This window comes from Gottfriedia acidiceleris (assembly GCF_002128425.1).
In the GTDB taxonomy this organism is placed as follows: domain Bacteria; phylum Bacillota; class Bacilli; order Bacillales; family Bacillaceae_G; genus Gottfriedia; species Gottfriedia acidiceleris.
The window spans coordinates 1-57,671 of sequence record NZ_NESS01000012.1 but is presented as its reverse complement, the minus strand read 5'-3'; the positions used below and the strand labels follow the sequence as shown (position 1 = coordinate 57,671).

47 protein-coding genes, 1 pseudogene and 3 riboswitches are annotated in these 57,671 nt (G+C 32.7%); of the genes and pseudogenes, 16 read left to right on the top strand and 32 right to left on the bottom strand.

Annotation, left to right across the window (positions count from 1 at the left end):
* Positions 1 to 9: 9 nt before the first annotated feature.
* From cobU to gntK, 9 genes are all read right to left on the bottom strand, one after another.
* Positions 10 to 576, bottom strand: a complete 567-nt coding sequence (gene cobU, locus B6K90_RS18235; RefSeq protein WP_212667535.1) for a bifunctional adenosylcobinamide kinase/adenosylcobinamide-phosphate guanylyltransferase — start codon at positions 574 to 576, stop codon at positions 10 to 12.
* A gap of 5 nt (positions 577 to 581) precedes the next feature.
* Positions 582 to 1,058, bottom strand: a complete 477-nt coding sequence (locus B6K90_RS18230; RefSeq protein WP_088014193.1) for a hypothetical protein — start codon at positions 1,056 to 1,058, stop codon at positions 582 to 584.
* 363 nt (positions 1,059 to 1,421) lie between these two features.
* Positions 1,422 to 2,537 (bottom strand): Ger(x)C family spore germination protein, encoded by a 1,116-nt coding sequence (locus B6K90_RS18225; protein ID WP_167555421.1) that lies wholly within the window; start codon positions 2,535 to 2,537, stop codon positions 1,422 to 1,424.
* 8 nt (positions 2,538 to 2,545) lie between these two features.
* On the bottom strand, positions 2,546 to 4,009 hold the full coding sequence (locus B6K90_RS18220) for a spore germination protein (protein ID WP_088014191.1): 1,464 nt from the start codon (positions 4,007 to 4,009) through the stop codon (positions 2,546 to 2,548).
* A gap of 6 nt (positions 4,010 to 4,015) precedes the next feature.
* Entirely contained in the window at positions 4,016 to 5,077 is a 1,062-nt protein-coding gene (locus B6K90_RS18215) for an endospore germination permease (RefSeq protein WP_088014190.1), read from the bottom strand.
* A 230-nt stretch (positions 5,078 to 5,307) separates the two neighbouring features.
* Positions 5,308 to 9,480, bottom strand: coding sequence for a S8 family serine peptidase (locus B6K90_RS18210; protein WP_088014189.1), 4,173 nt, complete (start codon positions 9,478 to 9,480; stop codon positions 5,308 to 5,310).
* Between the two features lie 834 nt (positions 9,481 to 10,314).
* The gene (locus B6K90_RS18205; protein ID WP_088014188.1) at positions 10,315 to 14,475 is read right to left on the bottom strand and encodes a S8 family serine peptidase; all 4,161 of its coding nucleotides are present in this window, start codon (positions 14,473 to 14,475) and stop codon (positions 10,315 to 10,317) included.
* A 385-nt stretch (positions 14,476 to 14,860) separates the two neighbouring features.
* The gene (locus B6K90_RS18200; RefSeq protein WP_088014187.1) at positions 14,861 to 16,120 is read right to left on the bottom strand and encodes a helix-turn-helix domain-containing protein; all 1,260 of its coding nucleotides are present in this window, start codon (positions 16,118 to 16,120) and stop codon (positions 14,861 to 14,863) included.
* Positions 16,121 to 16,410: 290 nt separating this feature from the next.
* A complete protein-coding gene (gene gntK / locus B6K90_RS18195; RefSeq protein ID WP_088014186.1) occupies positions 16,411 to 17,958 on the bottom strand; it encodes a gluconokinase in 1,548 nt (515 codons plus the stop codon).
* 298 nt (positions 17,959 to 18,256) lie between these two features.
* Between gntK and B6K90_RS18190 the strand changes: the two genes are divergently transcribed.
* The gene (locus B6K90_RS18190; protein WP_088014185.1) at positions 18,257 to 19,105 is read left to right on the top strand and encodes a MurR/RpiR family transcriptional regulator; all 849 of its coding nucleotides are present in this window, start codon (positions 18,257 to 18,259) and stop codon (positions 19,103 to 19,105) included.
* 83 nt (positions 19,106 to 19,188) lie between these two features.
* Here the strand turns inward: B6K90_RS18190 and B6K90_RS18185 are convergent, their stop codons facing one another.
* On the bottom strand, positions 19,189 to 19,797 hold the full coding sequence (locus B6K90_RS18185) for a TetR/AcrR family transcriptional regulator (protein ID WP_167555420.1): 609 nt from the start codon (positions 19,795 to 19,797) through the stop codon (positions 19,189 to 19,191).
* Between the two features lie 181 nt (positions 19,798 to 19,978).
* Between B6K90_RS18185 and B6K90_RS18180 the strand changes: the two genes are divergently transcribed.
* The gene (locus B6K90_RS18180) at positions 19,979 to 21,169 is read left to right on the top strand and encodes a YhgE/Pip domain-containing protein (RefSeq protein WP_088014183.1); all 1,191 of its coding nucleotides are present in this window, start codon (positions 19,979 to 19,981) and stop codon (positions 21,167 to 21,169) included.
* Between the two features lie 50 nt (positions 21,170 to 21,219).
* Here B6K90_RS18180 and B6K90_RS24385 read toward each other — a convergent pair whose 3' ends face one another.
* The 8 genes from B6K90_RS24385 to B6K90_RS18145 all read right to left on the bottom strand — a co-directional run bounded on the left by B6K90_RS24385 (position 21,220) and on the right by B6K90_RS18145 (position 28,860).
* The gene (locus tag B6K90_RS24385) at positions 21,220 to 21,345 is read right to left on the bottom strand and encodes a hypothetical protein (protein ID WP_268875897.1); all 126 of its coding nucleotides are present in this window, start codon (positions 21,343 to 21,345) and stop codon (positions 21,220 to 21,222) included.
* An 83-nt stretch (positions 21,346 to 21,428) separates the two neighbouring features.
* Positions 21,429 to 22,250, bottom strand: coding sequence for a hypothetical protein (locus B6K90_RS18175; RefSeq protein WP_088014182.1), 822 nt, complete (start codon positions 22,248 to 22,250; stop codon positions 21,429 to 21,431).
* A gap of 143 nt (positions 22,251 to 22,393) precedes the next feature.
* Positions 22,394 to 22,870 carry a YbaK/EbsC family protein gene (locus B6K90_RS18170; protein ID WP_088014181.1) on the bottom strand — a complete coding sequence of 159 codons (477 nt, stop codon included), beginning with the start codon at positions 22,868 to 22,870 and terminating at the stop codon, positions 22,394 to 22,396.
* An 81-nt stretch (positions 22,871 to 22,951) separates the two neighbouring features.
* The gene (locus B6K90_RS18165; protein ID WP_212667534.1) at positions 22,952 to 24,046 is read right to left on the bottom strand and encodes an MBL fold metallo-hydrolase; all 1,095 of its coding nucleotides are present in this window, start codon (positions 24,044 to 24,046) and stop codon (positions 22,952 to 22,954) included.
* Positions 24,047 to 24,215: 169 nt separating this feature from the next.
* Positions 24,216 to 24,677 (bottom strand): 6,7-dimethyl-8-ribityllumazine synthase, encoded by a 462-nt coding sequence (gene ribH / locus B6K90_RS18160; protein WP_088014180.1) that lies wholly within the window; start codon positions 24,675 to 24,677, stop codon positions 24,216 to 24,218.
* Between the two features lie 19 nt (positions 24,678 to 24,696).
* Positions 24,697 to 25,890 carry a bifunctional 3,4-dihydroxy-2-butanone-4-phosphate synthase/GTP cyclohydrolase II gene (locus tag B6K90_RS18155; RefSeq protein ID WP_088014179.1) on the bottom strand — a complete coding sequence of 398 codons (1,194 nt, stop codon included), beginning with the start codon at positions 25,888 to 25,890 and terminating at the stop codon, positions 24,697 to 24,699.
* Between the two features lie 12 nt (positions 25,891 to 25,902).
* Positions 25,903 to 26,550 (bottom strand): riboflavin synthase, encoded by a 648-nt coding sequence (ribE, locus tag B6K90_RS18150; RefSeq protein WP_088014178.1) that lies wholly within the window; start codon positions 26,548 to 26,550, stop codon positions 25,903 to 25,905.
* Between the two features lie 322 nt (positions 26,551 to 26,872).
* Positions 26,873 to 27,020: riboswitch (FMN riboswitch) on the bottom strand.
* 574 nt (positions 27,021 to 27,594) lie between these two features.
* Positions 27,595 to 28,860 (bottom strand): APC family permease, encoded by a 1,266-nt coding sequence (locus B6K90_RS18145; protein WP_088014177.1) that lies wholly within the window; start codon positions 28,858 to 28,860, stop codon positions 27,595 to 27,597.
* A 131-nt stretch (positions 28,861 to 28,991) separates the two neighbouring features.
* Here B6K90_RS18145 and B6K90_RS18140 point away from each other — a divergent pair, with 131 nt between their 5' ends.
* A complete protein-coding gene (locus B6K90_RS18140; RefSeq protein WP_088014176.1) occupies positions 28,992 to 29,891 on the top strand; it encodes a LysR family transcriptional regulator in 900 nt (299 codons plus the stop codon).
* 97 nt (positions 29,892 to 29,988) lie between these two features.
* Here the strand turns inward: B6K90_RS18140 and B6K90_RS18135 are convergent, their stop codons facing one another.
* Positions 29,989 to 30,948, bottom strand: coding sequence for a LacI family DNA-binding transcriptional regulator (locus B6K90_RS18135; protein WP_088014175.1), 960 nt, complete (start codon positions 30,946 to 30,948; stop codon positions 29,989 to 29,991).
* 352 nt (positions 30,949 to 31,300) lie between these two features.
* On the opposite strand from B6K90_RS18135, the gene B6K90_RS18130 reads away from it, so the two are divergent.
* Together B6K90_RS18130 and B6K90_RS18125 are read left to right on the top strand one after the other, a co-directional pair.
* Positions 31,301 to 31,480, top strand: coding sequence for an H-type small acid-soluble spore protein (locus B6K90_RS18130; RefSeq protein WP_088014174.1), 180 nt, complete (start codon positions 31,301 to 31,303; stop codon positions 31,478 to 31,480).
* A 423-nt stretch (positions 31,481 to 31,903) separates the two neighbouring features.
* Positions 31,904 to 33,310 (top strand): amino acid permease, encoded by a 1,407-nt coding sequence (locus tag B6K90_RS18125; RefSeq protein ID WP_088014173.1) that lies wholly within the window; start codon positions 31,904 to 31,906, stop codon positions 33,308 to 33,310.
* Positions 33,311 to 33,598: 288 nt separating this feature from the next.
* On the opposite strand, the gene B6K90_RS18120 is transcribed toward B6K90_RS18125, so the two are convergent.
* Positions 33,599 to 33,868 carry a hypothetical protein gene (locus tag B6K90_RS18120; RefSeq protein WP_088014172.1) on the bottom strand — a complete coding sequence of 90 codons (270 nt, stop codon included), beginning with the start codon at positions 33,866 to 33,868 and terminating at the stop codon, positions 33,599 to 33,601.
* A gap of 386 nt (positions 33,869 to 34,254) precedes the next feature.
* Between B6K90_RS18120 and B6K90_RS18115 the strand changes: the two genes are divergently transcribed.
* Both B6K90_RS18115 and B6K90_RS18110 read left to right on the top strand, forming a co-directional pair.
* The gene (locus tag B6K90_RS18115; RefSeq protein WP_088014171.1) at positions 34,255 to 34,386 is read left to right on the top strand and encodes a YjcZ family sporulation protein; all 132 of its coding nucleotides are present in this window, start codon (positions 34,255 to 34,257) and stop codon (positions 34,384 to 34,386) included.
* Positions 34,387 to 34,568: 182 nt separating this feature from the next.
* Entirely contained in the window at positions 34,569 to 34,748 is a 180-nt protein-coding gene (locus tag B6K90_RS18110) for a small acid-soluble spore protein H (protein WP_088014170.1), read from the top strand.
* Between the two features lie 63 nt (positions 34,749 to 34,811).
* Here B6K90_RS18110 and B6K90_RS23825 read toward each other — a convergent pair whose 3' ends face one another.
* Entirely contained in the window at positions 34,812 to 34,982 is a 171-nt protein-coding gene (locus B6K90_RS23825) for a hypothetical protein (protein ID WP_167555419.1), read from the bottom strand.
* Between the two features lie 15 nt (positions 34,983 to 34,997).
* Positions 34,998 to 36,776: a phosphomethylpyrimidine synthase ThiC gene (thiC, locus tag B6K90_RS18105; RefSeq protein WP_088014169.1), complete on the bottom strand. Its 1,779-nt coding sequence runs from the start codon at positions 36,774 to 36,776 to the stop codon at positions 34,998 to 35,000.
* Between the two features lie 137 nt (positions 36,777 to 36,913).
* A riboswitch (TPP riboswitch) is annotated at positions 36,914 to 37,028 on the bottom strand.
* Positions 37,029 to 37,263: 235 nt separating this feature from the next.
* A riboswitch (TPP riboswitch) is annotated at positions 37,264 to 37,373 on the top strand.
* Between the two features lie 90 nt (positions 37,374 to 37,463).
* On the opposite strand from thiC, the gene B6K90_RS18100 reads away from it, so the two are divergent.
* Genes B6K90_RS18100 through B6K90_RS18080 form a run of 5 tightly spaced genes read left to right on the top strand, consistent with a single transcriptional unit; the run spans position 37,464 to position 41,159 of the window.
* Positions 37,464 to 38,078, top strand: a complete 615-nt coding sequence (locus B6K90_RS18100; RefSeq protein ID WP_088014168.1) for a thiamine phosphate synthase — start codon at positions 37,464 to 37,466, stop codon at positions 38,076 to 38,078.
* Positions 38,062 to 39,153 carry a glycine oxidase ThiO gene (gene thiO, locus B6K90_RS18095; RefSeq protein ID WP_088014167.1) on the top strand — a complete coding sequence of 364 codons (1,092 nt, stop codon included), beginning with the start codon at positions 38,062 to 38,064 and terminating at the stop codon, positions 39,151 to 39,153. The genes B6K90_RS18100 and thiO overlap by 17 nt, the downstream gene beginning before the upstream one ends.
* 26 nt (positions 39,154 to 39,179) lie before the next feature.
* Positions 39,180 to 39,383: a sulfur carrier protein ThiS gene (gene thiS, locus B6K90_RS18090; RefSeq protein WP_088014166.1), complete on the top strand. Its 204-nt coding sequence runs from the start codon at positions 39,180 to 39,182 to the stop codon at positions 39,381 to 39,383.
* A 4-nt stretch (positions 39,384 to 39,387) separates the two neighbouring features.
* Positions 39,388 to 40,155: a thiazole synthase gene (locus B6K90_RS18085; protein WP_088014165.1), complete on the top strand. Its 768-nt coding sequence runs from the start codon at positions 39,388 to 39,390 to the stop codon at positions 40,153 to 40,155.
* Positions 40,152 to 41,159, top strand: coding sequence for a ThiF family adenylyltransferase (locus B6K90_RS18080; protein WP_088014164.1), 1,008 nt, complete (start codon positions 40,152 to 40,154; stop codon positions 41,157 to 41,159). Before B6K90_RS18085 ends, B6K90_RS18080 begins: the two co-directional genes overlap by 4 nt.
* 97 nt (positions 41,160 to 41,256) lie before the next feature.
* Here the strand turns inward: B6K90_RS18080 and B6K90_RS18075 are convergent, their stop codons facing one another.
* From B6K90_RS18075 to B6K90_RS18065, 3 genes are read right to left on the bottom strand one after another with little or no spacing between them, the layout of a single operon-like run.
* The gene (locus B6K90_RS18075) at positions 41,257 to 42,423 is read right to left on the bottom strand and encodes a Zn-dependent alcohol dehydrogenase (protein ID WP_088014163.1); all 1,167 of its coding nucleotides are present in this window, start codon (positions 42,421 to 42,423) and stop codon (positions 41,257 to 41,259) included.
* A 21-nt stretch (positions 42,424 to 42,444) separates the two neighbouring features.
* On the bottom strand, positions 42,445 to 43,971 hold the full coding sequence (locus tag B6K90_RS18070) for an aldehyde dehydrogenase family protein (RefSeq protein ID WP_088014162.1): 1,527 nt from the start codon (positions 43,969 to 43,971) through the stop codon (positions 42,445 to 42,447).
* The gene (locus B6K90_RS18065) at positions 43,964 to 45,328 is read right to left on the bottom strand and encodes a lyase family protein (RefSeq protein ID WP_235821842.1); all 1,365 of its coding nucleotides are present in this window, start codon (positions 45,326 to 45,328) and stop codon (positions 43,964 to 43,966) included. Before B6K90_RS18065 ends, B6K90_RS18070 begins: the two co-directional genes overlap by 8 nt.
* A 275-nt stretch (positions 45,329 to 45,603) precedes the next feature.
* Between B6K90_RS18065 and B6K90_RS18060 the strand changes: the two genes are divergently transcribed.
* A complete protein-coding gene (locus B6K90_RS18060) occupies positions 45,604 to 46,401 on the top strand; it encodes an IclR family transcriptional regulator (RefSeq protein ID WP_088014161.1) in 798 nt (265 codons plus the stop codon).
* A gap of 388 nt (positions 46,402 to 46,789) precedes the next feature.
* Positions 46,790 to 48,157 (top strand): MFS transporter, encoded by a 1,368-nt coding sequence (locus B6K90_RS18055; RefSeq protein WP_088014160.1) that lies wholly within the window; start codon positions 46,790 to 46,792, stop codon positions 48,155 to 48,157.
* Between the two features lie 78 nt (positions 48,158 to 48,235).
* Here the strand turns inward: B6K90_RS18055 and B6K90_RS18050 are convergent, their stop codons facing one another.
* The 3 genes from B6K90_RS18050 to B6K90_RS18040 are packed head-to-tail and all read right to left on the bottom strand — an operon-like array spanning position 48,236 to position 51,157.
* Positions 48,236 to 48,436, bottom strand: a complete 201-nt coding sequence (locus B6K90_RS18050; protein WP_088014159.1) for a cation transporter — start codon at positions 48,434 to 48,436, stop codon at positions 48,236 to 48,238.
* A 12-nt stretch (positions 48,437 to 48,448) separates the two neighbouring features.
* Entirely contained in the window at positions 48,449 to 50,842 is a 2,394-nt protein-coding gene (locus B6K90_RS18045) for a heavy metal translocating P-type ATPase (protein WP_088014158.1), read from the bottom strand.
* Positions 50,843 to 50,857: 15 nt separating this feature from the next.
* Positions 50,858 to 51,157 (bottom strand): metal-sensitive transcriptional regulator, encoded by a 300-nt coding sequence (locus B6K90_RS18040; protein WP_088014157.1) that lies wholly within the window; start codon positions 51,155 to 51,157, stop codon positions 50,858 to 50,860.
* A 116-nt stretch (positions 51,158 to 51,273) separates the two neighbouring features.
* Between B6K90_RS18040 and B6K90_RS18035 the strand changes: the two genes are divergently transcribed.
* Positions 51,274 to 51,825: a hypothetical protein gene (locus tag B6K90_RS18035; protein ID WP_088014156.1), complete on the top strand. Its 552-nt coding sequence runs from the start codon at positions 51,274 to 51,276 to the stop codon at positions 51,823 to 51,825.
* Between the two features lie 516 nt (positions 51,826 to 52,341).
* Here B6K90_RS18035 and B6K90_RS18030 read toward each other — a convergent pair.
* The 4 genes and pseudogenes from B6K90_RS18030 to B6K90_RS18015 all read right to left on the bottom strand — a co-directional run.
* Positions 52,342 to 52,542: pseudogene (locus B6K90_RS18030) on the bottom strand (penicillin-binding protein); the annotation flags it as partial.
* A 166-nt stretch (positions 52,543 to 52,708) separates the two neighbouring features.
* Positions 52,709 to 53,197, bottom strand: coding sequence for a hypothetical protein (locus B6K90_RS18025; protein ID WP_088014154.1), 489 nt, complete (start codon positions 53,195 to 53,197; stop codon positions 52,709 to 52,711).
* 183 nt (positions 53,198 to 53,380) lie between these two features.
* Entirely contained in the window at positions 53,381 to 55,045 is a 1,665-nt protein-coding gene (locus B6K90_RS18020) for an acyl-CoA dehydrogenase family protein (RefSeq protein WP_088014153.1), read from the bottom strand.
* A gap of 31 nt (positions 55,046 to 55,076) precedes the next feature.
* On the bottom strand, positions 55,077 to 55,454 hold the full coding sequence (locus tag B6K90_RS18015) for a MerR family transcriptional regulator (RefSeq protein ID WP_088014152.1): 378 nt from the start codon (positions 55,452 to 55,454) through the stop codon (positions 55,077 to 55,079).
* Between the two features lie 251 nt (positions 55,455 to 55,705).
* Between B6K90_RS18015 and poxB the strand changes: the two genes are divergently transcribed.
* Positions 55,706 to 57,442 carry a ubiquinone-dependent pyruvate dehydrogenase gene (gene poxB, locus B6K90_RS18010; protein WP_088014151.1) on the top strand — a complete coding sequence of 579 codons (1,737 nt, stop codon included), beginning with the start codon at positions 55,706 to 55,708 and terminating at the stop codon, positions 57,440 to 57,442.
* The last annotated feature ends 229 nt before the right edge of the window (positions 57,443 to 57,671 follow it).

The following is a 57,671-nucleotide window of genomic DNA, read 5'->3' as shown; positions in this document are numbered from 1 at the left end:
TCATAACTCCTACTTTATTCTTAATGGAATACCAGCTGTGACGAGTATAACTTCTTCTGCTCTTGCAGCAATTTTTTGATTTATACGCCCTGCAATATCTCTAAAAATCCTTCCTAGTCGATAAGATGGAACAAGTCCATAACCTACCTCATTCGAAACAATTATGAATGTTTTACCGTGTTGATCACAAATGTCTATCAACTCGTTCACTTCATTTTCTATATCTGATTCTAGTTTGTTTATTTGCTCATTCTTAATTGAATCAAAATCAATGTCAGTATAATGATCGAACATTAAATTTGTAATCATAACGGTCATACAATCTAAAATAACATACTTGGCTTGAATAAATTCTTCATTCATTTTTAATTGATTAAATTGTTTATATCGCTCAACAGTATGCCATTCAGTTGGACGATCTTCTTGATGTCTTTGAATTCTTTCATTCATATCTCCATCAAATGGTATTGCCGTAGCAATGTAAACTACATCATTTGCGTTTGTTTGTAACTCTTTTATTCTTTTTTCTGCATAAGAGCTCTTTCCACTACGTGCTCCACCGATTATAAGAATCAAATTCTTCACCTCTTAAGTAAAAAAATAATGCAGCTTAAGCCATATAATATTGAGCTTAAATTTAACCTAACTCTCCAATTACAAATAAACCTACTAACAATATATTTTAAAACTCTTATACCATGTAGAACTAGTGCAACACAAAGTGCCTTTGTAGCCACAATTGAAAATGCGGTAGTACCTTTTAGTACACCTAGTGGCAATGAACTAATAAGCCCTAACAATATGGAACGAATTAATCCTAATACATAAGCACGATATGAACCAATAGCTAAAATAATCCAGCCAAACATGATACAAGGGGATAGTCTATTGAAAATATAAAACACTTTATAAGATTGCTCCATAACTTTTGTTGCGGTGTCCACACCTAAAATTCGCACCATTTGAAATGCTAAATGATCAACCCCAGCATGAAAAGTACGAGCAAACAGTCCAAATATCGCAAAACTTCCTCCCCATATTGTCCAATTTCGCTTCATTATACTTATTAATTTAACAAAGCGAGATAACTGCCGGCCACAATAGAATGTTCCAAACAATAAAGAAATTATACGATAAAAATAGTAAAGTTGGATGAGATTGATATGCTTCTAGCTGGTCTGGGAATAAGAAATGTAACTTACTCCTATAAACATAAAAATTGGACCTAATATTAGAGATATCCCATCTAACCAACGACCTGAAAACCAATAATCTTTTACTATTTTAGACATAACTTTTCTCCTTTTATTCTGTTCATCTCTATCATAATTCATAATGAATAAAAAATGAGTATAAAAAAGAAGTTTTTTAAAATCCCCCTTTTTTTATACTCTTTCTGTTAATTCTTTTCTTGGCCCAAATCATCTTTTATAAGCTTTACTACCTAATATACGAACATTTATTTTAATGTCTTTTATTGATTCAGCGTCAAATGCATTTAGCGATTTTATTTTCCATTCTTGTCGATTAAATCGATACGGCTTTTCTGAAATATTGAGTAGATCTGCATGAAGCTCTTCACTTTTTTTTATTGTTTTAACTAATTCTTTTTTCATTTTTTTTCTTACTTTATCTATAATGATCTTTCTACTTAAATTATTCTCGTTCTCTAAAACGGCTATTTCTGTTTCTATATTAATAGAATACTTTGGTTTCTTATATCCTCGTATTACCTTTACTGAACCTTTTGAACTCCTAATTTCTAAATTAATTTTTTCTTTTTCAAGTATAAGTGGCATACTATAATTTTTTTGGTTTAAATAATTAAGTGATAATACATCATTTAATGTTACTTTACCTTTATATTTTTGCTGCGATAATACATAAGCACCATTAATATAAGCTACCTTATTTTCTTTTTGCTCTTTAAACTTCGTTTCATCTATATCTAATGAAGGAATTAAAATTGTTCCTACAGGTTGACTATACATTGAAATAAATTGATGAAACTTTATTGCTAATAATATTAAGCTACCTCTGCTCTTTTCAATGGGGTTATTTACTACAGTATATAAAAACGGTAAATTAAAAAATGTTTGACTTAATAAGATATCTTCTATTTCGCGATCGGTACCATAAATCCAAATTGTGTATCTCAATAAAGGTCTACCGCTAATAAATGAACTAATATCCTCTAATTTATTTTCAATAACAGATTTACTTAGGATTATACTCCCGACATGACCATAATATAAAGGTATTGGGGAATTCTTATCCAATTTAGTAAAGGCCTCCTGTATGGTTTTACCTTCTGCGTGGCCAATTAAAGGCGAAGTTGGCACCTGTAATGCTCCACTTTCTTGCTTTGCGATATTTGAAAAATTAAGTGCTTGAATCGAGACAATATACTTATTATCCTTATAGTCCACACCTATACTTGTAACTAATGTTTGATCAATAATTGTTCGCTCTCCCCAACATCCTGTCAATATGAATAATTGAAAGAAAACAATTAAAATGATTAATGTTTTTTTCATCCTATGCATCACTCCTTCATCCGATCTTTATCGATTGGATGAAAGAATAGACTTCTGTTTTTTTTAAACCTTTGAGGCAATTTAATTACTACATTAAAAATATCGGAAAAGTTTGGAACAGATAGTAAAGTTATATAAGGTTGCCCGAAACTCTCTAGAGATACAACCATTGTCAATAAGAGAAAAAATGCAGTAAAAAAGCCGATTAATCCTAAAATTGAAGATAGAATTAAGACAAAAAAGCGCATAATTACGACATTACCTGAAATATTTTGATTAATTAATGTATATCCTGAAATAACCGTTAAAGCAATTACTACTAGCATTGATGGAGAAGTTAATCCAGCACGTATTGCAGCATCACCAATAAATAGCCCCCCTAAAACTGCAACAGTTTGTCCTACTGCTTTCGGCAAGCGTAACCCTGCTTCTTTAAATAATTCAAAAAACACCAACATTAAAAAAGCCTCTATTGCTGCTGAAAATGGCAACCCATTTCTAGACATTCCAATCGTAGCAAGAAACGGGTACGGTATTTGATCTAAATGATATGTCACCAACGCTATAAAAAAACCAGGTAGGAAAATTGTTGTAAATATAGCTACCAACCTAAGATATCTTACTACATTAACATAATAAAAACTCGAATGGATATCTTCAGGAGAATAAATAAGTTGGGTTAAACTAGTTGGACCTATTAAACAAGCTGGATTGCCATCTACAATCACTCCAAATCTTCCTTGGTTTAATGATTGTACAACAAAATCGGGTCTACCTATATTATCTAAAAGAGGAAAAATCGAGAATGGTTGATCATATAATTCTTCTTCTATTTCATAACTACTTACGATTACGTCTTTTTTAATTAAGCTAAGACGTTTTTTTACTTCAGCAAGAATATTTGGGTTTAGAATATCTTCAATATAAATTAATAATACTTTCGTTTGGCTTCGTTCTCCTATTGTATATTCAACACTTTTTAAACTTGAAGTCTTAAGTCTCTGACGAATTAAAGCCATATTATCTGAAATATTTTCAACAAATCCATCTCTTGGTCCTCGAACTGAATTTTCTAAATTCGATTCTTCAGGGACTCTTTTTGGAGGATTTGCTACCGGAACAAAGAATATATCATTTAAATAAGAACTAAATATTACTAAATCTCCAGTAAATAGATTTTCTTCAACTTCCTTTTTAATATTCGATCTCGTTTTCAACCTTTTTGTTTCGACTATATTACTTAACAATTCAAAATCGAATTTTTCTTCTTTTTGTATTACATTAAAAATGTCAATAATAATTTGATTACTAAATTGTATATGAATCAAATTAGTACAAAACATAATGATGACATAATGTAAATCTTCTCCTTCTTTATATGTTTTCGTTCTAAAATCAATATCGTATGAATAATTAAAGGATTCAATAAACTCTACTAGATTAAAATTATCTAAAGTAAATTCTTTTGTCATTCTGAATCACCTTTTTAGTTTTGAGATAATAAAAAAAATACATATCGTAAATAGTAAAAAAATTAAATTTATTGGGAAATAGTAGTATTGTAAAAAATAATAAAAAGACGTTGCATTCCACGGAATCATTACTGCAACTAATAAAACTAATGATATTAAAGGTAAACCCCATTTTTTCTTTCCACTATAATTGATGATGTAGTTTGTAAAGAATAAATTTAAGCTTATTCGAATAAAAGCTCCTGACAGCCACTGAAAAATTGACAAAAAATCCAATCTAGTAAGATTCACTCCTAAGGTTAGTAGTTTCCATTGTTCATAAACAGGATTCCTCATTTTTTCTGCCTCAATAGAGCCAAATTCAGTTATCGCTCCTACAAGTGGACCAAAAATTAACATAAACAATATAAAAGTTACTACTATTAGCCATTTTACTTTTACTTGATCTTTTACATAGGAATTTAAAAATAAAAGAAAAATAATTTCAAAAAATCCTGAACATGTATAAATAAAGCCATGAAAAAAATCATGATAGCCATTTTCAAATATTGGAAATAGTAAACTATAATTTTTATTTTTAATATTGCCTATTCCCACTAAGAATCCAAATAAAACAACTAGTGGCAAGATAATAAATGCAAGCGTTCCAATTGTACGAATTCCTTTATATGCAGCGTAAAAGCAAACAAGTGAAATCAAAAATACTACAATAAAAATCGGAATATCCTGAGTATAATTAATATCGGCCCAAATAAGAGTAAATCGGAACGTAATAAAAGCTGACAATAAAAAATAAAGGACAAAAAAAGTTGATAAGATATAAACTATTGGCTTATAAAACACCTTATACATAATGGATAAAACATCTTCTTTGTTAAACTTCTTATACAAAAAAAGAACCAAAGTTGTCCAAATTAAGAAAGGGAGAATACTTGCAACAACTGTTACCCATGAATCTCTGTGAGAAGACGTCAAAATACTTGGAATGATAAATACATGTAACATATATCCGGTACTCATTATGATTAAGATATAAATATGGATTGAATAAATAAACTTTTTATTCATAAAAGTCACCCTATAAATTCTTTATACTTTTAAGTTAACCCAATGTGAAATTTTTATGTATAAATTTACCAATAAGTTATTTAGAGTAGGATTTAGGGAGGGAGAAAAAATATTTATAAAAATAACTCATCTTTATAAATATTTTTTAGTTTTCTAAGTAAAAAACCTTCTCCCAATACAGATTGGGAGAAGGCTGTCTTTAAGCCCCGATTTAATTCTTTTCCTTACTCTTAATTAGTTAAATCTAAATCACTTAAAATACTATCTAATGTAGCACCTTTATATGATTTTTTAGCTTTAGGAGGATTTGGAACTGTTGAATTTTGTAATCCAAAGTTCTTAACTACATAGTCCATATCTTTTGCATCAACTACTTTATCAAAGTTGAAGTCAGCAGATGCTTTGTTTGTCCCCCAGTAAGTTTGTACAGCTAACGCATCGAGTACGTCGATTACATCATCTTTATTTGCATCACCAGCAGGAGCCACATCCAATAAATAGCGCAATTGCTTACCGATTAAATCACCACGGATATTATCAAATAAATTATCCATTGTTTGATTGATTGTAAAGTGACCTGGTACATCTACTGATAATGTATAAGGTTTACTGTCTAATTTCACACCATCGAATGCATAATCACCTTGTTTTGATGTGATTGGTGTTTGTAAAACAGTTTTACCATCATAAGATGTTAATGTAATTTTCGCACCTAATTTACTTTGATCGATCGCATAGTTTGTTTCACCCGTTACAGGGTTTTTTGCTCCTTCTACTTGAAGTGTTCCTGAAAGTTTTGAAACTGTTGGTTTTACATTGTAACCTTCAATATAAGTATAGACATTTTTCGTTTCAACATTTGATGTGTCAATTGTAGATGTACCGTTACCTGAGAAGTTGATTGCTGAACCTGTTGTAAATGATTTATCAGTTGTTTTAATATCGAAATTAAATAATTGAGTATCCTCTGGTAACTTAGCTGAACCTGAGTAAGTAAAAGTAAAGTCATATTGTGTGAGATAATCCCAAGTAGTAGGAGATGTTTTTACTGTAACTTGTGCGTCTCCATATTTCTTAACCTCATCATTTACTTGAATATTATCAATGATTCCTTGATTATTATTCAATTGAAGTGTTAGTTTAGTTGTTTTTAAGTTATTAATATTATTGGCTTTTATAGAGTAGTTTACAGTATCACCAGGTACGATATTTTGCTTATTCGCTTTTAAGTAATAATATGGAGTTGTATTTTTTACGAACGCTATTCTAATTTGAGCAGTTGGGTTTAACGCTGCATCCATTCCATAGAAAGTTAAAGGTAATATTGAATATTTGCTATCAACTAAAATTTGATCATTATAATCCCCGTTTTTATCTACGTTAATAGGTAATGATGGGAAGAAAGAATTATAAGTGTAAACAATTGTGTTATCTGATTGGTCAGCTTTAATACCGTATTTTTTCGCTTCGTCAATTTCTGGATCATTTACGTTAATGTTGAAGTCGTATAACATTTGTCCATTTTTATCTAGTTGACTATCACTATACTCGATAACTTTTTGATCTAATTTGTCAAAGCTTGAAGTCATATTAGGAATAGCATATTCCAGCATAAAGTCTCTAGCTTCAGCAAATGTTTTTCCACTTTCACTCACACCAACTAGTCTTAATTTGTAATGACCTGGTTTAATTAATTCATATTTACTGCTAATCGGGTTTTTCGCATCTCCAGTGAATGGGAAGTAATATGCACCTACAAGTCGACCAATATTGTAAACTACATCCTCCTTCATTACTGAAGTATTAAATGAACCAATAATACCTAAGTCTTGACCAGTTGTTGGGTCCTGAACGATAACATCTAATGATTTCATATGTGTTTTTAGAGAAACACTTCCATCAATAAATGGGTACGCATAAGTTGGATTCGTAATTTTATTTGAATAAAGTGGGTTGATTAAATTAAATGATTGGATACCCTCTTCAACTACACGAACACCAAATGGAATTTGATATTGTTCAGTTGGATCTGCAGTATTCGTGAATGTAACATAACCTTCATATGTTCCTTTTTCTGCAGTTTTTGGAATGTTTAAATTAAACTTAATTGATTTCGAGCTAATACCATTCAACTTAACTGATGTAGGACCTGAAAGTGTAACATTATTTGAAGCTGCATCCTTAGATCCTCTTAATCCAGTTTGATATTTCACGTCGACACTAAATGTTTTTGCTTTTTCACTACGATTCTTTAAAGTAACACTGCGAGAATCTGCAATAGCGTTATCATCAAATCCGTATGAACCAAAGCTCATCCCACCGGTTAATTCATTAATTAATTTTTCTTTGCCGTTTACGATCGTTGGTGTTTTATCAACCACTTCTAATTCTACATTTGAATGAATTGCTTCATATGCATCTACACGTCCACTACCTACTTCAAATACACTATAAGCTTTTGATAATGGATCAGCAGTATTCATTAGGATTGATTTGATATCTTCTGGTTGTAAGTCTTTATTTGATTGAAGTAATAGGGCAGATACACCTGCTACATATGGTGTTGCCATTGATGTTCCAGACATACGCTCATATGCATACTTATAATCTTCAGGCTTTGATCCATCGCCTGTTTTATTATTTACATAAAATGGTACACTTGAAAGAATCGAAACACCCGGAGCAGTCACTTCTGGCTTGATATCATAGTTTACACGTGATGGTCCCCTTGAACTAAACGTCGCTAATTCATCTGAAGCTGTTTGTAGCTTAGTATAATCACCAAAAGATACTTCATTTCTACCTGCTTTAACCGCTGCTGTAATTTTTAATCCCTCTTCATATGATACTGAGAATGAAGGAATAGCATCGACCGACTCACCTAAAAATGCTTGGATTGCTCCTTCACTTTGGTTATCAATATTATTAGCCATTAATACACCTACAGCGCCAGCTGCTTTTGCATTTTTAATTTTATCAATTAAAGCAATCGTTCCACGTTGAATGTAAGCAATCTTGCCTTTTAAATCTTTTCCTGTAAAGTCAGATGGATTTGCTAAACCTACATCAACAAGTTGATAGGTTTTACCTTTTAATGTCGTTAAATTATCGGAGTAGTTTTGAGCTAATTGTCTAAAGTTGTATTTGTTTCCATCCTGTGTTCCGTTAAATTGATAAAGATCAATTGCAACAGATGAAGCTCCAACAGTTAATGCTAATGCAGCCGCTCCCGGTGAACCTAATGTGTCCATTTTGTCTCCATCATTTCCTGCAGCTACGACAGTCGTTACACCACTTAATACAGCATTGTTAACCGCGATGGAAGTTGCATAAAGTGGATCATTTAACGACGCACCTAATGACATATTAATAACATCCATGCCATCTTGTACTGCTTTATCAAGACCAGCGATAATAGCTTCACTTGTTCCAACCCCACCAGGTCCAAGTACACGATATGAATAAATATCGGCTTCTGGTGCTGCACCAACCTGTTTGTATTCACTATCTGAAGCACCACGTCCACCAATGATACCTGCTACATGAGTACCATGCTCAGTATAATAATCAGCTCCATTTGCAGATCCTGGTTTACCAACTTTTACCCAATCAGCATATGTAGTCTCCATTGGATCATTATCATTATCTACAAAATCATATCCACCTTTGAAAGCGTCTTTTAAATCTGGGTGGTTGTAATCGATACCTGTATCAAGAATACCAACTTTAATGCCCTTTCCTGTATAGCCTTCAGCATGTAGCTTATCCAAGCCGTCATATGGCGTATAGTTTTCTACTTTAGATTCGTCTGCTTTTAACTCGGTATTCTTATCTGATTCCTTTGGAGGGTCAATAGAGAACTTCTCGTTACTCCAAACAGTTTTAACTGCTTTTGATTTTAATAGATTTTTAATTTGATTTGCTGGTAGACTCATTGAAACACCATTAAAGGCATTTTTATATGAATGTTTAATTTTATAATCTACCTTTTTATTATTTTCATCTTTAAGAACTTGTCCCACTTCTGCAGTAAAAGTAGCATGATCTTGATCAACTAATTTCCCTGCCTGTGTCTCAGTTAATGATTTACCTTCAACTTGCGCCTCAATTTTAGCCACCTTAGCAGGTTTATTTGCAAACTCTACAATAACTGAGGTTTGTTTTGTAGTTGTTTGATCTATGTCTGATGAGATTTGAAGCCCTGTCGATTCATTCGTTGAAATTTGTTTTAAAGCAGCTCGTTGCTGGGAAGTTAAATTTGCAAGTATTGTTTCTGTCTTCGTTTTCTCTGCTGCCTTTGAAACATTTGTTACATGTGCAATAGGTGCAACAACAACACTAGATGATAGAGCTAATACGGTAAAGCCTGATACAAACTTACTTTTCTTTACTCTTTTCCCCATTCTTCTTCCTCCTGGCTTTTATTTATCTAAAGTAAAATTCAATAAAGATCTATGATTTATAAAATAGTAAGCTACTTTTTATCTTCATATATATCTCTTTACATCAAATTTACTTTCTACATTTATTATCAATTTTTTCCAATTTTCGGTCAATTGGGTTATCCCTCGCCTAATTTACCAAAGTTTTAAATTCTTCCTCTCTGCATTCGACAAGATTCTTCTAAATTCTCCCGTGAAAAACAATCGAAATAACCCAATTTTTCTATCATTTTAAAAGAAATAGTCAGTTCTATGAAAACGCTTACTTTTTTTATTTAAACTTTAATCGTTTAAATAAACCTCGGGATGATAGGTTTTTCTTACAAATTGAACATGATAAAACTATTTTAGAATATTATAATTCATCATTTATTAGGATTTAAAATGGTCAAAAATTAACACATTTTTTTGTGAAGAGTACCGAACGAGAGAAGAATGCGTTACTTTTAAAAGAGAATGAGTAACAAAGAATGCGAAGGTTTGTGGGCAATCTAAGGTCTTTACTTCTGTTTTGGTCATTTTCAATTTATCATCTTACTTATCTATGCTTGTTCACTCAAATTAATTAAAATTAATGGCTTTATTTGCCGTTCCACCGATTTAATTTGCAGTTTTGACTTTTTTAATTATAGATTTGCCAATTTTATTTGCAGTTTTCGAATATTTATTTGCACGCTCCCCAATTAATTTGCTGATTTCGCTTTTTTAATTGCAGTTCACTATTTCATCATTTCACATATATTCCTATAAAATAAAAAGGGAAGCCAATCTAGCTGGCTTCCCTCTTCTACATTATTATTGATCTAAACCTAACTCTTTTAAAATACTATCTAAAGTTGCACCTTTATAATTAGTTTTTGGTTTTGGAGCGTTATCAACAGTAGGATTTTGTAATCCAAAGTTTCGAACAACAAAGTCCATATCCTTTTTATCTACTACTTTATCAAAGTTAAAGTCTGCTGTAGCTTTATTTGTACCCCAATATGTTTGTACAGCTAGTGCATCTAACACATCGATTACATCATCTTTGTTAACGTCCCCAGCTGCAGCTGTTAATAAACCTATATTAAATCTCTTTCCTAACGTTTCTCCACGTACTTCATTTGATAAAAGTACTTGTCTGTTCATTGTAAAATGACCAGGTACTTCAACTTTATAAGTATAAGGTTTTGTATCTGCTTTCAACCCTTCAGCGCTGTATTGTCCGCTTTTGTTGATTGAAGGTTGAACAGTTGTTTTTCCATCATAAGATGTAACTGTAACTTTTGCACCAATTACACTTTGATCAAGCGCATAATTTTGGTTTCCTGTTACTGGATCGTATGCTCCTTCTAAATTTAATGCTCCATCAATTTTAGAATAAGTATTTTTAACTTTATAAGATTCCATGTACGCATACACATCTTTTGTCTCAACATTTGATTGATCAATTGTTGATGCAGTCATTGTATACCAATCATGTGGGATAAAATTTGTATATTTCTCTGCTGTTTTCATATCGAAATTAAATAATTGTAAGTCTTCTGGTAAAGCTTTTGTTCCATTGTAAGTAAATGTAAATGTATAAAGCTGACTTATGCCAGAAGGTACTGAAGTTACTGAAACTTGTGCATCACCATATTGTTTTACTGCATCATTTACAACGACATTTTGAATTGTTGCTAGATTCGGATCAACTTTGAAATTAATTTTAGTAGTTTTTAAATTTTTAATATTATTTGAACGAACACTGTAATTTACAGTATCACCCGTTGTAACTGTTTGTTTATTTGCTTTTAAGTAGTAGTATGGGAAATTTTGATCCACGAATACTAGTCTTAACATATTTGCAGCATTTCCAGTAAAGTTTCTTGCTGCATCCATACCATAGAAAGATACTTGTAATGGTGTAGATTGCTTCTTAACTAAAATCTGGTCTGTATAGTTTCCGTTCTTATCTGTTTTAATTGGATTAGCAGGGAACGGACTATCGTAAAATGATACAACTGCATTTGATGACTGATCTACTGGGAAACCTACTCGGCTTGCTTCAGCAGTTTCAGGATCATTTAGATTAATGTTAAAGTCGTATAAGAATTCTCCATTTGAATCAAATTGGCTATCTTTGTATTCAATTACTTTTTGATCTAATGTGTCAAAGCTAGAAGTCATAGTTGGTGCTGCAACATCATAAACGAAATCAGCAGTTCTTACGAATGTCTTACCTTTTTCATTCGTTCCAACTAATTTTAATTTATAGTTTCCTGCTTTTGCTACTACTGGATCATAACTAATCGGATTTTTTGCATCACCAGTAAATGGATAGTAAATTGAACTAAATCCTCTTCCAATAAAGTAATCTTGATTTTCATTCATTGTGATTGGTGTAAAAGATCCAACTAAACCAAGATCTTCACCTGTTTTAGCATCTTGTAATAATACATCTAATGTTTTCATGTGTGACTTTAATGATAGATCGAATGATAAGAACGGAAAGGCATTTGCTGGCCAGCTCGTATCATTACCAAACATTGGGTTGTCGATTTTAAAATAATCGATTCCTTCAGCGACTACACGACCACCAAATGGAATTTGATATGTTTCTGTTGGATCCCCGGTATTTGTAAATGTAATAAAACCTTCATATGTTCCTTTTTCCGCTGTTTTTGGAATGTTTAAATTAAACTTAATTGATTTTGAGCTAATACCATTTAACTTAACTGATGTAGGACCTGAAAGTGTAACATTATTTGAAGCTGCATCCTTTGATCCTCTTAATCCTGTTTGATATTTCACATCAACACTAAATGTTTTTGCTTTTTCGCTACGATTTTTTAATGTAATATTGCGAGAATCTGCAATATCTTTATCATCAAAACCATAAGATCCAAAGCTAATGCCACCAGTTAATTCTTTAATTGATTTTTCTTTGCCATTAATATAGGTTGGTGTTTGATCTACTACTTCTAATTCTACATTCGAATGAATTGCTTCGTATGCGTCAACACGTCCACTACCTGCTTCAAATACACTATAAGCTTTTGATAATGGGTCAGCAGTATTCATTAGAATCGATTTGATATCTTCTGGTTGTAAGCCTTTATTTGATTGAAGTAATAATGCTGATACACCTGCTACATAAGGTGTCGCCATTGATGTACCTGATAAGCGCTCATATGCATATTTGTAATCTTCAGGTTTTGAACCATCACCAGTTTTATTATTTACATAGAATGGTACAGTTGAAAGGATCGCCACACCAGGTGCTGTTACTTCAGGTTTAATATCATAGTTTACGCGAGATGGACCTCTTGAACTAAATCCTGCTAATTCATCAGATGCTGTTTGTACCTTTTTAAAATCACCAAAAGTGAATTCTGATTTACCAGATTTGATTGCAGCTGCAATTTCTATACCCTCTTGATTAGATACTGAGAATGCTGGAATTGCATCAACCGATTCGCCTAGGAAAGATTGGATCGCACCTTCAGCTTGATTTGTTTCGTCGTTATACATTAAAACGCCAACTGCACCTTTTGCTTTTGCATTTTTAATTTTATCGATTAAGGCAATCGTTCCACGTTTGATGAAAGCAATTTTCCCATTTACATCCTTACCATTGAAATCTGCTGGATTACCTAAACCAACATCAACTAATTGATATGTTTTTCCTTTTAATGCTGTTAAGTCATCTGAATAGTTACGAGCTAATTGTCTTACTGAATAGTTTTTGCCATTATTTACTCCAGCATATTGATAAACATCTAATGCGATTGACGATGCACCAACTGTTAAGGCTAAAGCTGCAGCACCAGGTGCACCAAGCGTATACATTTGATCGCCGCTATTTCCTGCTGCAACAACTGTCGTCACACCACTTAAGACAGCGTTGTTTACTGCAATCGATGTTGCATAAAGTGGATCATTTAGGGTTGCACCTAATGACATGTTTATAACATCCATACCATCTTGAACAGCACGATCGATTCCTGCAATAATGTCTTCCTCAGTTCCAGATCCATAAGGTCCAAGAACACGATAAGAATAAAGGTCAGCATCTGGTGCCGCACCGAGTGTTTTATATTCACTATTTGCTACACCACGACCACCAATAATACCAGCTACGTGTGTACCATGCTCAGTGTAATAAGTTGATGAGCCATTAATTTCAGGTTGACCTGATTTTTTCCAATCTGCATATGTTGTTTCCATTGGATCGTTATCGTTATCAACGAAATCGTATCCGCCTTTATAAGCATCCTTCAAGTCAGGGTGATGATAATCCATCCCTGTATCTAGAATCCCTACTTTAATTCCTTTACCCGTAAATCCTTCAGCATGTAAGCGATCTAATGCATCATATGGAGTATAGTTTGCAACATTTGCTTCATCAGCTTTCAGTTGATCATTTTCTTTTGGTGGATCAATTGTAAATGTTTGGTTACTCCACACCTTTTTTACAGCTTTAGATTTTAGTAGATTCTTAATTTGGTTTGCTGGTAAGGTCATGGAAACACCATTAAATGCGTGTTTATATGAATGATTGATTTTATAATCTACTTTTTTACTTTTACCACTTGTTATAACTTGGCTGACATCTTTCGTAAAAGTATCATGATCTTGATCAATTAGCTTTTCAGCATCTGTTTTCGTTAAAGTTTTCCCTTCAACACTCGCTTCAATTTGAGCGACTTTAACTGGTTTATTAGCAAACTCTACAATGACATTCGTTTGTTCAGTAGAGTCCAAATTAATATCTGAGGAAACTTGCAGCCCAGAATCCTCACTAGTAGAAAGCTGCTTAAGAGCTGCTCTTTGCTCTGAACTTAAACTTGCCAAAATATCTTCTGCCTTACTTGGACTTGCTGCATTAGATACATATGTTACTTGCCCAAGAGAACCTAAAATAAAACTAGATGTTAAAGCTAAAACAGTAAAACTTTTTAGAACTTTACTTTTTTCTCTCTTTTCCCCCATTTTTCTTCCTCCAGTTCATTTTTCTTCTTTGTTTGCCTTTTACGTTAATTACTAAAATAAGTTTTTTTGACAAGTTCCTCTAGTAATCAACAAAATAGAATGAACATTTGTTGTTCTTTTCTACTAATTCTATTATTAAGAATTTTCTATCTTTAGGCAATTGGGTTATAGTAAACCTTGATTTATCAACGTTTACTCAAATCCCCTTAAAACAATCGACAAATTACAACATAATCCCCCTTCGTAATAAACCAATTTTATTCAATTTTAAGCAATTTATATTCAATAAATTAGATTATTTGCCTAATACAACGAAATAATTGTCTAAAAAGTACAAAAAAAATACATAGACACGTTATTTAACGATGCCTATGTATATTCTTTTTTACAAACTTACAAATGTATGTTCAATAGATTCGTATAATTCAGCAGCTTTTTGAAACTCTTTAATCTCGATGTAGTGTTTATATAATTTCTTACCAAACTGTTCGATATAAAATTTATTATTAGTAGAATAAAAGAATGGGAGTGCCTCATCTGAGAGATATTGATAAAATTTTTCACGGGCTCCCTCAGCCTTAAGCTTAAAAAGTTTAATCAATGTAATATGTACTGGGCTTTTTAACATTTTTGCTAATGCTAATGCTCTTTTCATCACACCAAGAAGTATCTCTTTTTCTAATAGTGTCCCTTCCGTACATGTCTCTAAATAATTGCACAAACGTCTTAGATAATTTATTGATTTTTTATTTTCGGTTTCATTAATACTTTCCTCAAAATAATACAAGGCAGTTTCATATTCTTCTCGTTTAAAATATTTCACTCCGAGATTATTTAATAAAATAGCCTTTCGTTCTCGATCCCCTAATACTTCACAGTTATGAATCAAATCTTTGTACCGTTCTACAACTTCATTAAAATTCATTTCTAATTCACTACCATATTGCAATAGCATAAGTGTTTCAGAACTAATTGCGAATAAATAATTATTTGTTCTTTGAAAAAACTTAAGTGCCATTTCGGCATATTTATATGCTAAGATTTTTGAGCTTCCATAATGATAAGCAATTGCTAGATGGTGGTAGTACTCTTCATTTCTATACTCATCAATATTAATCATCTTTAATACTTTAATTGCCTTTTGATGGTCTTCACTACTTAGACTAGTATAGTTCGATATATAGTACATACCTTGAAGATGATAGAATAAATTTTTCTCGAAAGGAGATAAATCACTAAATTCTTTTTTCACATATGTAAGTATTTGCTTAACCATATCTAAATTTTGATAATGAAAATAATACCTTGCTTTTAATAAATTATAGTGGGCTGCATATTGTGAATAGTCTATAAAGGGCATTTGTTCAAGTTCTGTTTTATATTCTTCTATTTGAGCTTCTTTTTTCATTATTAATGCATCATGCCAAAAATTTAATTTTTTTTCTAAATTATAAAAAGATTGGACTTCTTGATTAATATTGATCCCTAAACGATCTGAAAATAAAGCTATAATATCAGGTGAGTATGCCGTCTTACCTCTTTCAATTTTACTAACATGAGTAGTTGTACATATACCTTCACCAAGCATAGCTTGAGTTAACCCCATTTTTTCACGATAAAACTTTATGATTTCCCCCTCAATCATATGCACCCTCCTCTATCTCTATAAACATATTTATCTAAATATTCTTTACTAAATTTTAATATCCTTTTAACGAAAAAACAATTAATGATTTTTACCTAATACTAGGAAATTTTCTTTCAAATTCAATACAATATAACTAAAAAAAAGATAGGTTTCGAAAATGAAATCCTACCTTAAAGACTATTTTATATTATTTCTCCACTCCCAAAGACCTAATCAATCAAAAGTGCTTATCTTACCTCATTTCTCATTCAAACCCAAGATATACTTCCTTTATTTAACTCTTACTATCACTTAATCCATTTATTTTGGAAATTTGCTATGTTTTCATATTCCTCGTTTAATTTTCTAGACAAACTAATATAAATACCAATTAAATCTTCATAAATTTCAACGTTTTCTTGAATCGGCTTATGATTTAATGTTGTTCCAACAAGATCAGACATAATTGAAAAATCTTCTATTTCATCTAACGCATATCGTCCTAAAACGACTGCACCTAAGCAAGAACTTTCAACACTCTCTGGTACACCTACTTCTTGATTAAAAATGTCAGCTAGCATCTGTCTCCATAATTCAGATTTCGCGAAGCCGCCAGTTGCTTGAATCTTTTTAGGTATCCCAATTACTTCTTGTAAGGCTAAAAGTACAGTATATAAATTTAAAATTACACCTTCTAATACAGCACGAATCATATGTTCTTTTTTATGATGTAAACCTAAACCAAAAAATGAACCTCTCGCGTTTGCATTCCATATTGGTGCTCTTTCTCCAGCTAAATATGGATGAAATAATAATCCATCAGATCCCGGGTTAACTCTTGCTGCAATTCTAGTTAATACTTCATATGAATCGACTCCTAGACGTTTAGCCGTTTCAACTTCTGATGCAGCTAATTGGTCTCGTACCCATCTAAATGTCATTCCTCCATTATTAACTGGCCCACCAATTACCCAATGTTTGTCAGTCAAAGCATAACAAAAAATTCTTCCTTTAGGATCAGTTACAGGTTTGTTTGTAACTGTACGGATCGCGCCACTTGTACCAATTGTAACTGCGACTACACCCGGCTCTATTGCGTTAACTCCTAAGTTCGATAGAACACCGTCATTGGCTCCAATTACAAAAGGAGTAGATTGATGGATCCCAATTTCGTTTGCATATACATCTTTTATATTAGTAAAAGAGTGTGTAGTTGAAACTGGTTCTGATAACTGTTCTTTTGTGATTCCACAAATCTCCAAGCATTCTGCATCCCAATTTAAATTTTGCAAATTCAATAAACCTGTTGCGGAAGCGATTGAGTAATCTACTAAATATTGCTCAAAGAATTTGTAAAAAACATACTCTTTAATTGATATGAATTTACTTGTTTTAGAAAATATTTCTGGCTTTTCATGACGAAGCCAAGTAATTTTTGCTAACGGAGACATAGGATGAATTGGCGTGCCAGTCCTAGAATAAATAGATTGTCCATTCATTTCATTCTTTATTTTATTTGCCCAATCAACAGCTCGACTATCAGCCCAAGTAATACACCTAGTTAATGGTTGTCCATTTTGATCAACAGCAATCACACTATGCATTGCGCTACTAAATGAAACTAACGCTAAATCATCTTTACGAATCCCACTTTTTGTGATTGATTGCTTCATTACTTCTACAACAGCTCTGAAAATTTCATTTGGATCTTGTTCAGCAGTTTGTGGAGTAGGACTATAAAGAGGATATTCAACATTATGCGAACTCACAACATTTCCGTTCTTTTTAAACAAAACTGCTTTTGTACTTGTAGTACCTATATCTACTCCTAAATAATATTTTTCTGTATGTACCATTTGCTATTCACCTAATCCTTGATCTTAATCTAAGAAAACTATATTCAATTTATAAATCATACATTTTCTTAATTATATATAAAAATTATGTGTGAAAAAAATTTTTTTGACAAAAATGATAATATACGAAATAATTTTCACAAGAAAGGGTTTTCATATTATTATTAAAAAAAACTCTTTTTTCCTATATAATAATTATTAAGAAAATTATATTGCTTTTCTAAATCTTTAAAAAACAATACTATATTAAAATTTATTTATTCTAAAAATCAATTCCCTACGGAAAGGTGTCACGAATATGGAACAAACGAACAGCTTAGGTAAAATTCGTTCTTATTATGCGCGATTAAGTGATAAAGAAAAAAAAATCGCTGATTATATTCTCCAAAACCCAAAACATATTATTCACAGTACGATTACAGAAGTAGCTGAAGACTTAAACGTTGCAGATGCAACCGTTTTTAGATTTTGTAAAAGGATTGGATTTAAAGGATACCAAGCGCTTAAAATTGCATTAGCAACAGAAATTATGACGCCGATCCAGCAAATCCACGAAGAAATTAACGAAAAAGACGATGAAATAACAATAGCAAATAAAATATTTCAATCTAATATTCGAACACTTGAAAATACTGCCCAAATTCTAGATGGTGCATCGATAAAAAAAGCAGTAAATCTTATTTTAAAAGCTAATAAAGTTGAATTATACGGTGTAGGTGGCTCATCTGTTATCGCAATGGATGCCTTCCATAAATTTATTCGAACAGGAATAAAAGCGAATTCTTACACAGACTCGCACTTTCAATTGATGTCAGCTTCTCAACTGACAAAGGAAGATGTGGCAATCGTCATCTCACACTCAGGATCGAATAAAGACATTCTACGTATTTTACAAGTATTAAATGAAAACGGTGCCAAAACGATAGGAATTACAGGTTTCCCAAAATCCACTTTAAGCCAAAATGTTGATGTCTCGCTTTACACATCTTCTGAGGAAACAGAATATAGACCAGAAGCACTTGCTTCAAGAATTGCACAATTAAGTATTATCGATGCATTATACGTAAACTTAATGATCTTAAACTCTCACAAAGCTAAAACATCCTTTGAAAAAGTAAGAACAGCAATATCAGAAACAAGATCTTAATTAAAAAGATGTCTCAAATGTCCAATTCATTTGAGACATCTTTTTTTGACATCAAAAATTAGTTATTACATATTAATACTGCATTATTTAACGATTTGAACTACAAATTGCTTCATAAACTTTAATAGCTTCATATGCATGATTGCCATTTCTTCATGAGAAATTGGTTCTTCCTTTTCTAACCATTGTTCCAGAAGACCAAAGAATGCGGATGAAATAAACGCAGTTGCGTATTCATGTGGTATATCAATCATATATTCGTTTTCTATAATATCCACTAATTTTTCATAAATCGTCTCTTTTATATATGCTTTCATTTTCTTTGGAAAAGCTGGGTCCCCTTTTGTACTGATCAGAATTTTAATAAATCTTTGATTTTCTTTTAAATAATGAAATACATTAAGAATAGGTGGATAGACTATGTCATTTGAATAAAACTCATTTAATTCTTTTGGTCTTATATATTTAAGTCGATCTTGTAGCCCTTCTAATATTTCATTTTGACTTTTTTCCAATAAATCAAATTTATCTCTGTAATGAAGATAAAATGTACCGCGATTTAGTCCGGCTTTTAAAGTAATATCTCTTACTGAAATAGCTTCGAATCCTTTTTCCTCTATTAAATCTAGCAATGTCTCTTTTATTAATTCCTTCGTTTTAGCAACTTTTAATTCTCGTAATGATTGAGTCACTTTATACCATCCCTTTTGAATACAATTTCTTACTAAACAAATTTCATGAAAGTGTTTAGCAATGAACACATTTGTATAATTTGCTTATTGTGATTTATTAAAACTCATTGTAATATCATCACATAACAACAGTCAACACGTTGTTCAGTAATTTTACATAAAGGAATTAGGAGGTTTTACAATGAACTTATTTAAACAAAAGCAAGCAGTATTAACTCCTATACTAGTACTAGTTGTTGCGTTTATTTTCAGTCTAACATTAGCATCGTCAGTTAATCCAACACCTAAAAATCTTCCAATCGCAATCGTAAACGAAGATCAAGGAATCCAAGTGCCTTCAAAAGGGAATGTAAACATAGGAGATATGATGGTTTCAAAAATAAATGAACTATCTAAAACGAAAAATGGTGAAGATCAAGCAGTTAAATGGATTCAAGTTTCAAATGAAGAAAAAGTTCGTGAAGGGCTAAATAATCAAAAATATTATGCTGCTCTAATACTTCCAAACGAATTAAGCAAAAATCAAGCTTCGTTAAAAACATCAAATCCCTCACAAATAACGATTAAAATTCTAGTTAATCAAGGTAAAAACGCAAATGGATCAACAATGGCTAGTCAATTGTTGACTCATTTAGTAGAGAATCTTAACCTAAATATGCATACGGAAATTTTTAATGAATTAAAGAAAAACGTAAGCTCAATTTCAGTAAAGCAAGCTGAAGTGTTAGCTAATCCTATCGTAACAAAAATTGAAAATGTTAATGCAATTGGTACACATACAGCAAATGGAAATGCACCAGTAAGCTTAATCACCCCACTTTGGATGTCTAGTTTAATTGGAGCAGTAATCGTCTTTTTAGCGAAAAAGAAAACTCAAACAACAACTTCAAGTGGTAAATTAAAAATTATTTTTGAACAATTACTATTAGGCGTTATCTTATCATTCCTAATCGGTTTTGGTATAACATTAATGGCGAAATGGATTGGCTTTGCTCTTCCAAACTTTTTGGATGTTGCCTTATATTTAACAATTGCTTATTTCTGTTACCATATCCTAATTTCTGCTGTTATGTCATGGATTGGTTTTGGTGGCGTAGGGATTTTTGCCCTAATCTTCTTCTTCTCAGGTTCTTTAATTGGAATGCCAAAAGAGCTATTACCAACTTTTTCAAAAGACTGGATTTACTCATGGGTTCCAATGCGATTTGGCGCTGACGGATTAAGAGAGATTTTCTATTTTGATAAAGGATTATCAATGAGTCATCCGATGAGTGTGATTATTTGGATTGGTATTATCTCAATTATTGTTTTATCTTTATCTGCTTTTAAACCAAAAAAAGAAGAACTAACTCAATCTTTAGCAATGAAATAAATTAAACATCAAAAAAGGGAAACCAACCTCATTTGGTTTCCCTTTCCTTATTACTGATCTAATCCTAAATCTTTTAAAATACTATCCATAGTCTTTTCTTTATTAGTAGTTTTTGGTTTTGGTGCATTATCAACTGTAGGATCTTGTAATCCAAAGTTTTTAATGATAATGTCCATATCCTTTGCATCAACTACTTTATCAAAGTTTAAGTCTGCAGTAGCTTTATTCGTACCCTAATAATGGCCCCCTTTCTATTATATTAAGTATCAAATAATTTCCCATCCAACGCTTCAATATATCTCTTAGCAGATTTATAGACTACTAATTTTGCATTTTCTTTTACAATTCCATGAAATGCATTATAAATTCTATCAAATGTTAACTTCTCTACGGCTAATGATATCTCTTTTACTTTTTTTGCTGGTAATGGAATTAAATTAGGATAACTGTACATAAAACTTACCCAATTTGGATCTGCAACTACTTGAATAATATCTCCTGTTAACAGTATTCCTTTTTGCACATTCCCAGCTTTCCATTCTAATACTGCCCCACCTTTAAAGTGCCCACCCAATCGATGAATTTGAATTCCTTTGTTAAGCTCTAACGATTCGCCAGACCAAAAAATAATTTTATCACTTTTTCTCGTGATCCACTCTTGGTCATCTTCATGTATGTATACAGATACATCAAATCTTTCAGCCCATTCAATTTGACTAGAGTAATAGTGTGGATGTGATAGAGCAATCGCATTGATTCCTCCTAACCTCATAATTCCTTCAATCGTCTTCTCATCTAGATAAGTAACACAATCCCATAAAACATTAAACCCTTCATTCTTAATGAGATATGCAGTTTGACCAATCCCAAACTTAGGGCTCGTTACAATACTATATAAATTTTCTTCTTCAAAGCGAATAATATTTTGATAGTTCTCGTCTTTCATTGATTGTAATGTTGTCCAACTTTGACCACTTGGATTGATGTATTGTCTTTCTTCAGAACAAATTATGCAGTACTCAGGAGGATCGATAGACTTGTTATACTGAACGCCACAAGTCGTACAAATAAATTTGAACATTTACTTATTCATCTCACTTTCCCTCTAATTTAATCTGATGGATTTCAAGGTAAAAATTCCCAATACAAAATAGACACATTTAAGTATAGTAAATCAAAAACTGATTTATTACACTTGAATGTGCCTAAATGATTTATGTTCTATTATTTAATATTTACTACTTTACCTTTTGTCATTTCAATTAATTCATTTGGTGTTAACTGAAAAATTGCTTTTGGATGACCCGCAGCAGCCCATACTGCTTTATACTGTAATAGATCCTCATCAATAAACGTCATTACTTGGTTTTTATGACCGATTGGTGCTACCCCTCCAATGACGAATCCAGTTTGTTCACGTACGAAATCAGCATCTGCTTTGCCTAGTTTATCATTTAGTATTTTCTCGATTTGTTTCTCATTTACACGGTTTATTCCACTTGCTACGATTAGGACAGGACTATTTGAGCTTTCTAATTTAAATATAATAGACTTTGCAATTTGAGCCACTTCACAATTTAATGCATCAGCTGCTTCCTTAGCAGTTCTTGCACTATTTGGTAGTTCAATCACTTTATTTGTATAACCTAACTCAAAAATTAAATCTTGTACTATTTTTGCACTTTCTTTTAATGCTTCCATTAACATCACTTCCCTAAAAAATTGATTTTTTATTTATTCAATAATAAAGTGTACAATCCTGCTTTTATTCAAATAAATAAACTACTTCCACCAAACTGAATTAGGATATTCACCTGTACTTATATTAATTGTTTCTCCAATTTTAGGTGTGGCATACTTTACCTCATTTTCTTTAGCAGCCTTCACAACACGTTCAATTGGGTCATTCCAGTCATGAAATGCTAATGTAAAAGCACCAAAATGAATTGGCACAAGAACTTTACCTTTTACATCAATAAAAGCCTGAACTGTTTCTTCTGGCAACATATGGATTGCAGACCATCGTTTATCATATTGACCACATTCCATTAACGCAAGATCAAACGGTCCATATTTTTCCCCTATTTCCTTAAAATGAGGTGCATAACCGCTATCACCACTAAAGTAAATTTTCGTTTTCTCACCAATGATGACCCACGAACACCATAATGTACTGTTACGATCAGTTAAGCTTCTCCCTGAAAAATGTCTTGCTGGTGTACAAGCTAATGTTAATTGATCAAATTTAAATTCATCCCACCAGTTATGTTCAGATATACTCTCTTTCGGTACTCCCCAACTCACCAAGTGACCCCCTACACCAAGAGGAACAATAAATCGATTGACTTTTTGTTTGATTTTTTTTATAGTACCGTAATCTAAATGATCATAATGATCATGCGAAAATATGACAGCATCTATTTTTGGTAATTCATTGATCTCAATTGGTAAACCTCCACTATATCTTTTACCACCAAATTGCGGAAACGGGGTTGGTGCGTTCCCAAACATTGGATCAATTAAAATATTTTTTCCATCGATTTGAATTAATAAAGCTGAATGTCCAAACCAAGTAATTTTTGTGTCGTGATTTTTCGAATGCAATAATGAAACATCGATTTTCTCCATAGGGATCCCATCTTTAGGCCTACGATTCGGATTTTTCTTAACAAAGTCTCTAATCATAGAAATATTTGTTTTGAAACCCATACTCATACTCGTAGGGACTTGGTTTGTAAACTTACCATTTTTATAATGATCCAAAGTATAAAATGGCTCCATTTTATACTTTGAATATTTCTTCCCAAAATGAGGATATGTATTTAAAAACATTGTTATAATGATAACTAACAATACTAAAATTAGTAAAAATAACATTTAATTTCTACCTCCAAATTAACCTCTATTAAAGTTTACACTACCATAAATTTAGAAGATTAAACAAATATCCAGGTTGCTTTTTCACATAAAAAATAATTTTCGATTAATAAAAAAAGAGAGGTAAAATTCACCTCTCCTTAACCAGTTTCTTCTATTATATATACACTTAGTTCAAAGTTCTTAATAAATTAGCCATCTCAATTGCTGAAATACCAGCATCCCAGCCTTTATTACCAGCTTTCGTGCCCGCTCTTTCAATCGCTTGTTCAATATTTTCTGTCGTTAATACGCCAAAAATGACAGGAATACCAGTTTGTAGAGTAATAGCAGCAACACCTTTTGCTACTTCGTTACATACGTAATCATAATGAGTAGTTGCACCACGAATAACTGTTCCTAGCGTAATAATTGCATCGTATTTTTTTGAATCAGCTAGTTTTTTTGCAACTAATGGAATTTCAAATGCTCCTGGCACCCAAATAACATCAACGTCTGATTCTTCTACACCATGACGATATAGAGCATCTTCTGCACCACCAAGTAGTTTTGATGTAATAAATTCATTAAAACGTCCTACGATTACAGCAACTTTAAGCCCAGATCCTACTAAATTTCCTTCAAATTTCATTTTAATCTCTCCCATTTTTTTAATAGTGTAGTAAATGTCCCATTTTTTCGATTTTAGTATTTAAATATTTTTCGTTTTCTATTTTCATTTCAGTTTGAATTGGCACTCGATTGTTTATTTGAATTCCATGAGATTTTAGCGCATCTAATTTAAGTGGATTATTAGTTACTAAATCAATACTCACAATACCTAAATCTTTAATAATTTGAGCACTTATCGCATAGTCCCTTAAGTCTGCATCAAATCCTAAGTTTAAATTTGCTTCAACAGTATCAAAGCCTTCTTCCTGTAACTTATATGCACGTAACTTATTGAGTAAGCCAATGCCTCTTCCCTCTTGACGCATATAAACAATTACGCCTTTCCCAGCTTCTTCAATCATCGTTAATGTTGATTGCAACTGAGGTCCACAATCACAACGACATGAGCCAAATACATCACCTGTTAAACATTCTGAATGAATACGTACAAGTACTGGTTCGCCATCGTCAACTTTACCTTTTACAATCGCAATATGCTCTTTACCATCTATTTCATTTGTATAGCCAATCATCTTAAAATCACCAAAATCAGTTGGTAATTTAATTTCAACTTCTCTTTGTACAAGTTGTTCAGTTTCACGTCTATAATGAATTAAATCTTTTATTGTAATCATTTTTAAATTAAACTTTTTTGCGACTTGAATTAAGTCCGGCACTCTTGCCATAGTTCCATCGTCATTCATAATTTCACAAATGACTCCAACTTCTTTCGATCCAGCCATTCGAGCTAAATCTACTGCAGCTTCAGTATGGCCCGGTCTCTCAATAACTCCTCCATTTTTAGCGACTAGAGGGAACATATGCCCAGGTCTTCTAAAGTCTGCTCCAGTTGATTCATCATTTAACATTTGTAAAACAGTATGTGAACGTTCAAATGCAGAGATACCAGTAGTAGAATCGATATGATCTATACTTACAGTAAAAGCAGTACCATGAGAATCTGTATTTTTTGCTACCATTTCATACAAATCTAGTCTTTTAGCTATTTCTTCAGAAACTGGCGCACAAATTAATCCGCGACCATGTGTCGCCATAAAATTTATATTTTCGGGAGTTGCATATTCTCCGATAACAACAAAATCTCCTTCATTCTCTCGATCTTCATCATCACAAACAATAATAATTTTTCCATTTTTTAAGTCTTCAATTGCTTCTTCTATTTTAGAGAACATGACCTTACTCCTTTATATATAGCCATTTTGAGATAAAAATGAAGTTGTTATTGTAGAACTCTTTTTCGTCTCATTCATACCAAGCATTTTTTCGACATATTTACCTAATAAATCAAACTCGATATTAACAACGTCTCCAACGTTTTTACTGCCTAAGATCGTATTTGAGCGGGTATGAGGAATTAAAGAAATCGTTACAATATCAGTTTCAACTTCAAATAATGTTAAACTTGTACCATCAATCGTTATACTGCCCTTTTGAAGGCAATATTTAGCAAACTGACTTGGAATATTAATTTTATAAATTACTGCGTTTTCCATTGCTTTAACGGATACAATGTTACCTGTACCATCAATATGACCAGATACAATATGGCCACCAAACCGTCCGTTTGCAGCCATTGCTCGTTCTAAGTTTACTTTTTGGCTAGAAACCAAAGTACTTAGATTAGATGCTTGAAATGTTTCAGGCATGACATCAACAGAAAAATCATTTTTAGTAAAATCCGTAACGGTTAAACAAACTCCATTTACAGAAATGCTATCTCCTAAATGAACATCCTCTAAAATTAATGATGCGTTAATTGTTAGCAATAAAGTTTTACCTTTTTTTACGATATTTTTTACTGTTCCTATTTCCTCAACGATTCCAGTAAACAAGTTTCTTTCACCTCATTTCGAAAAAGCACATAACGTTTAAGCCCGATTAATGACTTTGTAAGATCCATCTCTAATTTCATAAATAGTTGATCCAACCCATCACACCCTCTAATTCAAATTAATTTGAAAAAGTGAAAAAGCCCCCTAGGAAAACTCCTAAGGGGCAATAGATGTTTAAGAAAGGAAGCATACTTAAATAAACGCTTGTACAATATGAGTCTAACTAACAGACAGTACAATAGCGCGTCTATTGTTGTACATATGCACAACAAACTAAGCCTATACGGATCGTATTTTTGAAAAAAATAAACCGTATATGCACTCCATCCTTCTCCCATCCAGACTATACTGTCGGCTCTAGATTCTAACTAGATCAGCAACATATAAAAAATCTATATGAAGCTCACGGGCTTAGTATAAAAATATACAACACCGCCGGTTGGGAATTTCACCCGACCCCGAAGGACACTAATTATCAAATTTGGTTTCATTATAACTATCAATTATTTGGTTGTAAAGAATTTAAGATTCTATTTTTTTTAAAACTAACTAATTAAATTCAAATTAAAGTTGTAAAAGTAGATAAAATATAGACTTTTACACTCTATTTTAAAAAAAATTTAATTTTAATTTTTTATTTATATACTCTATTCTCTTTAATAAAAATGCTTTGTAACATTATTCTCGTTAGGATAGCAATTCTAATTAAAAATGTATAAATATTTAATATTTATTTTAAATAGACTGATTGTCTTCTTATAATCAAATTTATAAATATATTAACAAAATAATTTTTTTAAAAAATCCTAAAATAATAAAAATCCTACTCACAAACAATCATAATTTAGACATTATGTGTTTAGAAAACAGACTTTATTTTGTAAAAATTAAACCTGCTAAACAATATTCTCTACTCTTAAATTGAAAAACATTTAAAAATATCACTATCGAAATAACTATAAATATACAATAGGAAGAATTATTATAAATTTTCATTTTATAAAAAAAGAAACTTCTTTTGATTGAAGTTTCCTTTCTAAGCCATTATTCATTTCCAACTTGTAGAATTTTTTCATGTTGTTTCGAATCTCTTTTTTGTAGCCATATAAAGTACAACGAAACTAATATAATCAATACAAGAATAATTGGTGAAGAAAATAAAAGTATTCCTAAAAAGCAAATTGCTAGAATAAATGAACCGATTTTAAAAAATACGGAATCAAATAATCGTAAACAAGCCAATACTCCTAGTAATGCGTTACATAAGAAGAATGCATTTGCAATTGCTACAAGTGTTTGAATACTTAGGAGGTCATTAAAATAAAGAATAAATACAATAATGTGAATGCCAAATAAACTAAATAATGATCGAGTTGCCACATTATTTTTATTTTTAAAAGAAAGCCATGAAGGTAATAAACCGTTTTTTGCTTGATCGGCGATTAATCTTGATACTGCTCCTATTACTAGCAGTACTGTACTAATGCAGAGTGCAATTGTAATTGATGAAATAATTGGAGTTGACCAACTTCCAAATAAACTTTGAAGTAATGGTGCTAATGATTGATCCATCGTATTTCCATTTTTAGAATGAATCCACTGAAAAGCAAATGCAACTGTTAGACTTACTATTGCTATGATCGAGAAACTTAAGACTACTGCTCTAGGAATTGTTCGTTCTGGATTCTTTACTTCTAAAGAATAGCTGCCGATGACTTCCCACCCAATTAAAGCCCAAAATAATAACAGTAAACTTTCTCCAAAATCAGAAACAGTAATTGGATTCGATAAAGTAAAGCTACCATCAACTGTAAATAATGTATGAATACTCCCCACTATTAGCGTCACCACTATGAAACTAGACATAAAAAAGGCAAATTTCCCAACATCAGCAATGCTTCTAGTTAAAATGATATAAACAAAACATAGTATTCCTAAAGTTAGCCATTTTTCATTGAAAAAACTTTGATTCGTCAGGAGTTGTAAGTAATGCCCTGCCGTACCTGCAACTGCAATTGGTCCAAAACAAACTGCAAGTAAAAAGAAAATGGCTGAAAGATTTTTTATTTGTGTACCAAATGCTCGCTCAACTGCTAATGGTACTCCAGAATCTCCAGGAATCATCAAACTTAACTTACCAAACATTAGTGCAAATATTAAACTTAAACCAAGCATGATAATCCAAGCAAAAATAGCATAATCACCGGCAGTTTCATACACTGCAGGTGGTAAAATGATAATTCCTGAACCTAAAATAGGTCCAATCATTAATCCGCTGAGCAATAGAAAACCAATTTTCCGATTCCTCATTAATATCCCTCCAATAGTTATTGAAACAAATTGTAATCTCGTATACTTTAATTATATGTACCGTTCTATCATCGGTAAAATGAATAGTTACGATATAAACCATCGGGAATCCCGATACTTAGGGGGCTTTTATGGAAATCCGTCATTTAATTACGTTTAAGTCAATTGTCGATATGGGCGGGTTCTCTAGAGCTGCAGTCCATCTCGGATATGCACAATCTACGGTTACTGCACATATACAAGCACTTGAGCAAGAATTAGGTGTACCTTTATTTGATCGTTTAGGTAAAAAGGTTCATCTGACTGAGATCGGTGAGAATTTTTTAGTTCACGCAATCGAAATGATTCAGCTCTATTCAAAAGCAAAAGATGTATTTTATATGGAAAATGAGGAGGTATCCACTTTAAAGATTGGTGCTCCTGAATCTTTAACGATCTATCGTCTTCCACAAATTATCCAAGCCTTTCGAACACTAAATCCGAAAGTAAATATTATCATGAAATCTGGTTCATGTTGGGAATTACAAGATGAATTACGTCGAGGAGATCTTGATATTGGCTTCTTCCTACAAGCTCCATTAACTGATTCAGATTTGTATATGGAAACACTCATTGAAGAACCACTTGTCATTTTGCTACCACCAACTTCTGATACTAGAACACTTTCATCGTTTACACTAAATGGGAATGAAAATATAATTCTCACAGAACAAGGCAGTTATCGTGATTATTTTGAAGCATTTTTAAGAAGTAAAGGAATCGCAACTGAGTCCGGAATGGAATTTTGGAGTATTGAGGCAATTAAACAATGTGTCATGTGTGGACTTGGCATATCCATACTCCCACTCGTAGCGGTTCAAAATGAAATAAAACAGCAACAACTGAAAGTCATAAATTGGGATACAAATTTAGGAAGTGTATCTACGATCATGTCTTGGCATAAAAACAGATGGCAATCACGTGCAGCTAGAAAATTTATGGAAGTCGTTAGAGAGCAGTCTCCTTTGTGGAATCATTCTATCAAAAGCTAGTTCTTGCTTTTAATAAAAAAGTCTTATCTACAATAAAAATCAGCAGTAATATCATTAAACAACATGAAAAAAAGCTAGTTCCTGACTAGCTTTTTTATTATACAGTCTGCCGTTCAATTAATTTAATCGCAATTTCCTCCTGTGTAATCTCAGATCTAATCGCTTGAATAAAAAGTTTCTTTCCTACTTCCCTTAATGGAATTTCGACTGTTGTTAACTTCATAACTTTTGCAATAGGTTGATTATCGAACCCTATTATCGCTAAATCTTGAGGAATAGCTATTCCATGATCATTACAGCAAGTTTGCACACCCGCAGCTACTTGATCACTTGTTACTAACAAAGCTGTTGGTCTCTCTTTTAAATTTAACAACGATTGGACAACTCTTTCACCATCTTCGAAATAATAACAATTGTCAAATACGAAGTCGCTAATTATTGACTCATTATATTTCTTATGAAAATCAATATAGGCAGTCTCTCTTTGTTTACTATTCATGCCTGTTCTACGACCAATACTATAGCCGATTTTTTGATGCCCTTTTTTATATAAATATTCTAATGCAATCATGAAGCTATTGTAGTGATCGATAAAGGTTGAAGAAACCTTTGTATTTCTCGTATCTTCAAATAGTATTATTTGTCCATACTGCTTATACTCTTCAATCATTTCAAAAGAACAAATTCTAGAACAAATAATGAGTGAGTCTATTTGTTTGTGCTGTAGCATCTCTAATGCTTCTATCTCTCTCTTCTCTTCATAATTTGTTTGAAATAGTACAAGTTTATAATTATTTTTTATTGCCTCATTTGCAATTCCATCAATTAGCAATCCAAAGTACGGATGATGCGAGAACGGAATGACCACTCCAATTAGATTCGTTTTTCCTTTACTTAAATTGACTGCATTTTGATTTCTTTGATAATTGGTTAACTCAATTGCATTTAAAACTGCTTTCCTTTTTTCCTCACTAACATATGGTTCATTATTTAAAACTCGTGATACTGTTGTAACCGAAACGCCTGCAATCCTCGCAATTTCTTTAATATTAGACATTTTCTCACCTTTTCTAAACTTTTTCTTGCTCTGTAACTAGTTCCATACTTTACGCTGTTCTCATAATAAAAAGGAGGTACTAATATGCAAATACTTTTTGGCTTACTTTGTTTACTATTTATGTGTAGTTCAATCTTATTTTTCGCTTCTATTGCTATCATACAACAAGAAAAGAAACGCGTTAAGAAATGAGAGCGAAACTTAAAAAATCAACTTAAGTGATTTTTTTACTCCAACCATTCTCCTCATTGTCTTATATTACATAATCCTTTAAAAAGCTCTATTTTCCATGAATACTCTAACTTTGCTATGTGAATAATAAAATAGGTTAGTTATTAAAGGAGGTATTATGATGGATACTGAAAGAGCACTAGAAATCGTAGCTGCACCTGGTATGATTAATGTGACTTGCGATGGAGTACCGGTTTATATTCAGCATGTTAATAAAAATGAGGGTACAGCTAGAATATATCCTCTTGATCAGCCACAAAATGATAAAGAAGTATCATTAAGTAACTTAAAAGAACATTAAATGATAAAAAAGACCCAAAAATAAACCTCTATTAAGGAGGTTTATTTCATTTTTGAAAAAAAAACGTAAAAATATAATTATTTAGTCCAGTTAAAATTGAAACCTTGAGAAAGAAGAAGATTTTACGTCCTCGTTGTTACTTATGACATAACCGAAAACTAGTTCATTTTAATCAACTTACTAGGTACAGGGTAATATGTCGAATTTACTACATATTTAAAAAAATTTTGAAAAAAAAGTCGAAAAATTATTTGAATTTTTTTATAAGTGTGATATCATAAAAATCACTTAAGGAAGACAATCTATTATATTACTTCGGAGCTAATTGTCAGAATTTTCTATTTTTTAAGGTAAAATTAGAAAATAATAAACTTTCTAAATAGAAAATTAAAAAACTACCAAATAGGATTAGAGGAGGCTCATATGAATTTATTTCGAAAAAAATCAGTTACAAGTAGTTCGCCTAGTTCACTTAAACAAGTTCTAGGAGCGTTTGATCTTACAATGTTAGGTATCGGTGCCATCATCGGTACAGGTATATTCGTATTAACCGGCGTAGCAGCAGCTGATTACGCTGGTCCAGCACTTATTCTTTCATTTATTATCGCAGGTTTAGCTTGTACATTCGCTGCACTTTGTTACTCTGAATTTGCATCTATGATTCCAGAAGCTGGTAGTGCTTATACCTATAGTTATGTAGCTTTTGGTGAAATCATCGCTTGGATATTAGGTTGGGATATGGTATTAGAATATGGACTAGCATCTTCAGCAGTAGCTAGTGGATGGTCTGGATACTTCCAAAGTTTATTACATGGTTTTGGAATAAACCTTCCTACAGCTTTTACAAGTGCATTTGATCCGTCTAAACACACTTATATTGATTTACCGGCAGTAATCATTGTTTTACTAGTAACTTTAATTCTTACTAGAGGTGTTAAAGAATCAGCAAAACTTAACACTATAATGGTAATTGTAAAATTAGCAGTAGTAGCACTTTTCATCGTAGTTGGTGTTTGGTATGTTGAACCATCTAACTGGACTCCATTTATGCCAATGGGATTCCATGGTGTAACAGCTGGTGCTGCAGTAGTAGTATTTGCTTACTTTGGATTTGATGCAGTATCAACTGCAGCTGAGGAAGTTAAAAATCCTCAACGCAACTTACCAATCGGTATTATTTCTGCTTTAACAATTTGTACTGTCTTATATATTGTCGTTTCATTAATTCTTACTGGTATCGTACCATTTGATCAATTAGGTGTTAAAGACCCTGTTGCTTTCGCACTAGCATTTATTCACCAAGATTGGGCTGCTGGATTCATTTCACTTGGCGCAATCATCGGTATTACAACTGTATTAATCGTAATGATGTTTGGACAAACTCGTCTATTCTACGCAATTAGTAAAGACGGTTTATTACCAGGTAAATTATCAAAAGTTAATAAGAAAACTCAAGTTCCTGTAACAAGCACTTGGGTAACTGGCGGACTAGTTGCTTTATTCGCTGGGTTAATTCCATTAAACAAATTAGCTGAATTAACAAATATCGGTACTCTATTCGCTTTCTCTGCTGTTTCTCTTGGTATTCTTGTATTAAGAAAAACTCGTCCAGAATTAAAGCGCGGATTCAAAACTCCTTGGGTACCTGTAGTACCAGTATTAGCTGTTGTATTCTGTGTATATTTAATGCTACAACTTTCATCATTTACATGGAAAGGTTTCGTAGTTTGGTTAGTAGTCGGTTTAGTAATTTATGTAGCTTACGGATATAGAAATTCTAAACTAAACGGTAAAAACAAGATTGATAAGGATACAAATCAAACTGCATAAATAATGAAATCTCACTATAGAAACCTATAGTGGGATTTTTTATTGGTCGCATATTAATGGATCATAGTATCAATTGATTTTAAGAAAATTTATTCTTATTAGAGAACAAGAAGTAACTTCGCATCAGTACTACATAGTCTCCGTAGTAATTGCACTATTTTTATTAATTATACCAACCCCATAAGTTTTTGTAACTTGGGGGAATTTCACTTGTTTCTACATTTTTTTCTTATGTAACGAAACGACCATTCTGTTGGAAATCAAATTTTTTTTCATAACTAAAGCTAATTATACTGGATTGTTATCTTTTGGAAGTGAAATTGCTGTTTCTATTACGATATCATTTTTTAATTTAACTGCAATTGTACCTAACCACTTATCTGTCGGTTGCATTTGTTCATTACAAGTAAAATATCGAATATGAATGGCTGATACTGTATTTTTACTAATAACATGACAAGCAAGTAAATTACTTAGTTTTCTAATCGCTACTTCTCTTTTTGTACCAATAATTTCTTTCTTGATAAATGATTCATAGTAATTTTTTAATGGAAACATTTCATTACCTCCCATATTATATTGCTCTTCATAATTGTTTGAAAATCTGCGTAGGAAATTTCCACTCACATAATTGTTTGTTCTCTTCATCTAATTTTTTTATTCTACATTTAAAAGGGTCAATGGTCTCATTTTAATTATTGTCCCCCTCTCTCGTTTAATTTTGCTTTTGAGTAGGATCGTTTTATTGTTATAAGCGTAATATAAAATAATTCATTAATAAAACTTACGCCTAGGTATAAGCCTAATTACATTATAGACTAGTTTCATAGTTGGCAAAAAAACATACGATACATTATCCACCTCTCCTAATTGAAATTTCTCAATTAGTTACATGACCCTAAGGGAGGTTATCCCTTAAATATCGTATGAAGGAGGTCACATGTATGAGTACTGGACATCACGGACATCACCTTAACGGTTTTGCTTTAATCGTAGTTCTGTTTATCTTATTAATCATTGTTGGAGCAGCTTGCTGGTCTGGATATGACGGATATGGATATGGACATCACTGGTAATTAATTAAAAACTATGAAACTCCTGTTAAATTTAACAGGAGTTTTTTTATTATGTTTAGAAGCTTGAGCTTTTTTAGAATGAATTGTATTTTGCTTTATAAGATGAATTTTAAATGAATACCTAACCACACGACGGTTAATAATATGTTAAGTTTCTATTTTTAATTTAGAGGAGGTTACGTATGAATAAACAACGAGCTCAAGAAATTGCTTCTTCAGCTGTGATGGCTAATGTGACTTATAATGGAGTGCCAATTTATATTCAACATGTTGATGAAACAAATGAAACTGCTAGAATCTATCCGCTAGGTCAACCAGAGCAAGAGGAAGAAGTTTCAATCAATAGCTTGTCAGAACATTAATTCTTGAATAACAAAAAACAAACCTCTTAGTTTTGAGGTTTGTTTTTCAATTGTTTCTCTATATTACCAAGACAAGCTTTCGATTAAATTGCATTTAAGGCATTCTTGTATCGTATCTTTCTTTTGGAAATCATGTACACATTTTTTTTGAATTGCGTTCAGTTCAACTTTTAACTGATGCATATTTCTTTCCAAATTCTTTATTTCTTTTATGATTTCTTCTACCCTATTCATATAAGGCTCACACCCTTATTGATAGATTTCTCCGCCTTGTTTTCTAAATTCAAGTGCTTTTTCTTTCATTCCTTCTTCAATGATTGATTCATTTTGAAGTTCTTCTTGTTTTACTAAATCTCGAATATCATGTGAGATTCTCATACTACAGAATTTTGGACCACACATTGAACAAAAATGTGCTGTTTTAGCTCCTTCAGCAGGTAATGTTTCATCGTGATATTCAACTGCTCTTTCAGGATCAAGAGAAAGATTAAACTGATCACGCCATCTAAATTCAAATCTAGCTTTTGATAGTGCATCATCTCTTTTTTGTGCACCAGGGTGCCCTTTTGCTAAGTCAGCTGCATGCGCTGCTATTTTGTATGTAATAACTCCTACCCTTACATCTTCTTTATTTGGAAGACCTAAATGCTCTTTTGGAGTTACATAACAAAGCATTGCAGTACCAAACCAACCAATCATTGCTGCACCGATAGCTGACGTAATATGATCGTATCCAGGTGCAATATCAGTCGTTAACGGTCCTAATGTATAAAATGGCGCTTCCTGACAAATTTCTAATTGTTTATCCATATTCTCTTTAATTAAGTGCATTGGAACATGTCCCGGTCCTTCAATCATAACTTGAACATCATGCTTCCATGCAATTTTCGTTAACTCACCTAATGTTTCTAACTCAGAAAATTGTGCTTCGTCATTCGCATCTGCGATTGAGCCAGGTCGTAATCCATCTCCTAGGGAGAATGTTACGTCATAACGCTTCATAATTTCACAAATTTCTTCAAAATGAGTATATAAAAAATTCTCTTTATGGTGAGCTAAACACCACTGAGCCAAAATAGATCCACCTCGAGATACAATTCCTGTCACTCGTTTTGCTGTTAATGGAATATAGCGTAATAATACACCTGCGTGAATCGTAAAGTAGTCTACCCCTTGTTCCGCTTGCTCGATTAGCGTATCTCTAAACACTTCCCAAGTTAAATCTTCCGCAATTCCATTAACTTTTTCAAGAGCTTGATAAATCGGAACTGTTCCTACTGGTACCGGCGAGTTTCGGATAATCCATTCACGTGTTGTATGAATATTCTTACCAGTAGACAGATCCATCATCGTATCCGCTCCCCAACGGGTAGCCCATGTCATTTTTTCTACTTCTTCTTCAATTGAAGACGTAACGGCTGAGTTACCTATATTGGCGTTTATTTTAACATGAAAATTACGACCGATGATCATTGGCTCACTTTCGGGGTGATTAATATTCGATGGAATGACAGCCCTTCCTTTTGCAACCTCATCACGAACAAATTCAGCTGAAACATTCTCTCGAATCGCAATAAATTCCATTTCAGGAGTAATAATCCCTTTACGAGCATAATGCATTTGAGTAATATTTCCATGATCCTTTGCACGTAACGGTTTTCTTTTTAACCCTTTAAAGACTTCAACATTATGTTGATCTGACTCTTTTCTATATCCATTATCTTCAGGCTTTATTTCACGCCCTTCATACTCTTCAACATCATTTCGTTCGATCACCCAGTTTTGTCTGATCGGCTTAAGTCCCATTCGAATATCAACTGAGCTAGCTGAATCTGTGTATGGTCCACTAGTGTCATATACTCTAACTGGAGCATTTTCTTCTTCGCCAAAAGTGCCAGTTGTTGGACTTAATTGAATCTCACGCATTGGCACCTTAATGTCCGGTCTAGATCCTTCAACATAAACTTTCTTACTTCCTGAAAAACTAGACATGATGGAAAAATTCATTTCATTTACAGAATTGTTCATTTGATTTCATTCCCCTTTTTAATTAGTTTAAAAAGGACGAAATCCAATTCATTTAAAGCATGAAAAAAAGCCAGAATCTTATTTTTAAGACCTGGCTAAATGTTAGTAAAACTACATTAACAATTAAGAAATCATTAATGAGAAATTTCTAACTTCCCCACGCTGGTATGAACCAGATCAGGTCCTGAGGGTTAAGGAAATTAATTTCGTTCCTCTCTCAGCCCAACTAATTGGACACCCCTAGTCAATCTATTAAATTGTTCAAACTAAATATAAACCCTCCATTTTAAAATGTAAATGTTTTTATTTCCCTAAATTTTTACAGAAATTCTAAATTTAAAAAATTATGAGCATTTCTATACTCTTAAAAACACTTGATTTCACTATACTTCAAGCCCAATTTCTGGTAAAAAATTAGACTAGTAAAAATAAATTTAGTATTGAATATTATTTTTTATATGCTATGCTAAGATTAATTTTCATACATATTCATCACTAGGGGATCCCTTGATAAGGGCTGAGAATAAAGTAGTTACTTTTAAACCCTCAAAACCTGAACAGGCTAGTACCTGCGTAGGAAAGTGGCGCATTTATATTTTTTCTCTCGTGTGCAATGTAACCACTTTCTTTTTTTAGGAAAGTGGTTTTTTCGTATGAAAAAATTTTGCTAATGAAAGAGGCTGGGAAATGGAACTTATCGCAATTACAGATGATCAGCACTCAGTCGAAGTACTTGCTACAAAAATAATTCAAATAATCGATGCAGTCGACTATGTCCATATTCGCGAAAAATCGAAAAAGGCAATAGAGATAATATCACTCTTAAATCTACTAAAAATAAACAAAGTAGATATGAAAAAAATTGTTTTAAATGACCGTTTAGATCTAGCAATTTTCTCAAATCTATCAAATATACACTTACCAGGACATGGTCTTCCTCTTGTTGATGTAAAAGAATATTTTCCTAATTTACGAGTAGGAAAATCGGTCCATTCACTTACTGAAGCAATACAGGCAGAAAATGATAAAGCTGACTATGTTATGTACGGTCATTGTTTTGAAACAAAGTGTAAAAATGGATTAACACCGAATGGGATAGAAGTAATTCCAGAAATGAAAAAAACGTTAACGATACCAATCTATGCAGTCGGTGGAATATTACCTGAACATATCCATGTTTTAAAGAAGAATAACATTGATGGCATAGCTGTAATGTCTGGAATATTTTCTGCTCGAAATCCTCTAGAAGCTGCTCTGCAATATTTGGAAAGGTGCAAATTCACTTATGAACAAGAGATTTGATGCTGTAGTAATTGGAGGTGGAATAATCGGTTGTTCCATTGCTTATTATCTAGCTAAAGAAAACATTAATGTTGCAGTTCTTGAGGGACAACAAGTTGGACAGAAAACAACAAAGGCAGCTGCTGGAATGCTTGGCGCTCATTCCGAGTGGGATCATTCTGAGTCTTTTTTTACTTTTGCTAGAAACAGTCAATTAACTTATTTTCACCTCCAAGAAGAATTAAAAGAATTATGTGGTATTGATATTGAACTTAAAAAAGGTGGCATTTTCAAATTAGCTTATACAGATTTAGAAAAAAAACAATTAACTCCACTACTCACTCAAACTTCAACACTTTGGTATAACCAAGAGGAGTTAAAAAAACATATTCCTGGCGTCCATCCGAACATAATTGGAGCAGCTTATATTGAAGACGACGTAAATGTTTTGCCTGTTTCTGTCTGTAATGCATTTTGCAAAAGTGCTCAAATTTTAGGTGCATCTATTTTTGAATATACACATGTATTTCAGATTCAAAAAAATGATTCACATTATTTAATTAAAACAACAAACGGCAATTTTGAAGCTAAAACCATTGTAGTTGCAAGTGGCGTTTGGAGTAATTCCTTATTTTGTCAACTTGGATTACATCATGAAATTATTCCTGTTAAAGGTGAATGCATCTCGGTCAAAAGTGAAAAGGTTGCATTAAAGCATACTCTTTTTCATGAACAGAATTATATTGTTCCAAGGAATGACGGCCGCCTTGTCATCGGAGCTACGATGGTCGATAACGAATGGAATGAGAACCCTAGCTTAGGGGGAATTGAGTCGTTAATACAAAGCGCTAAACAAATGCTACCCGAAATTGAAGACATGAAAATTGATTCATTTTGGGCAGGATTACGACCACGAACACTCGACTATAACCCTTTTATTGGAGTTCATCCTGAAGATGATCAGATTTTATTTGCGACCGGACATTTTCGAAATGGAATTTTGCTTGCACCAGCAACTGGTAAATTAATTCGAGATTTGATCCTTAAACGGAAAGTCGATCGTAACTGGATCGAAGCATTTAAAATCAATCGTTAATTTTTGCGTTTTGGAGGTGTAAACAGTTGGAAATAAGATTAAACGGAAAGATCCTCGACATTTCGAGCAAAATCTTTACTATTCAGGATCTGCTTAATGAATATCAATTAGAAAACCGAATTGTGATTGTCGAAGTTAATAAAGAAATTATTTATAAAGAACAGTATTCAATAACTCATCTCTCTAACGGAGATTCTGTAGAATTAATACATTTTGTAGGTGGAGGTTGATTTTATGTTAAAAGTAGGAAATCACACGTTTCAATCAAGATTATTATTAGGAACAGGGAAATACCCTTCATTTGAAGTCCAGAAAGAAGCAGTTGAAGTTTCGGAAGCTGAAATACTAACTTTTGCTGTTAGAAGAATGAATATTTTTGAGGAATCTCAACCAAATTTCCTTGAACAATTAAATTTGTCGAAATATAAATTATTGCCTAATACAGCTGGCGCCAAAACTGCTGAAGAAGCTGTTAGAATTGCAAGATTGGCTAAAGCGTCAGGCTTATGCGATATGATCAAGGTGGAAGTAATTGGGTGTAATAAATCATTATTACCTGATCCAATCGAAACATTGAAGGCATCAGAAATATTATTAAATGAAGGATTTATTGTACTACCTTATACTTCTGATGATGTTGTATTAGCAAGAAGATTAGAGGAACTTGGTGTTCATGCAATTATGCCAGGTGCATCTCCAATTGGATCCGGAAAAGGAATTATTAATCCATTAAACCTTCAATTCATCATTGAGCAATCGAATGTACCCGTCATAGTAGATGCTGGAATCGGCTCACCTAAAGATGCAGCTTTTGCAATGGAGTTAGGTGCTGATGGTGTCCTTTTAAATACTGCAGTGTCTAACGCGAAAGATCCTGTAAAAATGGCAGTTGCGATGAAACTTGCTATTGAAGCAGGAAGACTAGGATTTGAAGCAGGAAGAATTGAAGAAAAAAATTATGGTGAGGCTAGTAGTCCAATTACAGGGTTGGTGAATTCTTGACAAACCGATATGCAAAGCAAGAATTATTTTTAGGGAAAGACAGTCAATCAAGTATACAAAATGCCAGTGTCATTATTATCGGGGTTGGTGCACTAGGCTCATCAATTGCAGAAATGCTTGTAAGAGCCGGCATAGGAAATATCACAATTGTAGACCGTGATTACGTTGAATGGAGTAATTTACAAAGGCAATCTCTTTATACGGAAGAGGATGCCAGAAATAAACTGCCAAAGGTAATTGCGGCTAAAAATCGACTTCAACAAATTAATAGTGAAGTATCGATTACTAGTCTAATAACAGATATTACTAGCCTTAACATTGAAGAACTGATTAAAGATCAAACGGTTATACTAGATGCAACAGATAATTTTGAAACTAGAATGGTTGTGAATGATGCAGCTATTAAGCACGGGATTCCTTTTATTTTTGGTGCGGTTGTTGGAAGTTATGGCCTCTCATTTCCAATTATTCCAGGAAAAACTCCTTGCCTGAACTGTTTATTAAATCATATACCAACTTTAAATATGACTTGTGATACTGTAGGAGTAATTAGTCCAATTGTGCAAATGATTGCTGCCTACCAAGTAACTTATGCCCTTCAATATCTTACTAACTATGAACTTTCACCAATCTTACAATCGATTGATGTATGGAAGTATGAAAAGTCTGATATAAACATCGAAAAATTAAAAAATAATAATTGTCCAACATGTGGCTCAATAAGAAGTTATCCATTTTTAAGAGATGATGACCACATGAAGTCATATGTATTATGTGGAAGAGATGCAGTCCAATTAAGAGTATCCTCGTCTAAATTTCCAACACTAACTAACCTATCTGGAAAATTACAAGGGTTAGTAAATGATTTGATTGTAAATCCATATTTATTGTCATGTACTTATGAAGAGCATCGCATTGTTTTATTTAAAGATGGTCGAGCAATTATTCACGGTACAAAGGAACCGTCTGTTGCTAAAGAACTCTATCGCAAAGTCTTAGGTTGAATAATTGCTTAATTATTTAAAAAATAAAAAAAACCCCTTTCTAAGACTACTAATCTATTAGTCTTAGAAGGGGGCTTATATAATTAGTTTCTATAAATTAATTAGCCTCTTTGCCTACAGAACTTGCTAAAGATAGATTAGGCTCTTCATTAATTGGAAACTCAATAACTGTTCTTCCAACATTAATACAGCAACTATCATGGAAGGAATCAAATGCTGAATTAATATCATCTAACTTAATTCGATCTAAAACTAAGTCATCAAGATTAAATTTTCCATCTAAATACAACTTAGAGATAATTGGGAAGTCTCTAAAAGGTTGAGTATCACCGTAAAAACTTCCTTTCAGAATCTTACCAACACGGTGAAACCCACCAGCTGGTAAATTAAGTACCTTAGAAGGGTTAAAAGCACCAACTACTACTACAGTTCCACCTTTTCTTGTTCCTTTCCAAGCACTCTCAGCAGCGTTTGTATTACCAGTACAATCAATCGCATAGTTAACGCCAAATCCACCTGTTAATTCTTTTAGTTTTTCTTCAGCATTTTCGCAAGCTACATTGACTGTATGTGTTGCTCCAAACTTTTTTGCAATTTCAAGATTAGAGTCTTTTACATCACAAGCTATGATTTTAGATGCCCCAGCAATCTTTGCCCCTTGAATGGCATTAACTCCCACTCCACCAATTCCGAAAACAGCTACAGCTGAACCAGGCTTTACACCAGCAGCATTGACAGCTGCACCATAACCAGTTGCAACCCCACAACCAATTAATGATGCTTGAGCAAGTGGCATTTCATCAGGAATTTTTACACATGACATTTCTGGGACAACAGTGTATTCAGCAAAAGTAGATAATAGAGAATTATGGTATACTTTTTCTCCATTACAGCTCAACCTGGAAGTCCCATCAAGCAATGTGCCATCAAACATAGGTCCAAAAGCTGATTCACATAAATGAACTTCTCCTGTTATACAAAACTCACATGTTCCACAATATGGAACCCAACTTAAAGCTACTTTATCTCCAGGTTTTACATTTTTTACATTTGGACCAACAGCTTCCACAATCCCTGCACCTTCATGCCCAAGAATAGTTGGTATAGGTGTTGTTTCATCATCTAATGCATTTAGATCACTATGGCAAACACCAGTTGCTACTATTTTAACAAGTACTTCATTTGCTTTAGGCTCTGCTAGTTCAACCTCTTTAATAATAAGTGGTTCACTATGTCCGGTCATTACTGCTGCTTTCATTTTCATCTTATTTTTCACCCTTCTATATTAGTAAGCAAACCAAATTGCTTTTGTTTTTGTGTAAGATTGTAATGAATGAATGGCATATTCCTTACCCCAGCCACTTTGTTTCCATCCACCAAACGGACTTGCAAAATCATAACATCCATACTTATTAACAAATACCATTCCAGCCTCTAATTTTTTAGCCACGCGATTCGCGCGAGAAACATCATTTGTCCATAGACCGGCAGCTAAACCATAAATTGTGTCATTTGCCATTTCAATTACTTCTTCTTCCGTGTCGAACGGAATGACGCAAAGAACTGGTCCAAAAATTTCTTCTTGTGCAATCGTCATTTTATTATGTACGTCTGCAAAAATAGTTGGGCGAACAAAATATCCGTTTACATTTTCACCAGTTAGATCCCTTTCTCCACCAGCTGCCAGACGGGCGCCTTCTTCTATTCCGCTTTTAATATAATTTAAAATACTTTCCATATGAGCTTCTGAAATTTGAGCACCTTGATTTGATTCTGGATCGAATTGATCCCCTAATTTATAATTATTTGCATATTCAGCTAAGCGGCTAACTGCTTTTTCATAAATATCACGTTGAACAAATAATCTTGTTGGTGCAGAACATTTCTCACCTTTATGAGTAAATAATCCATAGAATGAACGTTCAATAGCTGCATCCACATCTGGAGCATCGCTGAAAATAATGTTTGGAGACTTTCCTCCAAGCTCAAGTGTAACCGGCTTAAGATTTGAATCTGCAGAATCGTGAACAAGCTGCTTTCCAACACCTGTACTACCTGTAAAGGAAACTTTATCAACACCCATATGTCGAGAAATAAATGAACCTATTTTCCCTTTACCAAGTATTAGATTAAGTACACCAGGAGGTAAAATATTTGCCTCATGTATTATTTCAAATAGTCTAATAGCAGAAAAAGATGTCGTACTAGATGGTTTTAAGATTACTGTATTTCCCATAGCTAGAGCTGGCGCAAGCTTCCATGCAGCCATATCGATTGGAAAGTTAAATGGTACAATTTGACCGCAGACACCAATTGGGTCTCTTGTTGTTACACTCAAAAAGTCGCCTTCAACTGGATTATTTTCACCATAATATTTATCAGTCCAACCAGCATAATATTCGAACATTTCTAATGCCTCTTGAACGTCATCGTTATATGCCTCTGTGTATAGTTTTCCGTTATCAAGCGCTTCTAAAGTAGCTAATTCTGCCTGATGCTCTTTCATTAGCTCACTAATTTTGCGCAAAATTTTAGCTCTTTCTTTACGAGTTACTTTACGCCATGGACCGTTATCAAAAGCAACACGCGCGGCCTCAACCGCTTTATCAATGTCTTCTTTTGTTGCACCTTGAATTTTTCCGATTACTTGTCCGTTTGCTGGATTAATCGATTCAATGTCTTCTTCACTACTGCTATCTACCCATTCACCATTGATATATAATTTCTTTGCTTCAAGTAACCACTCTTTCGCCCATTCCAATTTTGGCTGATCGATACCTTCAAAATGTTTTTTATTCTCTAATTTAGTCAATTTCAAATCCTCCTCTATTTAATAATTCCTTCACACCATTCTTACCTTTTTCTGTCATTAATTTTGAAACAATCGAATATCCATGCTTCTCCTTTAATTCAACTACAGAAGGAATTAAACTATTTGCGTACTCTTTACATTTTTCTTTATTTACCTTTATATCTTCTAAACACTTTTCGCTAAATAAGATCAGTGACTTTTCTAGCATTTTCATAGCATCTATAATATTTGCTCCAGCTGCACCTTCAAAAATATTTAAATTTAATTCGCCATGCTCTAAAGTTGCCTGTACAACTCTGTCACAGCCTAAAACTTGAAAACAGCTTTGGATCAACGTTTCAGGTATTACAGGATTTACTTTTCCTGGGAAGAAAGATGAACCAGCCATTACAGATGGTAAAATGATTTCAGAAAAACCAGCTTCTGGACCAGAAGATAAAAGTCTTAAATCTTTTCCCATTTTGATTAAACAAGTTGCAAGTAATGCTAATTGATTCGAAACATTTGCTAGATCGTCTATGTTTTGTGCAGCATCAATTAAATTTCCTCGCTTTTGAAGCTGACATCCAGTTATTTTTGAAAGATTATGAATAATTAAGTCCTGGTATGCTTTTGATGCTCCAGTACCAGTACCAATTACAGTGCCACCTAAGTTCACTTTTTTCAATTCCATAACACTCTGTTCAAGTAACTGATGTCTTCTAGATAACATATCAGCATATCCACTAATAAAATCTCCTAATTGAATCCTCATCGCATCTTGTAAACATGTTCTTGAAATTGTGGTTATTTCTCTAAATGATTCGACCATCTCCTCGATCTTAGTTTGAACTTTTCTTAAAACTAAATCGAGTCGTGCAAACTCCTTAACAACTGCAAGTCTCATGGCGGTGTGACAAACATCAGAGGTTGATTGAGAAGCATTCACATCATCGTTTGGATGAATAGGTGAATAATTTCCTCGATTTCCTCCATTTAATTCATTGGCTATATTTGCAATGACTTCGTTAATGTTCATATTTGTACCAATTCCTCCTCCGCCATGGAGTATATCAACTGGAAATTGATCCAAATGTCTACCAGAAATTATTTCTTCACAGGCTTTTAGAATAAATAATCCTACAGACTCTTCTAATACACCTGTTTCTATATTGGTAATTGCAGCAGCTTTCTTAACCAATGCAAGAGATTCGATATACTTTGGATATTGACTTAGAGTTTTTCCAGAGAATGAAAGATTTTGTACTGCTCGAACTGTTTGAATTCCATATAAGAACTGATGTGGTATTTCTACAGTTCCAAATGAATCAACTTCTTTTCGTTTTTTCTGGTTCTCAATGACACTAATGAAAATCACCACCTTTTTTAAATTGAAAACGTTTAAATAATTTTCTATTAAAACCGTTTGACGCTATTCCAATCTTCTCATGGCTTTCAATAACTATAAAGAAGAGCCATTAATTAGAAAGTCTGAATATATAGTTTGTTCATAATGCGAACAACAAAGTTCATATTAAGAACTTTAAATAGATTATAAAACTGAAAAATTATCTATGTCAAATAAATAATTAAATTTTTAGAAATTTATTTATAATTGTTTTTTTAATATGTAATTAAGCTATAATGAGTATCATGAAGATAAATAGCGAAGTAAAAAACCAAAAAAATTCAAAGCAAGACCTTTCATCAGTACAAGCCGTTGATCGTGCACTTTTATTACTAAAAATCGTTGCTGACAGTGAAAACCCAATTTCTATAGGGAATCTCGCTGAAAAATCAGACATGAATCGAACAACAGCTTGGAGACTTATTGGAACTCTTGAGAACCATGGATTTGTAGAACGTGACCCTCAGACTAAGGGCTATCAGCTTGGTTATGCGGTTAATCATCTTGCGTCTAAAGTAACGCAATACGGTTCTCTTGTTCGACGTGCAAGTAAAAGTATGGAGAATTTGAAAGAGGAATTTCAGGAAACTGTTCTCTTAAGTGTTCCTAAACAAAATGGAACATTAACGATTGAACAAATTGATCCAGAAAACAGTGTTAGATTAGTCGTAGATTATGTTAATGCTTTTCTACCTTTACACTGTACTTCAAATGGAAAAATTCTATTAAGTCAGCTTCCGCCAAAAGAATTAGATATATATCTAGAAAAACCTTTGGAAAAATTGACTCCCTATACAATTACAGATCGTGAGCAGTTACGTAAGGAAATTAATAATGTTCGAGAAAGGGGATTTGGCACTTCGATTTGCGAACTAGATGAAAATGAAAATGGTATTTCCGCACCAGTTTATGACAAGTCTCAAAATCTTGTTGCGTTCATAAGTGTTTGTGGACCAAGTTTTCGTTTTACAAAAGAGAAAATGTTAGCATCAGTTGAGTTATTAATAAGTACTTGTCAACAGGTCACAAATTATCTTGATTAATCAAACTATAATATTTCTTATTAGACGAAAGGCATCTGAATTCCGATTCAGATGCCTTTTTATTTTGAACTTTAATAATTGAGTTTAGTTTTATAAATTAAAATTAGTCCACCTGATTGTTTTAAATTATCATCTTCAATAACATTTTTTCATCAAAATAAATCTCTGAAAATAGTTTGACAATTTTGTGAACTTTATTTTATACTCTTCATATATTTCATATAGTGAAAATATTTGTTCGTAATATGAACAAATCGTCTTGTTCACTCACTTTTTTCTTTTTATCTGAAAACGCTACCAATACATAAAGATATTTGCTTTTCTATAAAAAGAGTTAAAAGTATGCAATTAAAATCTACTATACTATTATTAATAAGGAGGAAACGAGATGAAAGAAAACCAATCGATAAGAATGGATGATGCACCACTTAACAAGTTTCACATTAAAATGGCTGGACTTACATTTGGAGCCCATTTTAATGACGGTTATATTCTTGGTATAATCGGAACAGCACTCACATTACTTACTCCCCAGATGCACCTTAACGCATTTTGGCTTGGATTAATCGGGAGCTCCGCTTTAATTGGGCTATTCTTAGGAAGTTTAGTACTTGGTTGGGTATCCGATATTATCGGCAGACAAAAAATATTTGTTCTAAGCTTTGTTCTTATTACAATTGCTTCGTTACTACAATTTTTCGTTGATAATCCAACACAGTTATTTATTCTTCGATTATTAATTGGGATTGGAATTGGTGGAGACTATAGCGTTGGTCATACAATGTTAGCTGAGTTCGCTCCCAAAAAACATCGTGGCGTATTATTAGGATCATTTAGTGTAATTTGGACTATTGGATATGTTGTATCTACTTTCGTAGGGCTTTGGATGCAAGATTTAGGGCCTGATGCTTGGCGTTGGATGCTAGCTTCTTCAACAATCCCATCTGTGATTATTTTGTTCCTACGAATCGGAACGCCAGAATCACCAAGATGGTTAATTAATAAAGGTCGTATTGATGAGGCAAGAGAAATAGCAAAAAAATATGTTGGTAAAAATATAGTTTTAGATAATGAAACCCCAATAAAAGAAGATAGTAACTTTTCTGTTTTATTTAGCAAAAAATATAGAAAGAGAACGGCATTTAATAGTCTTTTCTTTGCATGTCTAGTAATGCCTTACTTTGCAATCTATACTTTCCTTCCAAATATTTTAAGTATTATGGGCCTAAAGGAAGGCTTTGGAACAGATTTCTTATTAAATGTAATCCTAATCATTGGTGCAGTTTTAGGAATCTGGTTTACAATCATCTTTTCTCGTAGAGGTTTCTTAATTAGTTCTTTCATTATTCTTGTAGTATCCTTATTCGTACTAAGCGTTTCACCTAGCAGTGCAACAACATTAATGATTATAAGTTTTGCAATTTTCACATTAATTTTATCCGCTGTAAGTAATCTTGTAGGGGTTTTTCCAGCTGAGAGTTTCCCAACCGAAGTGAGATCATCAGGAGTTGGATTTGCTACCGCTATTAGCAGACTTGGATCAGCTATCAGTACATTCTTATTACCATTAAGCCTTTCACATTATGGCTTAAATCATACCATGCTAGCATTAACAGGAGTTTTAGTCGTTGGAACATTCGTTTCGATTGCATGGGCACCTGAAACCAAATACTTATCTCTTAACGATGCTAGTAAGACTGATGGTTTAAAAAAACCAAATAGTCATCCAGCAGATATTAAGCCGAATATTTTATAATACGATCAAATACAAAAAAGCAGGAAAACTTTAAAAGTTACCTGCTTTTTCCATTCAATGAATTAATCATTAAATCATTTATACGATATCGTAACCTTGATCCTCAATAGCCTCTTTCACTTTCTCAATTGTTTCAGCGTTTGAAGTATTGAATGTTACTTCTTTATTTTCCAAGCTTACGATAATATTATTTGTACCAGACACTCCCTCTACTGCTTTCATAACTGCAGCTTTGCAGTGTCCACAAGTCATACCTTCTACTTTTAAAATTGTTTCCATTACTAAATCCTCCTAAATTTTTATGCGCTTTAATCGTAATGCATTTAAGACTACCGATACAGAGCTAAATGCCATTGCAGCACCTGCAATCCAAGGCTGCAATAACCCTAAAGCTGCAATCGGTATACCTAAACTGTTATAAAATAACGCCCAAAATAAATTTTGGCGAATATTATTCATTGTTTTCTTACTTAAGCTAATAGCTTTTGGAATATGTGATAAGTCGCCACCTACTAGCGTAACATCCGCTGTTTCAATCGCTACATCTGCACCAGTACCAATCGCAATACCAATATCTGCTTTTGCAAGAGCTGGGGCATCATTAATCCCATCTCCAACCATCGCAACAATTTTCCCTTGTTTTTGCAGTTCAGCTACTATATCTGCTTTTTTCTCTGGTAAAACTTCAGCAAATACATTTTCAATCCCAACTTGATTTGCAATCGCCTGTGCTGTTTGTTTATTATCACCGGTTACCATAAAAACTTCTATTTTTAAATCCTTTAATGCTATTATCGCATTTCTTGATGATTCTTTAATTGTATCGGCTACAGCAATAACTCCTTCCAGCTTCCCGTCTATTGCTACTAACATTCCTGTCTTTCCAGCAGATTCAAATACGATTAATTGTTCATTTACTGAAGAAAAATCGATATTCTTTTCATTCATTAACTTTCTAGTACCGATATATACCTTTTTATTTTCAATCAAGGCTTCTACGCCATGTCCAGGAATTGCAATAAACTCTGTAAGATCAGTTAGTGGCAATTCCTGTTTAACAGCGTATTGAACAATTGCTTGTGCTAAAGGATGCTCTGACATTTTCTCTACACTCGCAACGAGCTTCAATAAATCCTCCCGATGATTTAAATTAATGATGTCTGTTACTTCAGGCTTTCCTTTTGTAACAGTACCTGTTTTATCAAGAATGATTGTATTAATTTTTTGTGTAGTTTCTAAAAATTCTCCGCCTTTGTATAAAATCCCATTTTCCGCACCTTTTCCACTTCCAACCATAATTGAAGTTGGCGTAGCAAGTCCTAAAGCACAAGGACACGCAATGACTAAAACAGCTATTGCTACTTCAATTGACTTAGGCAAATTTTGTGGATCAACTACAAAAAACCAAATGATAAATGTTAATATGGCTATGCCAATTACAATTGGAACAAATATATTTGAAATTCGATCTGCTAATCTTTGAATTGGAGCTTTTGAACCTTGTGCCTCTTCAACTATCCTCACAATATTTGCTAATGCGGTATCCTTACCAACCTTCTCAGCTCGTATTGTTAAAATACCATTTCCATTAACTGTTGCTCCAACAACTTTATCATCAGCCTTTTTATCAACTGGCAAAGACTCACCAGTAATCATTGATTCATCAACTGTAGATACTCCCGAAACAATGACACCATCGACAGGAATTTTCTCACCTGGTTTTACAAGTAGTAGATCTCCAACCTTTACAGCTTCCAATGGTACAAAGATTTCTTTTCCATTATCTAAAACTGTTGCTTCCTTTGCTTGTAATTCCATTAGTTTAGAAATTGCTTCAGTCGTTTTTCCTTTAGCTATATGCTCAAAATATTTTCCAAGTAAAACTAATGTTATTAATACTGCACTTGTCTCAAAATATAGATGTGGCATATACGAGCTATTATTTATTGTCTTAATCGACTCAACTAAGCTATAAAAATAAGCTGCCGAAGTTCCGAGTACGACGAGCACATCCATATTTGCACTATAATTTCGAATTGCTTTATATGCTCCAACATAAAAATGCCAACCTATAATAAACTGAACTGGAGTTGCAAACAAAAGTTGAAACCATGGATTCATTACTAAATGTGGCATCCATATATTTGTACTAAATGGCAGATGAGATACCATCGAATACAATAGTGGAAGTGATAGTAAGATTGAAACGATTAATTGAATCCGTTTGTTTCTTGTTGTATCTTTTTCTTTAACTACATTTTCGTCCTTTATAGTTGCAACATAACCGATGTGACTAATTTTATCTATTATGGATTGGACCGAGCGTACTTCAGGTAAATAAGATATCGTTGCTATATTCATAGCTAGATTAACATTAATTTGAACAACTCCATCCATTTTCCCTATTACTTTTTCGATTCGAGCTGAACAAGCAGCACAAGTCATTCCTTCAATATTTAACGTAATTTTTTCAACTGCAACCTCATATCCGATCGTATGGATTTTTTCTATTAAATCAGAAGTTTGATATTGTTCTTTATCATAGATAATAGTAGCTTTTTCTAATGCAAGGTTCACATTCGCTTTCAAGCCATCCATTCGATTTAAGCTTTTTTCGATTCGGGTTGCACATGCGGCGCAGGTCATACCCTCTATACCAAGGGTTAACTGCTTTGCATCATTCATTCTAATCAACCCCCTTTACTTTACGTAACGCTTAATAACCTCCATTAATTCGGTAACCGATGCTTCGCCATTGTTTTCTTTAACTGCTTTAACCATACAATGATTCGCATGTCTTTCAATTAATGAGAAACTTACCTTTTTCATAGCAGCTTCAACTGCCATAATTTGCGTCAAAATATCTATACAATATCGGTCCTCTTCGACCATTTTTTGAATACCTCTTACTTGCCCTTCTATTCTACGAAGACGTTTCATCAAATCGTTAATTTCGTCTTCACTTCTTGGAACCATTTGATCATCATGGCAATTTTCCATTTTATCACCTCACCATCATTATATACTCATAGGGGGTATAGGTGTCAATTTTTTATTCTATTTATTTTAAGTTGTCCATATGATGGTAAAAAGCGGATAGTTAGGGGGTATCAAATATGTTCATCAGTTGGGTATGTATTAGCATAATGCTTTTTATAACGCTCATTTCGATCCACCTCAAACCAACAAAAAATGATCAGATGCATCAAATGATGTATATGATGATGATCAGTATGACAGCTGGTTTAACAATAGGTGTGCTAATTACACTTTCCAATCAACAACAGTTTTTCCATTCCTTACTTATTTCAATGGGTGCCTCTGCGCTCCTTGGATTATGTATCGGCTTTAGATTACATTTCCTTGCACTACTCGAGGGGATCTTTACCGGAATGATGGCCGGTATGATGGGGAGTATGATTGTCGTCATGATTTCAATATCAGAAGCACAAGCTTTATTATTAATTTGTTTATTGTTATTAACTTGTTCAGTTATATTTTGCTCTACTATGTTTTTAAGTGAGCGCTTTCCAAAACTACTATCATCATTCTTTCCAGTAATTATTATTTCTAGCCTGTTGCTAATCTTAACTGTGTTTTATTCTTTTACTCATTTTGAAACTACTACTGTTTCTCAGAGCTATAAAATTAATGTGTTGAAAAAGTAGAACCAATAACTAAACTTCAAAATTAAAAGCCTTTATCATAATTACTACGTAATTGATGATAAAGGCTTTTCACGCTGTTTGAAAAACAACCTTGACTATTAAATTACCAAATTTTCGTAAAAGGGTAGAGTGATGTTAATTTCCACTACAAAAAAATAAAAAAACGACTTCAAAAAAAGAAGTCGCCTAAAAAAAAAAGAAAGAAAAATTATCAGTAAAAAGCTATCACATAAACCTTAAAATAAGCTTAATTTTATTCTACTGGATTTTAAAACTTAATCATACAGCATTATTTTTTAGGTTTTTTACATGTATTTCCCTTTATCACCAATCAAAATAGTTTATTGTTTATTTCAAGTTGAAAATTCCCTTACCAGTTTCCATATTTATAGGTAATGATGAATGTTACATGAAGGTTAGACTCGGAACCATCATTTGATAATCCTAGTTTAAATGCTGCTTCTTTGTCAGGATCATCGATTACTTTAACTAAACTCTCATCTTCTTTTGTTTAAAATAACTTTTTCTTGCAGATGCAATATTGAACTTAGATGTTTGTGTAACTGGTATAGCATTATCAGAATTACTATGAAAACCATTATAATTTTCTAGTACGATATTATTATCTTTAATGATTATTAGAGCTGAAGCAGAACTTCGATTTCGAACATTTATATCCTCTACCCAGTTTACTATTTCTTTGAATTTATCACTCATACTTTATCCACCTATACTTTTTTAAAATTTATAAATTCAACATTTAATTAGGATTTCCTTGGTTCAACTAATCTGCTATCGCACTATGTTAATTGATTAAGAAATGAATATAAAAAAGGGCAACCTTATTAGGTTCCCTAATCAAAAATGTGTAATATTAAATTCGTTAAGAACTTAAATAACCTCTGTTCTCTATGTGCTGTAACTTCATAGTAATTCTAGAAATTGTAAACCACATTGAAAGAAACATCAGTATTCCAAAAAAGTCAGAAACAATAATACTGCGACCTACAAATAAATGTTCATAATGAAATAGTGAAGTATTATAAATGGCAATAATAATTGATAGTACGGAAAAAGTAAGACTAAGTCTCTTCTTAAAGATTTTATAGAAAAAATAAAAAAATGTAGCATAAGCCCAAAACTGTGAAATAAACCAAGCATGTGATAGCCTTATCCCTGATTTAGTATGGAAATAAACTAAAACTAAAACTAATAAAATGATAAAGGCAATAATTGGAGCAAATTTCACAATATTAATCAGTCTAATAAAACGGTTATTTAATTTAACTGTCTTTGAATTTGATAAATCTTTTGCAACAGAATAATTAAAATAAATAAACACTAAACTACAAGTAAATATTAAAAACTGCATGAATTAAACACTCCCGCTTTTTTACATTAGCAATTAATAATATCATAAGATTGGTAAATTTTGTTAATATTATAATAACGTTTTTTGTAGCAGATTAATAGATAAAAAAGATAGTAGGAAAAAACCATCCTTACGATCCTTACTCTACTACAAATGTTTTTATTCTAAATTGTGTCTTTATCATCATTTATTAATCGAAACTTTATAGCCAACAATTTCATCAAAATACTTTAAATGAATTTGTTCTTTATTAATTTCATCTTTAAAATATCGTTCATGGATTATTACTTTTGCAATATACTCTTTTCGATTATGATCTTTCGCATCTTCAAGTGCAGTAGCTGCTTCAACTATATCTGCCATTTTGTTTGCTATTTTCTTAACATAATATGTTTGAGTATTAGCATCTAAAGTAAGCATATAATGAATGGTTTCATTTAATTCATCCAGTTTTTTCTTTATGATTTCACCTTCATTTACTAGTGTTTGAGGTATATCTAATAATTTTTCTTCAATGAATAATTTAAAGACTTTGTAACCATTCATTTTTTTAAACAATCTCAAAATCTCTAAACCTAAAATATTAGCTGTTCCTTCCCAAACTGTAAGTACTTGAGCATCTCTTAAAAGTCGAGGGGTAACAAAATCTTCAATATAACCATTTCCTCCGTGCATTTCAATAGCCTCATGGGAGAAATGAATCGCTTCCTCTGCTGTACGCATTTTTAAAATAGCAATTAAAAGTCGTACTAATGTTTGCTCTTCAATTGTTCCATTTTCTTTCCCAATTACTCGATCATATAAAGCAACTAAATTAAATACTGCACTTGTTTGTACTTCTTGAATGGATGCAAGTTTTGTTAATGTCTCTTGGATCATTGGGAATCTCGTTAATATTTGTCCAAATGCCGGTCTATTTTCAGCATATTTCTTCGCTTCCACATAGGCTCTTCTCATAATTCCAACAGACGCTACAGCATTACATATTCTAGATAAATTCAATGCTTCCATCATATAGTTAATTCCTCTAGAAGGATCTCCGATTAGAAATGCTTTCGCTCCATTAAACTCAACTTCTCCTGATGGCACCGCTCTTACACCTAGCTTATCTTTTAAGCGGCGAATCGTGAATCCGTTATTTGTATCATCATCATTCTTCCAAGGAACTAAAAATAAACTTAACCCTTTACTCCCAGAAGGAGCTCCCTCAATTCTTGCTAATATCGTTGTAATACCACACTGACCTGCATTACTAGCAAAATACTTTTCTCCATAAATACGATAGTAATCTCCTTCTTTAACTGCTTTAACGACATTGGCTCCAACATCTGAACCACCTTGTCTTTCAGTTAAAAAAGTTGCCCCCTCATATAATTCTGTTTCACCGGTCGATAATAAATGAGGTAAATATTTTTCTTTCAGTGCTTCATCTGCATATCTTTCAACTAAAAACGTAGCAGCCATTGATAATGTTACCGGACAATAAAAACCAGCTTCAGTTTGTGATAATAAATAACCTTGTGCATAAGAATAAATATAATTTCCCTTAATACCAAGTTCTGGTATTGGCCTATGGATATAGCTAACAACCCCTCTATTATAAGTGTCCTTTACAGTTTGCTTATAACCATCATTTACCCAAACATGTGAAATATCATTACCATAAGCATCATATTTAATTAAACGAGGTTGTCCTTCACGGTCAGTGTAAATTGCACGTTGATCAATTTCATTCGCACAAAGCTCTCCAAATTCCTCTAATTCTTTATTAGCCCATGCGAAAAAATCTTCATTAAAATATTTTCTTAAAATCATCTGTAGATTAAGATCTTCTTTATAAAAATTCATAAGGCCTTCCTCACCCTTTTTCGAAAGTATTTTATTCGATTTTTAATAAATTCAGCTCAAGCTTACTCTTCATTCTCATAATTTCTTCTTTTAATTGAATCAGATCGTTAATCTTTTTATCCAACTCTACAATCTTTTGATTTCCATATTCAATTGTTTTTTGTAATTGTTTTTCACCTGTTCGATCGATTGTAAATAAATCAATCATTTCTTTTATTTCTTGCAAATTAAAGCCTAAATTTTTACCCCTTTGAATTAAATAAAGACGTGTACGATCTTTATGAGAATACCTTCTTCTACCACTTTCAGTATAGGTAGGGTGTAATAATCCGATTTCCTCGTAATATCTAAGGGTTCTATGTGTCGTATTAAATTCATACGTCATCTCTCGAATCGAATAAAGCTTCAAAATTCCCTCCTCCTTCTAGTTATAGATTCATTATAAATCTTACGTAAACGTTAGTTTCAAGATAGATTCCTTCGACAAAAAATTCGAGGATAAGAGACTTTTTAAAGTATTTATTTCTTAATACCTCCTATTTTTCCTGCCTTTTTTTGGTATAACGTTTTGAATTTCTGCAAAGCATAAATTTATCTGTAGCCTAAGGCTTAATAAATTCAATTAGTTCCCTAATAATAGTGAGCTAGAAGGAGATTACAATGAGGAAAACAATTGCAGATTTACTGATTGATTCATTGATTCAGGCAGGAGTTACTAGAATTTATGGTATTGTTGGTGATTCTTTAAATGCTGTTTTAGATTCAATTAAAAACTCAAAAAGAATTGAATGGATCGGCGTTCGCCATGAGGAGGTTGCTGCTTTTGCTGCGGGTTCAGATTCTTTGTTAAGTGGAAGTATCGCAGTTTGTGCTGGAAGCAGTGGTCCAGGGAACCTACATCTAATTAATGGATTATACGATTGTCATCGGAGTCGTATTCCTGTGCTTGCGATTGCTGCACATATCCCAAGCATCGAAATTGGAAGCGAATATTTTCAACAAACTAAGCCCGAACAATTATTTAAAGAATGCAGTCACTTTTGTGAAACGGTATATAGAGCAGAACAAATGCCTCGCCTAGCAACGATTGCAATGCAACATGCAATCGCAAGAAAAGGTGTATCTGTACTTGTTTTACCTGGAGACATTGCTGCCTTAGAAGATCAACAAACTGTTCCAGAACAAGTTATTCATGTAACTAATCCACTGATCAGTCCATCTAAACCTGAATTGGAAAAACTGGCTGGCTTTCTTAATGATGGTAAGAAAGTGACATTACTTTGCGGAGCAGGCTGTGAAGGTGCTCATTCTCATTTAATGCTTCTTTGCGAAAAGTTAAAATCTCCAATGGTTATTGCGCTTAGAGGAAAAGAATTCCTAGAATACGATAATCCATACAATGCAGGATTAACCGGATTAATTGGATACTCATCAGGATATCACGCGATTATGGATTGCGATGTCTTGTTAATGCTTGGCACAGATTTTCCTTATCGACAATTTTATCCGGACGATACAGTTATTTTGCAAGTAGATATTCGAGCTGAGCATTTAGGTCGACGAGCTGCACTTACTTATGGACTATGTGGTGATGTAAAAGAGACCATTAGTCAGCTATTACCTCTCTTAACAGATGTAAAAGATTCAAGTCATTTAGAAAAGTACGTCTTGGCATACAAAAATGTACGTGAAGATTTAGATAAATTTGCTGTTGGAAAACCAGGTCGAAAACCGATCCACCCTCAATATTTAACTAAGGTTGTCAGTGATCTTGCAAACGAAGATGCTATATTTACTTGTGATGTTGGTACACCAACATTATGGTCTGCAAGATATTTACAAATGAATGGAAAGAGAAGATTACTTGGATCATTTAATCACGGAACAATGGCTAATGCCATGCCTCAAGCAATTGGTGCTCAAGTTTCGAAACCTGATCGCCAAGTTGTTGCAATGTGCGGAGATGGTGGATTGTCAATGTTAATGGGTGATTTATTAACAATACATCAGCATAAATTGCCTGTAAAAATAATTGTATTTAATAATAGTGCGCTAAGTTTCGTAGAATTGGAAATGAAAGCTGCTGGTTACTTAGAAACTGGTACAACTTTAGAAAACCCTAACTTTGCATCATTAGCTCAAGCGATGGGAATCGAAGGAATTCGAGTAGAAGACCCCGCTGATTTAGAATCCGCTGTACAACGAGCGTTTGAGCACAATGGACCGGCATTGATAGATGTTTTAGTAAACCGCCAGGAATTAGCAATGCCTCCTAAAGTAAGTATTGAACAAGCTCATGGATTTACACTATGGACATTGAAAGCTGTATTAAATGGTCATGCCAGTGATGTAATTGATCTTGCTAAGACTAATCTTTTAGATCGATTTCATCTATAATTAATGAACCCGTTCAATTTGAACGGGTTTTATTTATTTAGGAAATTGGAAATCAATATTCATACTCATAAAAGGTTCATGAGTCACTAAAATAGCTCGTTAATCAAAATTACTTACTCATAACAACTTCATGAGTCACTAAAATAGCTCGTTGTTCAAAAGTGCTTACTCATAACTGCTTCATGAGTTACTAAAATAGCTGGATATTCAAAATTACTTACTCATAATT

Bases quoted from the DNA above. Each gene is read 5' to 3' on its own strand.
- B6K90_RS18230 (WP_088014193.1), bottom strand. From the start codon at position 1,058: ATGAAGCGAAATTGGACAATATGGGGAGGAAGTTTTGCGATATTTGGA.
- B6K90_RS18225 (WP_167555421.1), bottom strand. From the start codon at position 2,537: ATGAAAAAAACATTAATCATTTTAATTGTTTTCTTTCAATTATTCATA.
- B6K90_RS18220 (WP_088014191.1), bottom strand. From the start codon at position 4,009: ATGACAAAAGAATTTACTTTAGATAATTTTAATCTAGTAGAGTTTATT.
- B6K90_RS18215 (WP_088014190.1), bottom strand. From the start codon at position 5,077: ATGAATAAAAAGTTTATTTATTCAATCCATATTTATATCTTAATCATA.
- B6K90_RS18210 (WP_088014189.1), bottom strand. From the start codon at position 9,480: ATGGGGAAAAGAGTAAAGAAAAGTAAGTTTGTATCAGGCTTTACCGTA.
- B6K90_RS18205 (WP_088014188.1), bottom strand. From the start codon at position 14,475: ATGGGGGAAAAGAGAGAAAAAAGTAAAGTTCTAAAAAGTTTTACTGTT.
- B6K90_RS18200 (WP_088014187.1), bottom strand. From the start codon at position 16,120: ATGATTGAGGGGGAAATCATAAAGTTTTATCGTGAAAAAATGGGGTTA.
- gntK (WP_088014186.1), bottom strand. From the start codon at position 17,958: ATGGTACATACAGAAAAATATTATTTAGGAGTAGATATAGGTACTACA.
- B6K90_RS18190 (WP_088014185.1), top strand. From the start codon at position 18,257: ATGGAACAAACGAACAGCTTAGGTAAAATTCGTTCTTATTATGCGCGA.
- B6K90_RS18180 (WP_088014183.1), top strand. From the start codon at position 19,979: ATGAACTTATTTAAACAAAAGCAAGCAGTATTAACTCCTATACTAGTA.
- B6K90_RS24385 (WP_268875897.1), bottom strand. From the start codon at position 21,345: ATGGACATTATCATTAAAAACTTTGGATTACAAGATCCTACAGTTGAT.
- B6K90_RS18175 (WP_088014182.1), bottom strand. From the start codon at position 22,250: ATGTTCAAATTTATTTGTACGACTTGTGGCGTTCAGTATAACAAGTCT.
- B6K90_RS18170 (WP_088014181.1), bottom strand. From the start codon at position 22,870: ATGGAAGCATTAAAAGAAAGTGCAAAAATAGTACAAGATTTAATTTTT.
- B6K90_RS18165 (WP_212667534.1), bottom strand. From the start codon at position 24,046: ATGTTATTTTTACTAATTTTAGTATTGTTAGTTATCATTATAACAATG.
- ribH (WP_088014180.1), bottom strand. From the start codon at position 24,677: ATGAAATTTGAAGGAAATTTAGTAGGATCTGGGCTTAAAGTTGCTGTA.
- B6K90_RS18155 (WP_088014179.1), bottom strand. From the start codon at position 25,890: ATGTTCTCTAAAATAGAAGAAGCAATTGAAGACTTAAAAAATGGAAAA.
- B6K90_RS18145 (WP_088014177.1), bottom strand. From the start codon at position 28,860: ATGAGGAATCGGAAAATTGGTTTTCTATTGCTCAGCGGATTAATGATT.
- B6K90_RS18140 (WP_088014176.1), top strand. From the start codon at position 28,992: ATGGAAATCCGTCATTTAATTACGTTTAAGTCAATTGTCGATATGGGC.
- B6K90_RS18135 (WP_088014175.1), bottom strand. From the start codon at position 30,948: ATGTCTAATATTAAAGAAATTGCGAGGATTGCAGGCGTTTCGGTTACA.
- B6K90_RS18130 (WP_088014174.1), top strand. From the start codon at position 31,301: ATGGATACTGAAAGAGCACTAGAAATCGTAGCTGCACCTGGTATGATT.
- B6K90_RS18125 (WP_088014173.1), top strand. From the start codon at position 31,904: ATGAATTTATTTCGAAAAAAATCAGTTACAAGTAGTTCGCCTAGTTCA.
- B6K90_RS18120 (WP_088014172.1), bottom strand. From the start codon at position 33,868: ATGTTTCCATTAAAAAATTACTATGAATCATTTATCAAGAAAGAAATT.
- B6K90_RS18115 (WP_088014171.1), top strand. From the start codon at position 34,255: ATGAGTACTGGACATCACGGACATCACCTTAACGGTTTTGCTTTAATC.
- B6K90_RS18110 (WP_088014170.1), top strand. From the start codon at position 34,569: ATGAATAAACAACGAGCTCAAGAAATTGCTTCTTCAGCTGTGATGGCT.
- B6K90_RS23825 (WP_167555419.1), bottom strand. From the start codon at position 34,982: ATGAATAGGGTAGAAGAAATCATAAAAGAAATAAAGAATTTGGAAAGA.
- thiC (WP_088014169.1), bottom strand. From the start codon at position 36,776: ATGAACAATTCTGTAAATGAAATGAATTTTTCCATCATGTCTAGTTTT.
- B6K90_RS18100 (WP_088014168.1), top strand. From the start codon at position 37,464: ATGGAACTTATCGCAATTACAGATGATCAGCACTCAGTCGAAGTACTT.
- thiO (WP_088014167.1), top strand. From the start codon at position 38,062: ATGAACAAGAGATTTGATGCTGTAGTAATTGGAGGTGGAATAATCGGT.
- B6K90_RS18085 (WP_088014165.1), top strand. From the start codon at position 39,388: ATGTTAAAAGTAGGAAATCACACGTTTCAATCAAGATTATTATTAGGA.
- B6K90_RS18075 (WP_088014163.1), bottom strand. From the start codon at position 42,423: ATGAAAATGAAAGCAGCAGTAATGACCGGACATAGTGAACCACTTATT.
- B6K90_RS18060 (WP_088014161.1), top strand. From the start codon at position 45,604: ATGAAGATAAATAGCGAAGTAAAAAACCAAAAAAATTCAAAGCAAGAC.
- B6K90_RS18055 (WP_088014160.1), top strand. From the start codon at position 46,790: ATGAAAGAAAACCAATCGATAAGAATGGATGATGCACCACTTAACAAG.
- B6K90_RS18050 (WP_088014159.1), bottom strand. From the start codon at position 48,436: ATGGAAACAATTTTAAAAGTAGAAGGTATGACTTGTGGACACTGCAAA.
- B6K90_RS18045 (WP_088014158.1), bottom strand. From the start codon at position 50,842: ATGAATGATGCAAAGCAGTTAACCCTTGGTATAGAGGGTATGACCTGC.
- B6K90_RS18040 (WP_088014157.1), bottom strand. From the start codon at position 51,157: ATGGAAAATTGCCATGATGATCAAATGGTTCCAAGAAGTGAAGACGAA.
- B6K90_RS18035 (WP_088014156.1), top strand. From the start codon at position 51,274: ATGTTCATCAGTTGGGTATGTATTAGCATAATGCTTTTTATAACGCTC.
- B6K90_RS18025 (WP_088014154.1), bottom strand. From the start codon at position 53,197: ATGCAGTTTTTAATATTTACTTGTAGTTTAGTGTTTATTTATTTTAAT.
- B6K90_RS18020 (WP_088014153.1), bottom strand. From the start codon at position 55,045: ATGAATTTTTATAAAGAAGATCTTAATCTACAGATGATTTTAAGAAAA.
- poxB (WP_088014151.1), top strand. From the start codon at position 55,706: ATGAGGAAAACAATTGCAGATTTACTGATTGATTCATTGATTCAGGCA.